This is a genomic window from Lutibacter litoralis, from assembly GCF_014646675.1.
Lineage (GTDB): Bacteria > Bacteroidota > Bacteroidia > Flavobacteriales > Flavobacteriaceae > Lutibacter > Lutibacter litoralis.
In genome coordinates this window covers 295580-353250 of record NZ_BMNS01000003.1, presented here as the reverse complement: position 1 = coordinate 353250, position 57671 = coordinate 295580, and the positions used below count along the sequence as shown (strand labels likewise).

Sequence of the window (57671 nt, the reverse complement as noted above, 5' to 3'; positions counted from 1 at the left end):
AATTTTTAAGAAATGGTTCATAAATTCATTTTTTAAATTGGATAACCAAAGACTAGTTTTAACAAATTATGGTTAACAAACATAACACAATCATAATATTTTCCAAATATACATTTTTACTTATTAAAATAAATCAATTTATAACATACTTTAAGTCAAACATTTAAAGCTAAACACATTCTTTTGCTATTATATTCATTAAAAAAGGTAGGTGTATTCATCTTTAATTTTTTTTAAATATTATTTAGGTGTTTTTAGATAAAAAAACCGCCTCCTTTCATTAATAATTAATGACATATTTGTAACAAATAGGTTCACAATTTTGAATTTATCTAGTCAATTAAGTACAATTTATGAAATCATAATATAATGAATACACGAAGAAATTTTATAAAAAAAACAGCAATAGTTGGTGCGGGAATTTCACTAGCTCCAAATTTTACTTTCGGAATAGGAAAAAGTCCCAACAAACTAAAAGTTGGAATGATAGGAGTTGGATTACGTGGAACTAATCATTTAAACAATGTATTAAATAGAGAAGATGTTTTAGTCACAGCGATTTGTGATATAGATCCTAAAAGAATCTCAAATGCTTTGGATATAATTGAAAAATCTGGTCAAAAAAAACCAGAAATATTTGGAATCAGTGATTATGACTATAGAAATTTATTAGAATTAAAAAATGTAGATGCTGTAATAATAGCTACTCCATGGTTATGGCACACGAGAATGGCTAAGGATGCAATGTTAGCTGGGAAATATACTGGTTTGGAAGTTTCAGCAGCCAATACTATGGAAGAGTGTTGGGATTTGGTAAATACCCACGAACAAACAGGAACACATTTAATGATTTTGGAAAATGTGAATTACCGACGTGATGTTTTGGCTGTGTTAAATATGGTTAAGCAAAATGTATTTGGGGAACTGGTTCATTTTAGATGTGGCTACCAACACGATTTACGTTTTGTAAAATTGAATGATGGAAAAACGGCTTATGGTAAAGGAGTAGAATTTGGTGAAAAAGGAATTTCAGAATCTGTTTGGAGAACACAACATTCATTGCTTAGAAATGCAGATGTATACCCTACTCACGGAGCAGGCCCAATAGCAGCTATGTGTGACATTAATAGAGGAAATCGTTTTTTATCACTTACAGCAAATGCGAGTAAAGGTATCGGGTTAAACGATTATATAGTTAAAAATGGAGGAAAAGACCACCCTAACGCTAAGTTAAAATTTAAGCAAGGTGATGTTATAACCTCTACAATTGAAACTGCTAATGGAGAAACAATTATTGTTACTCATGATTGTAATTTACCAAGACCTTATTCATTAGGATTTAGAGTGCAAGGATCAAACGGACTTTGGGAGAAGGATGGAGACAGAATATATATTGAAGGTCAATCAGCCCCTCACCGTTGGGATAGTTCAAAAGAATGGCTGGAGAAATATGATCATCCACTTTGGAAAAAGTATGGTGAGCATGCGCAAGGAGCAGGTCATGGAGGAATGGACTTTTTTGTAATCAATGCCTTTGTGGAATCAGCTAAACAAAATATTGCTCCATCAATGGATGCATATGATGCAGCCGCCTGGAGTGCTATAACACCATTATCAGAATTATCTATCGAAAATAATGGAGAACCACAAGACTTTCCAGATTTCACAAGAGGTAACTGGATAAAAAGAAGACCATATAACTGGATGAAGGATACCTATTAAATTAATGGAATACAATTAACAAATCATACCTAATTAAACTTAATAAAACCAAATTATGAATGCTAATTTAAATTTTACTTATGGAAAAATTAATGACTAAAGGATTACTAATACTTTTGTTAGTTTTAACGTGTTCTTTGCAAGCGCAAGAGAAAACCGTTAGCGGAACTATATTAGATGTAGCAGGTACACCTTTACCCGGTGCTACCATAACTGTTAAGGGGACAACAACCGGTGTTTCTACAGATTTTGATGGGAAATACTCAATTCAAGTTAGTGAAAATGCTGTTTTAACAATATCGTTTATAGGTTTTGTGACACAAGAAATTTCAGTAAAAGGAAAAACAATCATTAACACAGCTTTAGCTGAAGATGCTAATCAATTAGACGAAGTTGTTGTTACTGCCCTTGGAATTAAAAAGGAGAAAAAACGTATTGGATATGCTATTCAAGAAGTTAAAGGAGAATCTTTACAAAAAGCCATAGCTCCAAATGTTGCAGAATCATTAACAGGAAAAGTTGCAGGACTAACAATTGTTAACAGTAATGGTTTCTTTTCAGATCCAGGAATATATCTTAGAGGAAGTAGACCCCTAATTGTAATAGACGGAGTTCCTAATCCAAGCACAGATATGTGGAATATAAGTTCAGACGATATAGAGAGTATTACTGTATTAAAAGCAGCATCAGCATCAGCACTTTATGGCTCATTAGGATTAAATGGTGCTATTCAAATAACACTTAAGTCTGGAAGTAAGGGAGCAGAAGGCACTATAATTTCTGTAAATTCTTCGACTACCTTCCAGGGAGGTTTTACAAGAATTCCAAAAGCTCAAACAGAGTATGGACCAGGAAATGCAGGTGTTTATGAATTTGATACAGGAGCACCTGGAAGTAACGGGAAAAATGACTATGATTACAACATATGGGGACCAAAATTCGATGGAAGGTTATTGCAACAATTTGATTCTCCAATAGATCCAATCACAGGAGAAAGAACGTCTACACCATGGGTAGCAAGGGGAAAAGATAATTTGGGTAATTTTATGGAAACAGGAATTGTTAGTTCTAACAATGTTTCAATCCAATCTAATGGAGAAAAAGGAAGTCTTAATATTTCCAATACTTACAAATATTCAAAGTCTTCAGTGCCAGGAGCAAAATTAGATATCAATACTTTTAGATTAAGAGGAAATATAAATATTTCAAACAAATTATCAGTAGATGGATCTTTACAACATAATTTTCAGAACACCGATAATGCTCCTAGAGCTGATTATGGTCCGAGTTCACCTATTTATACCCTAGCAATTTGGGGAGGAGCACATTTCGATGTTAGAAATTTTAAAAATTTCTGGGTGCCAGGAAAAGAAGGAATTAAGCAACAGTTTGTAGAGAACTGGAGGTATAACAATCCTTATGCTTATGTGCATGGCTTTAAAAAGCCTTATACTAGAAATAATGTACTAGGTTTTTTAAAAGTAAATTATAAGCTAAATGAAAAAGTTAATGCTTTTGTTAGAACAAGTTTAACAACTGATTCCAGAACAATAGATCAAGAGATTTCTGTTGATGTTTACGATTATGACATTCCAGATAGAGGTGGAAGATACAGACACTTTCAAGATAACATATTTGAATCAAATACAGATTTTTTAATTAGTTATAATGATGATTTTTTTAATGACCAATTTGAAATAGATGCAACACTTGGAGCCAATCAAAGACTTTATAGATACAACACATCTTATGCCGAAACAACGCAGTTAGTAGTTCCTGAAATATTTAAATTGAGTAATTCAGTTGATAAAATTACTCCTTCAAGTTCAAAACAAGAAAAGGGTGTGTATAGTGCTTATGCAACTGTAGATTTAGCGTATCAAAATAAATTATTCTTAGGCTTTACAGGTCGAGTTGATAAATCTTCAACCTTACCATCCAAAAATGATTCATTTTTCTATCCTTCTGTTTACACAAGTATTCTATTAGATAAAATATTTGAATTACCTGAGTCAATTAATTTTTTAAAACTTAGGGCTGCCTATGCAAAAGTGGGTGGAGATTTAGCAATTTATAATGCCGTTAACGCTTATAGTACTGGTAGCACATATAGAGATCTGCCAATAGCATTTTATCCATCAGTTATTGACAATCCTAATATTTCACCATCTTTTACTACTTCTTATGAATATGGTATTGAAGGTAAGTTCTTCAATAATAGAATTGCGTTTGAGGCTTCCTATTTTGAAAATAATTATGGGCCTCAAATATTTACTCAAAGGTTCTCTCAAACTTCGGGATATACAGGTATTAGAGAAAATGGTAGGACAACCCAAAGAAAGGGGTATGACTTAACATTGAATTTCACCCCTGTGAAAACAGATAAGTTTACTTGGAATTCGTTAATAAACTATAGTTCATTTAAAGATTACTTAACTTCATTACCTCCTCTTCCTGATGGAACCGTTCCGGAAAAAGAAGGAAGAACATTTGTAGGTGCAAGACTTTATGACTTATGGTATTATGAGTGGGAGAAATCACCCGATGGACAACTGGTTATCCAATCAAATGGTCTTCCTAAAAGAACGGAGATTTATAGAAATCTTGGGAATTCTCAAAATGATTTTACACTAAGTATGAAAAACACATTTTCGTATAAAAATGTAACCCTTTCATTTTTGCTTGATGGCAGATTTGGGGGAGTAACTTTAGATCGTTATGAACGTGACTTATGGAGATCAGGTTCGCACCCTAATTCTACTCATCCAGAGAGAGAACTTTCTAACATAGCTTATACTCATGGTGGAGATGCTAAAACAATGCAAATCCCTGGAGTATCTTTAGTGAGTGGTTCATTATCTTATGACTCAGATGGGAATGTACTTGAAGACACAAGAGTTTTTGAAGAAAGTATTGCTAAAGTAGATTATCAAGCTTGGGCTCAAGGTTATATGGCAGCTTATCAAAGCAATATAATGGAAAAGACCTTTGTTAAATTAAGAGAAGTGACTATAACTTACAATCTTCCGAAAACATTAGTAGAAAAGACCTTTTTAAATTCAGCATCTGTTTCATTAGTAGGTAGAAACCTTTTTTACTGGACCAAGGATAAAACTTTTGCTGATTTAGATTCTTATTCATTTAGTCAAAGTTCTACAAATCTTCAATTTCCTTCACAAAGAACTTATGGATTTAATGTAAATCTTCAATTTTAAAAATTATAACAATGAAAAATATTTTAAAAACTGTTTTATTATTCTCAATAGCTATTCTAATGAATAGTTGTTTAGACTATGATGAACTAAGAGAAAACCCAAATGACCCAATAAACGTTCCACCTAGTCTGTTATTTACTAGAGTTACTCCTAAACCAATATCAACTTTTACAGATAGTTATTCTTTCGCTCAATACCACATTCGTAATAATTCAGATGGTAGTCCTGTTGATTACCAATTTGGAAGTGGGGGATTTAATTTTGGTGTTTTGAGAGATTTAAACAGAATGATTGAAGAAGCAAACAGAAGCAATAATGAAGTCTATGTTGTTTTGGCTAAATTCTTAAGAGCCTACTATTTTGTGGATATGACTAGAGATTTTGGAGATGTTCCGCTTTCTGAGGCAATGTTAGGACAAGAAATTCCTCAACCAAAATATGACACTCAAAAATCAGTATATCTACAAGCCTTAAATTGGTTAGATGAAGCAAATGAAGAATTGGGTGTTTTTATAAGTAACAATCCCTCATATGTTTTGGAAGGTGACTTTTATTATTTTGGAAACTTGAGCCAGTGGCAAAAAGCAATTAATGCTTATACCTTAAGGGTTTTAGTCTCATTAAGTAAAAAATCAAACGATTCAGAATTGAATGTTCAGGGGAGATTCTCTAACATTATAAACAACCCAGCAAAATACCCTCTTATGTCTGGATTATTTGATAATATGCAGGTCGAACATCAAGACAAAGATGGCTTTCGAGGTCCATATAATCCAGACAATGCAGCTTATGCAAACGATATTGTTCTGGTAAGTACTTATATTGATTTGTTAAAAAATAATGAAGATCCTCGTTTAATGATAGTAGCTGACCCTACTCCAAATTCACTTACTGCCAATCCAGATGAAGAAGCGGTGAGAGCTAATTTTAGCTCATATGTTGGAGCAGATATATCTGTATCAACTGCTGAAAACGCAGTTAAAAGGGTTAATGGTGATCTTTCTTATCCAAATCAAGAGCGATATAATAATTTTGTTGGTCAACCTTCAGTTTTACTTAGCTATTATGAGCAAGAACTTAACATTGCTGAAGCAGCAAACAGAGGTTGGATTTCTTCTAATGCCTCAAATCATTACGAAAACGGCGTAGCTGCTTCTATGGAATTCTATGGTGTGGAAGAAAATAAAATCAGTGATTATCTTAACACCAAAGCACCATACATTTCTGGAGCTTCTGGTTTAAATAGAATTCACGAACAAATGTACATTGCTTTCGCAGAAAATTCAGGTTGGGAATCTTTCTTCTTAACACGAAGAACAGGAGTTCCAACATATAAATTTTCAAGTGAAAACAACGTATCAAAAATACCTGTACGTTGGGCATACCCTGTTGCTGAACAGTCTGATAATAAGGATAATTATACTGCTGCATTGATATCTCAATTTGGTAGCGAAGTGGATGATAGAGATCAAATAATTTGGATCTTACAAGATTAATTTAATAACAATATCAACATTATGAAAAAATTAAATATTCCCAACAATATTAGACATATTTCTAATTTGTTATATCCGTTAGCATTACTCATTTTAATACTTATTAGCTGCTCAAAAAATGAAGAAGGGTGGAATGATAGTAGGTATTTTGAAAAATTTGGGATATACATATACCATACAAATCCTATTACTGGAGAAGAATATACAACCGAGGAATTAGCTGAGTTATCTTACAATCCAAAAGTAAAAGAATCTTATACTGAAGGACAATCTGTTGAACTATCCGTTGTAACTGAAAAGGAACCTGTTGAAGTTAAAGTACTATTAGGAAGTGACCTTTCAGTTTTGGAAGTAATTTCAGAATTTAACACTTATAACGATAGCTTCAGATCTAAAAGTTTTGTTTCAAGTTTAGAAGATTTAAATCTTTTGGAAATTGGAGATAAAACTACATTAAAGTTTGAAATACTTTTTAAAGATAATTCTATAGGAGCTGTTCTTTTTGACATCAAAAAGAAAAAGGTTTTTGTACCTAATATAGAATTCTTTGTTTATCTAAAAAAACAAATTGGAGAAGTTATTGGGTTAAATACAGAAGATAAAGTTGTTTCAAGAGAAAAAAATGCAGAAGTTGGAACAATCATAACTTTAGATGGTTTAAGCAATAAAGTAGAAGTTATAAATACCCCTGATTTAGATTTCAGACATACAGAAGATTTTTCTGTTGGTATTTGGGTAAATACAACAGCTACAAATAGTGATCCATCTATAATTGGTGATAAAGATTGGGGAAGTGGAAGTAATAAAGGATTTATTTTTGCCTTTTTAGGTGACAATTGGAAATTAAATGCTGGTGGCAGTGGTAATCGAATAGATATAAGCGGTAATGTAATTAATGATGGTGAGTGGCATTTTCTGATGGCTACTTTTGATAGAGATGGAAATGCTACAATTTATCAAGATGGTGTATCTCTTGGCAGTGCTGATATGACAGCATTAACGGATATGAATAGTGGACTTCCTATTCAATTAGGACAAGATGGAACCGGGTTTTATGGAGATTGGTTTGAAGGAAAACTTGGAGAAACTTATATCTATGACTATGTACTAACACCTGAACAAGTAGCTGAAATAAACTCATTAAAAACAGGTGCACAATTAAAAACTAATGCTGGAACAGTAAAAAATATAGAAGTAACTAATAGCGGTGCTACTATAAGTAGTGAAGAAGGTCGTTATGCTTTTGCTTTTGATGGTTCTAATATGGTTACATTAGATAATACTTCTGATTTAGACTTTAGACATACTGGTGATTTTTCTATTGCTTTATGGGTAAATACAACAGCTACAAATAGCGATCCATCCATAATTGGTGATAAAGATTGGGGAAGCGGTGGAAATAAAGGTTTTATTTTTCCTTTTAAGGGAAGTACCTGGGGTGTCAATGCTGGTGATGGGAACGGAAATAGAATTGATCTTAATGGAAATGCAATTAATGATGGAGAATGGCATTTATTAGTAGCCACCTTTGATCGCGATGGAGATTTAACATTATATGAAGATGGAGGTTTGGTAGATAGTGGAAATATGGCGGCTCTTGGTGATATCAATAGTGGTTTCCCAATTCGTTTAGCACAAGATGGAACAGGAACTTATGGTTCTTGGTTTGAAGGTAAAATAGCTAACAGTACAATTTTTGACTATGTGTTATCACCTGAAGAAATAACTGCTTTGTATAATGAATAATTAAGTGAATTATTGTTTGAGTTAATGTTGTGTCATGGAGGGTAAATTATTTACCTTTCATGATTTCATTAATTTTTTTTTAATTTAAAGAATATTTAATAAAATGAAGAAAGAAGGGGTATTAATAGGCTTATTATTTTTGTTGATTTTTGCTTGTAGTAATACTAATCAAGAGGAACAGATAATAGAACCAACAAAAAATGTTGTAGAAAAAAAAGTTATAATTATTGGAATAGATGGCTGCAGACCAGATGCACTAACGGCTGCAAACACACCAAATCTAGACGCTTTAATTGCAAACGGAACATATTCATTAGATGCAAGAAATACAGGTATAACAATAAGTGGCCCAGGATGGACATCAATGCTTACTGGAGTTTGGGAAAACAAACACAATGTAGTTGACAATACTTTCAACTCATATAATTATACAGCATACCCTCATTTATTTAAAAGAATAGAAGACTATAATTCTGATTTTAAAACAGTCTCTGTTGCTCAATGGCATCCAATAAATACTAAAGTTGTGAAATCTACAGCTGATGTAATAGTAAATTCAGAAGATAGTACACTTGATACAGAAAAAAAAGCAGTGAATGAATTGACAAGTAATGAATTAACTGCAATGTTCATTCATTTTGATGATGTAGATCACGCAGGTCACTCAACTGGATTTAGTCTAAATAATGATAATTATATTAATGCTATTGAAAAAGTAGATCAATCAATCGGTAATGTTATCTCAGCTTTAAAAAATCGTGAAAATTATGATAAAGAAGATTGGTTAGTTATTGTAGGTACAGATCACGGAGGTATAGCAAACAACCATGGAGGAACTACCGATGAGGAACGTACAATTTTTATTATAGCTAGTGGAGATAATATTCCTAACAAAGAAATTGCAAAAACAACCACTCAAACTACAATACCAAATTCAGAAAACTGTCTAAACAGTAATTCAGAACTTAAATTTGATGCTGATGGTAGTATTGAAATTTCAGATAATGTAGCTCATAGTTTTGGTACTTCACAGGATTTCTCTATAGAATGTCGTGTTAAATCAGATTATGCCGGTGATGTTCATATTGTGGGTAAGAAAAACTGGGATAATGGTGTATTACCAGGTTATATATTTTCATTTAAAACAAATACTCAAAAATTTAAAGTTAATGTAGGAGACGGTACAAATCGTGTAGATTTAGAATCTACTGTAATAACAGATAATGAATGGCATACCGTAAGTGCAACTTTTGATCGTGATGGAATGTTAAAAGTATATGTTGATGGAGTGTTTTTTAATGAAACTTCTATGGCATCAATAGGTAATTTAAATAATAACTTCCCCTTTTCAATTGGGGCGGATGGAAATAATAAGTATAAATTTAAAGGATCAGTAGCAGAAGTTAGAATTTTTAACACCTTATTAAGTGATGAGGATATTAGTGATTGGAAATGTAAAGTGCTAGATAACAACCATCCAAAATATGATAATTTACAAGGACATTGGAAACTAGATGAAGGAACAGGATCAATAATTACAGACTCAAGTTCTAAATCGGCTAATGGTACTTTAACAGGAGGCAATTGGGCCGATATTTCTAATGAAGTGCAAGTAAATGTTCATAATTATGATCATACACCAAGAACAGTTGATGCAGTTATAACTGCGCTAAACCATTTGTGTATTCCTATTCAAGATTCGTGGAATCTCGAAGGTATTTCATTAATAGAAACTAATTGTTCAAAAAACTAAAAAAATCATAAAATGAAAAATTTCATTATAAATACACAAAAAATGAATGTCCTACTTTTAATAATTGGATTGTCAATAAATTTGTTCTCTTGTTCAAAGGATACAGATGTACCTGAAACAAATACAATACCGGAAACACCAACAACGGTTGATTATACAGTATCAGTGCCATGTGAAGGAAACAGCTGGATTGTTGGCAATTGGGAAGCAACTGAGAATTTGGTGACAGAAGGAGGTATAAAAAATTGGAAAAACTCAAATGACAAAATCAGAACTTATTTTTACGCAAAAACAACTGGAACCATTGAAGTTGGTATCCACGCAAAATTTGAGAGTGCTACCACTTTAAAAGTTAGCCTTGGTAATATTACTCAAGAAGTTAAATTTCAATCTTCAAACAATTATATTAATCATAACGTTGGATCTTTTACTATCGATCAGGTAGGATACCATTTTGTGGAATTAGAGGGAATTAACAATAGTGGAGATTCATTTGGTAATATAGCTAATATCCTGTTTGGTGATTCATCTTGGAACTCAAAAATAAGCTATGTGGATGCCGATTGGTTTTATTGGGGAAGAAGAGGTCCTTCAGTACATTTAAATTATGAAGAACCAACCAATAAAGACATTACTTGGTTTTATAATGAAGTAACAGTTCCTGTAGGAAGCGACCCTATAGGATCTTATTTTATGGCAAATGGGTTTTCAGATGGTTACTTCGGAATGCAAGTTAATTCTGCCACAGAAAGACATATATTATTTTCTGTTTGGAGTGCATTTGATACTCAAGACCCTGACCAAATACCTGACGAATATACTGTAAAACCTCTTGGTAACGGAGCTGATGTTACAGTTAAGGAATTTGGAGGAGAAGGGGCTGGAGCTCAAAGTTATTTTGTTTATGACTGGACACCTGGAAATACTTATAAATTTTTATTAAAAGGAGAATCATATGAAAGCAACTCTATTGATTATACTGCATATTTTTATGCCCCTGAAGTAGGTGATTGGAAATTGATTGCTAGTTTTAGAAGACCATTTCCTACAAGTACACATTTAACCAGATTACATTCATTTTTAGAGAATTTTGATACAACAATGGGTGATAAAACAAGACAAGTTGATTATTCCAACCAATGGGTTTATGATACCCAAGGGGTTTGGAGTGAAATTACATCTGCCCTATTTACAACTGACAATACCGGAAAAAGCGGAGTGAGATTAGATTATGATGGTGGAACCCAGACAGAAGGAGATAAATTTTATCTGAGAAATTGTGGTTTTTTTAGTGACAATCAACCATCGAATACATCTCATAACAGAACGGCTAGTGGAACCGCTCCAACTATAGATTTTACTAAATTAGAAGTCCCTACAATTCCTGAAGAACCAGTTTATACAATACTTGATAGATCAAATTGGAGTGTTCTAAGTTTTAGTTCACAAGAAGATACAGGAGGAGAAGGGACTACAGGAAGGGCTGCTGATGTTTTAGATGATGATCTTAATACTTACTGGCACTCCTGCTGGAATGGATGCGATGCAGCACCTCCACATCATATTATTATAGATATGGGGCAATCGAATACCGTTGATGGTTTTAGTTTTTCACAAAGACAAACACTTTCCAGAGCTGTTAAGGACATTGAAATACAAATAAGTAGTGACAATACAAATTGGGAAAGTTTAGGAGATTTTGTATTGCAAAATATTAAAAGCAAGCAATATATTGGTTTTTCTGAAGAAAAATCATTTAGATATTTTAAATTTATAGTTAAATCTGCGCATGATGGTTCAAAGAATGCAACAATGGCTGAAATATCAACTTATATTAAAAAGTAATATTCAATGTATAAATAGGATTAAAAACTACCATTATTCGTCATTTGAATTTAGGAATGAATAGATAAAGAGCAGTCCTAAAAATTGAAGAAATAAAATGAGCAAGGAAAAATTAAAAAGTTTTTTATATGAAACAAATAGTATCTATTATTTTAAGTTTATTAATGTCAAACGCAGTAGTTTCACAAACTATTAATAATAATACACCTATTCAATTTAGTTTTAATGAAAGTTTAAATTGTGAAAATTATGGATTTAAAGGAGTCAATTATCATTTTACTAAAGGGATTGAAGGAGAAGCTCTATTCTTAAAATCAATTAATCAAGAATTTAATAATTTAAAATTACAAGGTTTATCTATTGATGGAACTACAAGTTTCACTATTCAGTTCTGGGTCAATACTACCTCTTCAAAACCCACTGTGTTAATTTCTCAAAAGGAGTTTAAAAACAAAGGAATCTCCTCTCAAAAAAATAAAGGTTGGGTTTTATATAATTCAGGAGGCACCCTAGGCTGGTCCATTGGATCTGGAAAACGCAGGTTAAATTATGAACGAGATAATGGAGATAAAATGCCCTTGTCCAATGGAATTTGGCATCAAATTACAATGACCTATGAAAAAGAATTATCTGAGGTTAGGCTATATTATGACGGACTTAATGTAGCTATTTACAAAATGAGTTTCGATTTTTTTAATAATAACCCCATAATAATTGGATCACAAGAAAATAGCTTTGACTATGATAATGAAATATTACCCGAAATTAAAAATGGAGTAAATCAACTACAAACATTAGTCGATGAGTTTAACAAACTCAAATTGGAGAATGTAACTGAGGATGAGTTTTTTAGTTTAATTGTTGACCCTGAAGAATTATACATAAGAAAGCTTAAAATTGGAAAATTGAAAAGTGACAGTCTTAGAAAACAAAAATTGAAGATTCTAAAAGAAGTAATTAAAGTCCATAAAAACTTATATTATAATCCATATACTGTAACTCAAAATCACGAGCTTACAGCTTTAAAACCTATAAATAAAATATACTATCTAAAAAATGGCAAAGTACACATTAATAAATATTTTGCTAATTTATTTGGAGAAAAAGAGCGATTATATCCATCAAACTTTTCAATAGACAATCTTGTATTTTGGAGACAATCCCTCCTTCCTGAAACAATATTGAATAGCTATAATAAGCATAAATTGAATAAAGTTCAAACTCAGAAAGAAGAAGAAAAAAAAGACACGATTACTGTAGGTGTATGGAATATCTGGCATGGAGGAACTCATTTCACAATAAATAAGGATGGATGGGACTCTCGTATTAGAATCGCCAACATATTAAAAAAAGAGAATGTAGATATCATTTTAATGCAGGAAACCTATTCCTCTGGAGATTTTATTGCTGCTGAGTTAGGTTATTATTTTGCAACTACATCAGATTGGGATTATTGTTCACAAGGATCAAATATCTCAATACTAAGTCGTTACCCAATAAAAGAATTAGAAGTATCTAAAGATACAGAATTTATGAATATTTCGGTAAAAATAGAAATAGATCAAAACCAACAGATTTATGCAATGTCTAATTGGTATGGAATGTCATCTTTTCCATTAGTTTATGATTTTCATAAAGAAAAATTTGATAAAGCAGATGATATCCCAATTCTGTTTGGAGGGGATTTTAATGCTGTCCCACACACCGATAGTGGTAATAGTGAAGCATCTGTTAAAATGTTAAAAAATGGATTTAAAGATTCCTATAGAGAGCTCCATCCTAACTATAAAAAATTTCCTGGATATACCCATTAATGGGGTGAAAGAATTGACCAACTCTACTATAAAGGAATAGGACTTAAAAACACAACTACTGAAGTGATCTCAACTTGGCCAGATGGGTTTCCCTCAGATCATTTTATGATAGTATCTAAATTTAAATTAAACCGTTAAAAATATTTCAAGCTAATTGCTACAAAAGAAAAAACTATAATTTTTCAATCTCACAAATCTAATACATAAACATTTCCAAATATTTAAAAAATGAAAACAAAAATAACAATCATTCTATTAATAATATTATTCTGCAAAACTGGTTGGTCTCAAACCAAAGTAGAGAGTAATAAAATTGTAAAAGTTCTTTCATTTAACATTCTTCATGGAGCTACTACAAAAGGTGATTTTGATTTAGATGTTATAGCAAATGTTATTAAAAAAACAAAACCAGATTTTGTAGCTATGCAGGAAGTTGATTATAAAACAAATAGAGCCCATAAATATGATTTAGTAACTGAGTTGGGTTGGAGAACAAAATTAATACCATTATTTGCTAAAGCTATGAGTTATGATGGTGGTGAATATGGAGAAGGAATACTATCTAAATATTCCTTTTTACAAACAAGAAATGTAGCCTTACCATTTACACCAGGAAATGAACCAAGAGCTGCATTAGAAATAATAACCATAATTCCATCAAAAGACACCATAGCATTTGTAGCAACGCATCTAGATCATTTAAATGATGAAAGTGACAGAATAGCTCAGGTAAAAAAAATTAATGAAGTGTTTACTTCAAGTAAATATCCAACTATTTTAGCAGGTGACCTTAATGCAATACCAGGAAGTTCACCAATTAACATACTTGAAGAAGTGTGGTCACCCTCTTATAATAAAGAAAATTTAAAACATACTTTCCCCTCAGATAACCCAACTGAAAAACTCGACTATGTAATGTTTTTTCCACATAACAGATGGAAAGTAATTGAAACAGAAGTTATTATTGATACAATTGCTTCAGACCATTGTGCATACCTTGTAACTTTAGAACTATTGCATGAGTAAAAAAACATAACGAAGGCTCTAAAACAATTAAGAAGTAGTTTTGCAGCAGAATTGAGGAAACAAGGTTATTCAATATCAAAAGTACGAGTGTCTAAATTAATGAAGTTAAATTATTTAAGAAGTAAGGTGAAACGAAAATATAGAGCTATAACCGATTCTAATCACAAGTTTTTGATTTCTAAGAATCATTTAAATAGAGAGTTTACACCTGCAACATGAAATGAAGTTTGAGTATCAGATATTACATATGTGAGAACTCCCCAGAGGTGGCTGTATTTAACTACAATTATTGATTTATATGATCGTCAGGTAATCGGGTGGGCTTTAAGTAGCAATTTATCAACAAAAAGAACTATTATACCTGCTTGGAGAATGGCATTATCGAAAAGAAACATAACAAAACCATTAATTTTTCATTCAGATAGAGGTGTCCAATATGCCCGTAATTTATTCAGAAAACATTTAAAAAACAATGAATTAATTACTCAGAGTATGAGTAGAAAAGGAAATTGTTGGGATAATGCTGTAACAGAATCTTTCTTCAAAACTCTTAAAACTGAATTAATTTACCATGAAAAGTATGAAAGTATTTTACAAACCAAAACTTCCATATTTGAATATATAGAAATTTGGTACAATAGAAAACGATTACATTCTTCATTGGGCTATAAATCTCCTCTTGAAGTCGAATTAGAATTTAATAAATTAAAAGATGTAGCATAGGTCTTAGAAAAAATGGCCTACTTTTTGTTGTAAGTCCACTTTTACGGATATCATAAATAACTACATTCTAGACTAAATAAAGAAGGACTAATTCGATGTCAGTTTGAAGAACCTCCTCCCTCCTACAAACCCCTTTTTTCATAAGGTATTTTGAAACAGTTGCAGATCCTCTTTTTCTTTTAAGTTAAAGTTTAAAAAATATTATTTTTTTATTAACATAAACTTTTTATCAAAATTTTAATGCATAAAAAATTAAACTACAACAAAAACAATATTAAATAACTGTTTTTCAGTTGATTACAAATTAGGTACGTAATTCGGTGCGTATTTTGTATGAAATAATTTTTATTCCCTGATTATCAGAACTATACAAAACATATTACAGTTCCTCTTTCTCCGCAAAAAGCCTTGCATTTTATGCGAGGCTTTTCTTTTTACATCACTTTTCAGTGATAAAAACACCTCAACAACTTATAAACACTGAGTTTACTCACTATTCAAAGGGAATTAAGCTTTTTTGACATTTAACAAAAATATGTCAAAATCCACTTAAATACGCATACCACAGTTACCCTATGAGTTACCATCGTAATTTTTAAAAACTAGGATAACTAAATTTCTAAGGCATCCCAAAGAATAGCTATACACAAAAACCAAGTGTATGAAAGAACAAAAATTTATGAAACGAGAAAATAATCGATGTCGATATGATAAACGATTTATTTTAAAGGTAGTTAAGGAGATTACATAGTCTACCCCAAAAATGAAGCAGCTTAGTAATTGAAAATATTTTTTTAACCTTAAAATGAAATGATAAAAACTCAACCAACAATTTTATGATAGATTATTTGAAAGGAGCTCATTAACATTTGTTTACGAGCCCGTTTTTATAAATAACTGTTGATAATTATATTACTTTTATTAAAGAAGGATGCGCATATTAATTTAAACAAATGTCAATATAAAAGGAACTAAAAAAGGTACAATTATAGTTAATACAACACCACTAAAAACAGCAATTATCGCCCATTCTTTCCCTGTACTTTCTGAAATAATAGGCAAACAGGTATCCATTGAGGTAGCCCCTCCAGATGCAATGCCTCCTAGTTTACCAAAATGTTTTACAAAAAATGGAGTTGCTAAAAGCGTTAAAATTTCTCTTGAGATATTAGATAATAAGGCAATAACACCTAAGGTTTCTCCACTAATTTCTGTTATAAATATAGAAGACAAACTATAGTAACCAAATCCTGCAGCTACAGCCATAGCTTCTATTATACTAATTTCAGAAATAAAAAAAGATATTATTGCTGCGCCAAATAATGAACCTAAAACAACACAAAGTGGAACTAGTATAATTTTTGTTTTTGTTTTACGAATTACACTAAGTGCACTACCATCTGCTCCAATACCAATACCCACAAAAAACATTAAGGCATATAATGAGTATTTGGAAAAATCATTTTCTATTAAAAAATCTGGTAAGAATTTGTATAGCCCTAAAACTACACCCACTATAAACATAAAAAGTATGATGATGCTATTTTTCATTTTTTTTGGATAAAGAATAATTTATAAGTGATGTATGCAAGAATTAAACTTCCTAATACGGCTCCAAAAGTTATTAAAATAGCTTGTAAGCCAATGTTAGCCATATTTGAAACAATTGTTTTATTTAAACCTACTCCAATTCCTAAAAGAAATAATAACATATAAATAATAAGGGTTGTAGCCTTGTTTGAAAATAGAATGAATTTGGTTTCATTTTTGAGAACATATCCAAGAATGAAACCTATCGTCATTAATAGTAATACTGGAATCATAATATTTAAATATTTATGCAGAAGCATTATAGAGTACTGAAAATTATTTTACAGTTGGTTGAATTGTAAATGAATAGTTGTAATTTTTATTCGCTGAAATCATATATTCCGGGTGTGGTAATCTTCCCCAGGACGTATCTCCTCCAACACCCATCTGTAAATAATCAATATTCCACTGAATGGTTTCGCCAATTTTAATGTCTGCACCGTGTTTTTTAGTTAAAGGAACTAACCCTGATGCCGATTTTGAGGCATCACCACTATTAAAATCAAGCTCTTGCATAATAAAAGGCCAAACGCTGGTATTTAATAATTGTTCTGAAGATACTTTTAAAGTCATATTTTCAGAAGCTAATTTCATCCATCTAACATCCGTTTTATTACCGGTTTCTTGTGGTCGCAGATAACGATGGAATTGCGCTTCAATTTTTCCTGAATACACTCCGGTTTTAACGCCCGTTTTTCTGTCCCAATAACTTTCATCGGGACCATTTCCATACCAAGAAACATCGGTAAAATTAGTTGGAATTGTGAAATACATTCCTACTTTTGGAAGATTTGACAACTCTTTTTTATTTGGACTGAAAGAATAATCTAAGTTTAACTTTCCATTATTTTCAATCAAATACTTTACAAAAACAGTCGCTTCGTTATTTGGAAGATGGTACTGAACATTAAAAGAAACCCCATTTTCATCCTTTTTTGGTGCTTTCATTAGTTTTGAGGTGTAATTGTAAGATGCATTTTGCCAAACTTTTGCCCACTTATCCATTCCATTTCCTAAATCGTTATCGGTTGGAGGTCTCCAAAAATTTGGACGAATAGGCTGATTGGTAATTTCTTTTCCATCAAAAATCCAAGAAATAATTTCACCGGAATTAGCATTTATTTTTAAATTAGTTTTATCATTTTTTAACTCAATCACGTTTTCTGAAGCAATAATTTCTATTGTATTTCCTTTTGAATTTAAAACTGATTTTCTAATTCCTTTATTTAGAATAAATTGATCCCAGGCAACTTCGTGACCTTTAGGTAATAAATTAGCAGCTTCTTTTTGAATTAAACTAACCTCCAGTATCAATTCATTTTCTGGTGTAAATACTGTTGGAATTTCTTCAATTTTTATCTTCTGTGAAGTTTGTGGTTTTGTATTAATTTCAATATTCGATTTTTCAAAAAACACCTCTCCGTTTTTTAACAACTTAACTTTAAGCTCTTTATCTGAAAAATCAACAAAAAAGTTTTTGTTTTCAATTTCAACAATTCCATTTCCTAAATAATTGAATTGAGAAGGTTCATATACTTTCTTCACTTCTGTTAAATGAGGATGTGGATTTCTATATGGATCAACTAAACCATTGTTTAAAAAGTTACCATCAGTTGGTAAGTCTGGATGAAAATCGTGTCCGTAAGCCAAATAAGGCTTTCCATTTTCATCTTTATATTCCAAACTTTGATCAACCCAATCCCAAATAAAGCCTCCCTGGAGATTTGGATATTTTTCAATAATATCCCAATAATCTTGCAAATTTCCAACGGAATTTCCCATCGCATGAGCGTATTCAATCATTATTGAAGGTTTGTCTGAATTTGATTTCCCATGAGTAATTAAATCTTCAGGGCGTGGATACATGGGGCAATATAAATCTGTATAATCATCTTTCCCTGCTGGTTCATATTGGACTATTCTGGTTGAATCATTTTCTTTTAACCATTTGTACGTTGACCTGAAAACATCACCTTCTCCAGCTTCATTTCCTAAAGACCAGGAATAAATTGAAGGATGATTTCTATCTCGATAAAACATCCGTTTTGTGCGCATTAAATGTGCTGGTAACCAGCTCATTTCATTTCCAATTTGAGTATTTTTATCTATTGCCAACGGATGACTCTCAATATTAGCTTCATCAACCACATACAAACCATATTTGTCGCATAAATCTAACCAATAAGGATCGTTTGGATAATGAGAACTACGTACAGCGTTTATATTATTTTGCTTCATTAATTTGATGTCTTTTTCCATAGATTCACGGGAAACTACGTGCCCTGTAAAAGGGTCTGTTTCGTGTCTGTCAACTCCCTTAATGTAAATCGCTTTTCCATTTATTAACACCTGACTATTTTTAATTTCAACACTTTTAAACCCAACATAACGAGTAATATATATGTTATTTTTAGAGTTTTTTTTATCTTTCAAATAAATTTTTAAGGTGTATAAATTTGGAATTTCGGCCGACCATTGTTTTACATTTCCAATTACATTTTCAGTTGTAAAATCTGCTGAAGTATTGGCCTCAATCTCTAAGGTTTTAGTTTCTTTTAAAATTGAATTTTCACCATCCAATAATTCTATAACAATATTTTTTGAAGTTTTTTCTGGAGAATTGTTAGTAATAGAAACAATGCCTTTAAAAATTCCATTTATATAAGATTTATCTAAATTTGAAAATGTGCAATAGTCTGAAACAATTACTTTTGGTTGTGAATACAAATACACTTCTCGTTCAATACCACTCATTCGTAGCATATCCTGACTTTCCAGATAACTGGCGTCACTCCATCTAAATAATTGTAATGCGATAAGGTTTTTACCTTCTTTTAAATATTTTGAAATATTAAATTCAGCAGGAGTTTTACTACCTTGTGAATAGCCAACGTAGTTTCCATTTATGTACACATACATAGCAGATTTTGAACCAGCAAAATGGAGGATTGTATCTTCAGATAAAAATTCATTGCTGAGTGTTATCTCTTTTCTGTAAGTTCCAACCGGATTGTAATCAGTAGGAGCATTGGGCCATTTTGTTGTAAACGGATAACGTTCATCTAAATAAATCGGATAATCATAACCTTCTATTTCCCAGTTTGCTGGAACTCCAATTGTTGCCCAATCACTATCATTAAAATGTATGTTTTGAAATGTAGTAATTCGCTGTTTTGGGTCTTTTACAAAATGAAATTTCCAGTCGCCATTTAAACTTATAAAACGGTTTGATTTTTCTTTTTCAATAATTTCAGCCGATTCTGTTCCAAAAAAAGTAGCTCTTGGCGGTAATTTATTTTCTTCAAATATTTGATGATTGTAATGGTTTTTTTGTTCTGGAATATTACTTAATTGTGTTTGCTTGCAAGAAATAGCCACAAAAAAAGTAATTAATACTAGTAATTTTATTTTCATTAGTGTTTAATTTAGGAGGCTCTGATCCATTTTCTTTTATACTGTATAAAGTTTAAAATGTTTTTTTAGCTCACTTTGTTAAATTTTTTAAATTGTTATAGTTCATTTTTATGAATCTGATAAAAGCATAATAATATGCGCAGCACTCCAACTAAAATTTTGTGCATTTAAGCCTTCACCAGTAATTGGGTGGTAATTTTCTCGAATCGATTTTCCTTTGCCTAAAATACCTTCAGCACCTTCTAATATTTTAACTGTTGCATTGTCGGCTTCACTATTAAAACCATAATTACGCAATCCTTTTACACCAAAATAAGCTTGATCTAGCCAATTTGGACCTCTCCAATAACCATTCATTGGGTCGAATTTTGGGTGATCGGCACTCATAGTTTGAAAAGGAACCTTTATAAAGAATTTTTTAGCATTCATCATTCTATTTTTTACAGCCTCTGCTTGTTCTTGAGTAGCTGCATTTGCCCAAAGTGCGGTCCAACCTTCACTTCCTTCGCCTTTAATAAAATTATTTCCTTCCAAATTGGTATCGTAAAACCAACCGTCTTCAGGATCATAAAATTGGTTTTGAATTCTAATTTTTAAAATTTCAGCATCCTCTTTAAACATTTTCATATCATGGTTTTCTTGAATGGCTTCAGCTAATTGCGCTAAGTATAATTTTTCAGCATATAAATAGGCATTTAAATCAACACTTTCTTGGTCTAAGGAATAGGCTCCTACTTCATTTTTTAAAATTTTTGAATCATCAAATCGAATGGCATTGTCCATACCACTTTCCCATTTTGCAGCTATCAAAGTACCGTCAGTTGAGCCATATTCACACAAACCATCTTTATCGTGATCACGTTTATTATACCACCAATTATGATATCTTTTCAATTTCGGATACATTTCTTTTACAAACTCGATATCACTATCTTTTTTAAAAATTTTGACAACAGCCCAAACAGATAGTGGAGGTTTGGTATCTCTGTAATTATGATTTTCAATAGTAGTATCTCTGTAAACGCAATCAACAACAAAGCCATCTTCACTTTGAAAATCAAACATAGCTTTCATTTGATTTTTAGCTAAATCAGTATTGTAATAAGATAATCCTACTGCATGTTTCCAAGAATCCCAAGACCAAAATCCATGAAACCATTCATAATGATAACTCGGAAATAAACCTTCGTGTTTTAATTTACCGGCTGCAACACGCCAGTTGTTTTGCAAGGTTAAGTGTGTTTTTGCTAAAACATTCTCGTAAATTGAGTCTTTAAATTTAGGTTTTAAATTATTTGTCAAAGCTGAAATTTGGCTCTCTTTTTCATTTTTTCGTGTATTTAAAACAGAATCAAATGAAATAGTACCAAGTGCTTCTTTTTCATCTTCCCAAGAATATTCAGGAAAAATAAAAGTTTGTGAAATGTTAATTTCCTTGGACTGATTTGGCTTTAATGAAATATTTTCAGCCGCTGTACTGTAAGTAGTATCAGTATTTTTTATGGAAGTTCCTGTTGGAAATATAAAATGTCCAATCGCATTTGATTTTGAAGATTTTATAAGAACTTCATTTTTTGTTGAAATAAACTTAAGACTCTCAGCTAAAATTGGTTGATTTTTCCAATGCATGGAAATATCAATAGTTTCTTTACCAATATTTGTGATGGTTGATTTGATGATTGCTGTATGCCCTGAGCTAAAAACAAGTTGTTGGGTTAATTCTAAATAATCACTTTTAAAAACTTGCTCTAAATGACTTGCGTAACTTGTAGTTTTAACAGATTTCCAAACAACATTTTTTAAAACCAATTGAGATAGATTTGCACTACTCCAAATTCCATTTTGTTCAGTCATTAAAAAAGGTCCAGAAAAACCGCCATAATTTGATGTTGTATCAGGAAAACTATATGCAAACCAGGCTCCCTGATCGGAAAACATTAGGCCAGTTTTGTCAAAAGCATTATTTGGTGAAACGGTGTAATCTAAAATATTTTCACTGTGGTTAAGAAAAGTAAATCCCTTATCCTTTTTAATTAATTCTTTAGAATTGTTACAACTAAAATTTATTATTAAAATTAAGACAACTATATGTCTAATTACTTTTTTTAAATGCATTTTCAACTAGGGTATGTGTTAATTACAAGTTTTAATTTCTATATGAAATTTAATCGCAACAAATTTCGAACAAATTTCTTTACTAATACAAAAAAGACCTTTACTTAACCTTTCATTTGGTTATTTTTAGAAAAGTTCTTCAATTAATAATATCTACATTTGTAACTAAATATAGTTAGTGGAAATCTTTATAATAAAAACGTAATTCTTTATAATTACTAAATTAATGATCAATGAGAAAATTTAATAAACTAATTTTTTTTATTCTTGTATTTGTAAGTTCTACTATTTATTCTCAAATAAATATTTGGGATGAGAATCCGAGTGATTCTCAAAAAGAATTGGATAGTTTACTAGCAATTTTGCCTTACTCAACAGGTGAAGATAAAATACCCTTACTAAATCGAGTTGCAGAAATTTATTGGTCAATAAATCCTAATAAAACTATTGAATATGCAAACGAAGCTTTAAAACTATCACAAAAATTAAAGGATAAAAGTCAAGAAGGATTGGCACTTATAAATCTTTGTCAAGGTTATTTGTTCAACGATTCTTACAATAAGGCCTTGGAGTTTGGGTTAAAATCGTTAGAAATTAGAAAAAATATTGAGAATGATTATGATTTAGCCTTTACATTACGTACACTCGGATGGTTATATTTTGATATTGGGTATTTTGATAAAGCGCTGGAATACCATACAGAAACATTAAAATTACACGAAAAAATAGGTGACAAACAGCGAATTGCATATAGTTATAATAGTATAGGGGTGATTCATGAGCAAAAAGGAAACTACAAATTGGCGTTGTCTTTTTTGAAAAAATCTTTAGAATTAAAAAAAGAATTTAAAAATAAAAATAGGACGGCTGTAACCTTAACAAATATAGGGGTCTGCTATCGCAAAATTAATGAACTCGATTCTGCCAAGACATTTCTAGAATCTTCTTTAAAAATTACAAATCAAATCAAAAACAATCATAATAAGGCTAATATTTTAAATGAGCTTTCAATGGTAAATTTAATGCTTAAAAATTATGATAAATGCTATTTACTTTTAAAAGAATCTAGATTGATAACGGAAGGGTTAACAGACAATAAGGAGTTGATAGTTGAGAATGATAGAATTATGTCTGATTACTTTTTAGCAATCGGAAATTATAAAGAAGCACTTTCTAAATATAAAATGTATAATTTAGGAAAATCAGAAATTTTTTCGAATAATAAAAGTGAAAAATTAGCTGAAATGAGAATTTTATATGAGGCGGAACGAAGAAAATCAGAGATTAAATTATTAGAACAGCAAAGAAACCTAGAAGCACAAAAAAAGAAATCGTTATTAGTTGGTGCTATATTATTAGTAGTTATAGGTATTCTTGTTATTACTTCACTTAGAAACAATATAAAAAAGAAAAAAGCTATTTACCAACAAAACGATAGACTATCAAAAGAAAAATTAAAAACACAAGCACTTCTTCAAGAAAACCTTGAGCACAAGTTAGAATTCCGTATGAAAGAGCTCACAAATTTAGCATTGTTTATATCTCAAAGAACATCTATATATGGAGATCTAACAAAATCCTTTAAAAGCTTAACTTTTACAAGTATAAATCAAACAAAAAAAGATATTACTAAACTTATACAAGAGTATGCTTTTAAGCTTAATATTAATGAAGATATTCAAAAATTCCATACAAGTGTAGAAACTTTACAAAGTGATTTTTTATTTCGCATTAAAGAAAAATATCCTCACCTAACTGATAAGGATGTTCAGCTGGCAGTTCAGGTTAAGCTTAAACTAAGCTCTAAAGAAATATCGAATATTAATAACATTTCTTTAAATTCAGTAGAAATTAGCAGACATCGCTTAAGAAAAAAACTGAATTTAGATAAAAAAGAAAATTTAGTTAGTTTCCTAGAAAATATTTAAGTTATTTATATACACTTTACCATACAATTAATAAAGGGCTAAGTAATTCTTTGCGCCTTAAAATTAAAAATGAAATTTCTTTTCTCTTTATAAAATCATTTCTTTTTTTGATATCAAACATTCCTTAAAAAATAAAAAAGCAGACACTATGTAAAGGTCAAGTAAAGTCCATTTATATGGGTTTATTAAATAATAATACAATATTTGACAGTATAAACTTAATGTCAAAATTTAAGGCATTTGTTAACTAACAAATCTATTTTAAAATGAAAAAACAACAATCAAAAAATCAAAACAAATCTTTTAGTGGTCTGTTTTTATTGCTTTTTGTGTTTGTAACGTTTGGGTTTACTTCCAATTCTTTTTCTCAAAGCATTAAAGTAAACGGTACGATTACAGATACTAAAGGAATTCCATTTCCTGGAGCAACAGTTACTATTAAAAGTAATCAATCCATTGGTGTACAATCTGACTTTGATGGAAACTATTCTATTGAAGTCCCAAACGAACAAACAGTATTGGTTTATAGCTATTTAGGCTTTTTAACCAAAGAGATTACAGTAGGAAATCAAAAAACTATAAATGTTACTTTACAAGAAAGTGCAGAAAGTTTAGACGAAGTTGTTGTTATTGGCTATGGAACTCAGAAAAAGAGTGATGTAACTGGTGCAATTGGACAAGTAAAAGCGAGTGAATTAACACAAGTTGTAACATCTGACCCAATGAGTGCTTTACAAGGTAGAGTTTCTGGAGTTACTGTAACTTCATCTTCAGGTAGTCCAGGTTCTGCATCAGATATTATGATTAGAGGAATTGGGAGTTTTGGAAACAATCAACCTTTGTATATTATTGATGGTGTACAAGCAGATCCTTCTTTTATGGATTCAAACAACATTGCCTCTATAGAAGTTTTAAAAGATGCTGCTTCTGGTGCAATTTATGGTACAAGGGCTGCTAATGGAGTTGTAATTGTTACTACCAAAACAGGAAAACTAGGAAAACCAAGAATTGATATTGAATCATCTTATAGCAGCAATACATCTAGAAATGAAATGGATTTGTTGGATGCACAAGGTTACGTAAAAGTTCATGGTCAAATGTTTGAAAATGCAGGAGGTACTTTACCTCTTTATGTGCAAAATCCACCTGCTGTAAATACAGATTGGATTGATGAAACGCATAGAAGTGGGCAGTTATCATTGCTAAATGTAAGAGTGAGTGGTGCAACAGATAACATTAATTATAGTGTTTCAGGAAATTTTGCCGACGAAATTGGATTGTTAATTGGGTCGGATTATACAAAAAAAGGGATTAGTGCTAATTTGGGTATTAAAAAAGGTAAATTAAAAATTAATACCAATTTAAATTATACTGAGACAAATAAAGAGACTTATAAGTTTTCATTGCGAGAAACATATAATATTTCTCCATTAATTCCAGTATATGATAACACGAAAGAATATGGTTTTGGCTTTAGAGATGGCGATTTGCCTGATCACCGTAATCCGGTTGGAGACGCTGCTTTTCTTCAAGGAAATACCAATTTGAAATATTTTTTAGGAAATATAACATTTGGATATGAAATTATTGAAGGATTAAATGTAAAAGCTAATTTTTCCATGTCAAATTTGGCTAATTATAACTATAGTTTTCACACACCCTTCCAAGTTAGAGATGTTACAGAAGAGTCTGATGAATACGCTTTTGTGTCGGAATACAATAATGAGTTCAGAAGATTAAATCAAGAATATACTGCAAATTATAAATTTGAATTAAATAAAAACTCATTTGATGTTTTGGTGGGATATCAACGAGTATCTGAGCCTTTTAAAGAAACTTACGCACAAGGTGAAGGGTATAAATTAGATGAAGATGGAAATAAAGTTCCTGCTATTATTTTAGATGATAGTTTTAATACTCTAAATGCTTTTGCTGATGGAACGTATGCTGCCAGTGGTACAAATGCCGAATATAGTTTGGTTTCTTACTTTGGAAGAATAAACTATTCTTATGATGAAAAATATTTATTTCAAGCGAGTGTTCGTAGAGATGGTAGCTCAAAATTTGGTAAAAATAACAGATATGGAGTATTTCCTTCATTTGCATTGGGATGGAAAATTACCGATGAAAAATTTATGGAAAACCAAACTATCTTTGATTTCTTAAAATTAAGAACAAGTTGGGGGCAGGCAGGAAATGATAGTGCTTTAGGATATTATGATTATGTTGCTCTAATTAGTCAGGGAAAAAGTCAGAATGATGGAGGTTATGTATTTGGAAATCCTCAAACGTCTTCATTAGGAAGTATTGCAAGAGATTTACAAAATGATGATTTACAATGGGAAACAAACATTTCTTCTAACTACGGATTGGATTTCGCGTTATTAGACAGAAAGTTGTCGGGTGCAATGAATTATTATAAAAGTAGTACAGAAGATTTATTAATAACCAAAGTGGTTTCGCCTTCAGCGGGGATTAACAGTCCGGTTGTAAATGTAGGTGCATTTGAAAATAAAGGATTTGAATTTGAACTTGGTTATAAAAATAATGATAACGAGTTTCATTATAATGCTTTTGCAACTTTTACAACCATAAATAGTGAAGTTACTAAATTAAGTAGTGAAGATCAGGTATTGTATGGCGTTGGCTTAAAATATGGTTCGGACCATTTTGTGAATCAAACGAAAGTAGGACATGAGCCAGGAGCATTCTTTTTACCAACTGCAGATGGAATTTTTCAAAATCAGACTGAAATTGATGCGCATAGTTTAAATGGTGAATTAATTCAACCAGAAGCTGCACCGGGAGATATCCGATTTGTGGATCAAAATAATGATGGTATTATTAATAATGATGACGCTACCTACCAAGGAACAGCAATACCAAAATATGAGTATAGTTTAAGTTTAAATTCAGATTATAAAGGATTTGATTTCAATTTATTTTTTCAAGGTGTTGGTGGAAATAAAATTTACAATGGAAATGATTTTGAAATGTTAGGAATGGATAGTGGTAGAAATTTTAAAACCGAAACATTAAATGCTTGGACTCCTACTAATACCAATACTGATATACCAAGAGCTGTTCTTGGTGATCCGAATCAAAATACCAGAGCTTCAACTAGATTCTTAGAAGATGGTGGTTATTTCCGAATTAAAACAATACAACTAGGATATAGTATAAATAAAGAAACGCTTGAAAGTCTTCAGGTGTCAAAATGTAGAGTTTATTTAACTGGACAAAACTTATTTACGTTTACAAATTACAGTGGTTTAGATCCAGAGGTTGGAGGAAGTATTTTATCAAGAGGTATTGATAGAAGTCTTTATCCAAAATACAAATCAGTCATTCTTGGCGTACAACTTCAATTTTAACTTTAAAAATTTAGAAAATGAAATATATAAATAAAATATGTATGATAGCATTTACTATGCTAGCATTAGTATCTTGTAACGATGATGAATTTTTAGAGCAATCATCACCAGATCAATTAACCTCAGAAAGCTTTTGGAGAAATGCAGAAGATGCAAGATCTGGACTAACTGCTGCTTATGCAGAATTAGAATCAAGAAGTAATTTTTGGGACGGCTGGCAAGAAGGAAGGCCAGTAGTTGAATACTTTAGATCTGATTATGCAATGCCCGGACCAGATGCAACAAACTATGGACATTGGATGTCTATTTTTAATTTTACGTATACAAACGGTCATACTTTTGTAGATGTTTTATGGACTACTAATTATAAAGGTTTAAATTTTGCAAATCAAGTAATTTCAAAAGTTGGTGCTATGACCAGTGAACAAATATCAGATGCAGAAAAAAAACAAATTATTGGTGAAGCTACTTTTTTAAGAGCATATTACCATTTTAAATTGTTAACACTTTTTGAACAAATTATTTTGAGAACAGATATTATTTCGCAAGAAACGTTGGATAAAGAGTTAGCAGGTAGACCAGAATCTTGGACTGCAATAATTAATGATTTTAAAACTGCTGCTGAAATGCTTCCTCCAACAAATAACGCTGAAAATTTAGGTAGAGCTAGTAAAGGTGCTGCATTGGCTTATTTGGGTAAAGCTTATTTATACAAAGCAGGAGATAGTTCATCTTCTGAAAGTAGTGATTTTGAAAATGCCGCCGACACGTTTAAACAGATTGTTGACGATGGCGTTGGGAATTACTCCTTAGAACCTAATTTTTTAAGTCTTTTTAATGGTGAGAATGAAAATAACTCCGAATCTATTTTTGAATTACAATTTAAAAGTGGAGATGCAACTTCATGGAATGCTACCGCACTCCATTTCTTTGTAGGTGATTGGTCTGTTGGCGGATGGGGAGGAATTGAAGCTTCAATGGCTGCTGTAAATGAAATGAAAAAAGAAGGGATGATTGCCACCAATGGTTTGTATGACAATAGATTGTACGGTTCACTTTATTTTAAAGACTCTTTTTATAACGATACCAATACCAACCAAATGCAAGGGTATACTTGGGATGTATTAATGAATGATACTTATGGAGATACACATGACAATCATGTATATTTTAGAAAATGGCTGCCAAATTATGTTTGGAATAATGGATACGTAGGAGTAAACGTTGTGTTAATGCGTTATGCTGATGTGTTATTAATGTATGCCGAAGCGTTAAATGAAAATGGTAATACACTAAAGGCAATAGATTTAATAAACCAAGTAAGAAATACTCATGGTTTAATGCCTAATTTAACCGTAAGTTCTCAGTCGGATGTGAAAGCACAAATAATTCATGAAAGAACAATGGAATTAACACTGGAATCTACTCGATTTTTTGACTTAAGAAGATGGGGTATGTTAGATCAGGCAATGCAGGCTGCTGGTAGAATTGGATTTAGTGCTCCTGAACACTCATATCTTCCAGTTCCGTTATCGGAAATACAAGCAAATTCTAAAATTGATTAAAACAAATATTAAATAGTTTGGTTGAGTTTAATGTAAAAAGACTGTCTGGAAAGACAGTCTTTTTTTATGAATCAATAAATATTTAATAGACTAACCAGGATAAAAAGATTGTATTAGATTTTTAGAATAAAAAATTAAGCGGTGTAATTATATGAGAATTAATTTATAAATCTATATAGTTATTTTAGGACGAGTCAGAAAGTAATTTATATTATACTCATTTAATATTTATGGTAGTTAAATGACTACCTCCTACTCTTTGACATTTCTAAACTACTATAAATAATAGGATATTTGAAACAGGTTTAAATCCTGTCGAGGTTATTTTTACTCACTAAGAATTTTGAATCCATAAGTTTTATTAATTTCAATCTTCCTTTTTTAGAATATATTCTAAAATTAAAGAATTATAATTCATCAAAAATTTATAAAATTTTAGACATTCTTAAGCTCTATTAATATTTACAACTCCTATGACAATAGTTAAAATAATCTTAAAAAGGCTAATTCGGTGTCACTAAAATATCATACCTCCTGAAAGCCTTATTTAATCTCAACAAGTAAAATTTTGGATGGTTCCTCTTTTTCCGCAAAAAGCCCTATAATCTTGTGATTTACAAGGTTTTATTGTTTCAAGACAACCCACACAGTAATAAAACCCTTATTAAGCACTGAATATCAGAATATTACGTAATTTAAAGTTTACAGTTATAATAAATAAACTTTATTAAATATCATTTATCTATAACAAGAGAGAGTATTTTTAAATATCGACAAGACGTAATTTGATTTAATAAAACCCTAACTTTATAGAAAACAACCAATTAAAATATTTATTATGAAGTATCGTGTAAACCGCATAGATGTCAAATCTGACAATATGCAAGAAAAATTAGAGAATTTTATAAATAAAATGGATGGAGATTTAATTTCTATAATTCCAAATGTAAAGCCAGCATTTTTGGTAATTGGGGGTGCAGCAAAAATTGATTATATTTTAGTTGTTGAAAAATTGAAAGTTAAATAAATAAAATACATCCCAAAATTATAAATCGTTAATTCAGAAAAAGTACTACTGGAAAATTATTAATTATGATTTAGCCAGGGTTTCAATCAGTTTACTACAACCACCATTTTTAATAAATTGGGTATGTTCCTCAACAGATTTAAACTGTTGTTGGCATAGATTTTGGCATAACATTTCAGAATTTGTTTCTGTATTGAATACTTTTAAGGCGGCTTTGGCATTCTTATTTTTGAAAGCAGATTTATCAGGGTTTTCCTTTACCCATTTTAAAGAATTCAGCCAAATAGCCGTGCTTAAAGCACCACAGGCATTTCCACTTAAACCCAATCCTCCTGCAAATCCTGCAACAATTATCTGCTCTTCATCAGTTGCTCCCATTTTTTTAGCGACTTCTGTTGCACAGCTTATAGCCTTTTGGGTTTTACTAAAGGTTGCCTCTTGTGATAAACCTTCCTTAGCAGATTGTATTGCTTCTGGCAACCAATTTTCTGCTAAATTAAAACAGGTACTGTTATTCATTCCTTGAAGCATGGTTTTTATCATATATTTGGTCAAGCCAAAAAAACTATCCAGATTACTATGAGTAATGTCACGACAATTAATAGTGTTAGTACGTTTAGAAAAAGATTCCAATAATTTTTGCGTCGCTATTATTGCTAAACGAATGGCTTCATCACTGTTTTGACTTCTACGATAAGCTTCCGCTCCTACCGCTAATGATGCTCCCCAAAGCATACCACATTGATGTCCTTTTAGCATCAAACCACCGGCCATAGGGTCGGTTGCACGTTCTTCACTGGCTTTATTGTATCCAAATTCTCTATTTAGGAGGTAGGCAAATGTTTGAGAGCAAGTTCCTTTTTCTTTAAATACCTTTTTGGCATCGTTTTTAATAAAACTAGAATGTTTCATGTTACTTATTATTTAAATTAAGTTCATTGTCAATCAAATTAATAATCGTTTCTATTTACCGAAGAGCCTTGGTATATGCCAAGTCCTTTCTAATGGTTAAATAAATATTCTCTACAAAATAATTTTGAATTTCTACTTCAAATAATTTTTTGGCTTGAACTGGCTTTTTCGTGTTGTAATTAATCACACCTCGAAGTAATGGAGATAATTCATTTATGATAATTTCCCAATGGATATCTTCTAGATTATTAACGTTTATATAGGTTATTTCCAGCTTCTGTAGTTTGCTCGAAATTTCAGTGTTTTTAAGCAATTTAATATCTCCACTATTTACTAAAGTTTCATAGATGTGTCCACTGCTATGAAAATCGGAATACAACGACAAGCCCATAGCCATTAATGCCAATGAATCTGCCTTGTTAAAATCTTGCTCTTCAATTATTTTATTGGCACGTTGGTAAGTTTTTTTTAAATAATTATTGATTTCTTTTACTTGCGTTAATTCGGCTTTATCTTCAATAACCTGATTTTTAATACTTTGATAAGATGTTACTTCTGCCTTATTTAAAATTTGCTGGTTATTTAAGTTGTTAATCTTAAGAGCTATCAAAATCCCAATGACAACCAAAATAATTTCTCCTAATGCGTACAGAAGATATTTGCTAAACTTACCTGCCTGTCCGGAAGGCAGGGTTTTTGTGAATAATTGATATCTTATTTTTCTAAAGAAATGTATCATTCAAGTAATTTTAAACAATTTATTAAGTTATTAATTACTAAAGCTTTAAGTAATGATAATTATCATATTTCTATTTTTTTATACTTTTCAATCCAAATAATGGACGTAAAAAGGACATCCTTCTTGAAACTAAATTCATATAATAAAAGTCTCTTATTATGTAAGGACATTCTATTTTTGAATAAAAGAAACTGAAAGAAAAGGATTAAAAGTATCATTTTAGGACTTCTTTATTCGCTCTGGAAACAATAAATCTTACCAAAAAAACCCATAAATTTCATGTTTATGGGTTTTTTAATTTTAATGAGTCCTCTTATGTTTTTACATTAAAAATAGCTTTGTTCTAATTTCAATAACTCTTTCCTATTCATTTACTACAATAGATACAATTTTAAGAAATGGATTTTATACAGCTAGATGCTCTTCAGAAAATTTAATTTTTAAATTTTCAATCATATCAATAGTCATTGAATCTATAGTATATTTAGGTTCCCAATTCCAGTCTTTTCTTGCATCAGAATCATCTATACTCATTGGCCAAGAATCAGCAATTTTTTGTCTAAAATCTGGATTGTAAGTTACTTGAAAATCAGGATATACTTTTTGAATTGCTTTTGTTAATTGCGCTGGGTTAAAACTAAAACCTGCTAAATTATATGAAGTACGAATTGTAATTGCTTTTTTTGGAGCATCCATTAAGTCTATTGTTGCTCTTATTACATCTTCCATATAAATCATAGGTAATGTAGTAGAATTACTTAAAAAGCATTCATAATTTTCATTTTTTATAGCTTTATGAAAAATCTCAACTGCATAATCTGTAGTTCCTCCACCTGGCAAAGATTGATAACCAATAACGCCTGGATATCGAATAGAACGCACATCTAAACCATACTTTTCAAAATAATATTTACTCCAATTTTCTCCAGCCACCTTGCTAATTCCGTATACGGTTGAAGGTGTTAAGTTTGAAGATTGAGCAGTATCAATTCTATCAATATTATCGCCAAATACTGCAATAGAACTAGGGAAAAATACTTTTTCTACATTGTGAAGTCTAGAAACTTCTAATATATTAAAAAATGTTTTCATATTAATATCCCAAGTACTTAAAGGATACTTCTCTCCGTTGGCAGATAATATAGCTGCTAAATGATAAATTTGAGTTACTTTATACTTTAATACTATTTCTTTTATAGCATCAAAATCAGTAGCATCAAGCTTTTCAAAAGTTCCCACAAAATTAGGATTATCTCTTAAATCGGTTGCTATTACATTGACTACTCCATGTTTTTCTTGTAATTTCTCAGTTAAAACAGTTCCTAACTGACCACTTGCTCCGGTAATTAATATTGTATTTTGACTCATATTAGGCATATTTTTAAAAGTATAAAATTACACATTTATCCACATTTACAATTAAATAAACTTAAATATCAATTAAAATAAGTATTTTTATCTTTTTTAAAGTATTTAGGATTGATTTTTATCTTAAATAAATACAAAAATATTATAAAAACCGCAATTTTATCTTTTTATGGAACGATTAGATGCAATAGATCTTAAAATTTTACGAATCTTACAAAAGGATTCAAAAAAAACAACAAAAGAAGTTTCCGAATTATTAAACCTTTCAGCATCACCTGTTTACGAGCGAATTAGAAGGTTGGAGAAGAATGGATATATAAGAAAATATGTCGCACTTTTAGATAAAAGACTCGTAAACAAACCTATAACTGCTGTTTGTATGGTTTCCCTAAGGTATCATAATGAAGGATTTATTGAAAAATTTGAAAGGCAAATTAAGGCGCTAAAAGAAGTGCAAGAATGTTACCATATGGCTGGTAAAGTAGATTTTTTCTTAAAAATTAATTTGGGAGATTTAGATGAATATCATGAATTTGTTAGATTAAAATTATCTAAAATTGAAAACATTGGTGTTTTAGAAAGTTATTTTGTTTTAAAAGAAATGTATAGTACAACAGCCTATTATTTTTAAATGTGAAATTTATATAGTGGCTGTCCAAAAAATAAAAATTTACGTCAACCTGAACTTGATTCAGGTTCTCATAATAATGGATATTCAACAAGGTGAGATGCTGAATCAAGTTCAGCATGACGGATGCCAATAAATTAAAATATTTAAAGTAGAATTTTTATAAATTAAACAAAAAAATGAATCACCTACAAAAAAAATGCTGAAATCAAACGTTCATAAATTCCTTACTCTAAAATAAGAAAGAATGAGTAATTGATTTCAGCATAATTATTGTCAACAGTTAATCAAATTAACAATTAGACAATAGTACTATACTTATTTTTTAAGCACTCTTTTTAGTACTATATCTTTATCTAATTTTTTAGTACAAAAATACCAATCTTTACATTCCATATCTTCCTTACCTTGCATTCTATCTTCAGCTGTACCACAAGAGCCTGCAGGGCCAACAATTACATCATCTCCTGGTCTCCAGTCTGCTGGTGTTGCAACTCCAAAAGCATCGGCTGTTTGCAATGCAATAACAACTCTATACAATTCATCAAAATTTCTACCCAAACTTAATGGATAGTAAATTATTGCTCTAATAATTCCTTCTGGGTCAATTACAAACACAGCTCTTACTGCTTTTGTAGAATCTTCGTTTGGTTGAAGCATACCATATTTTTTGGCAACTTCCATAGTAATATCTTCTATTAGAGGGAACTTAACCTCTACGTTTTTCATTCCTTTGTATTCAATTTTATCTTTAATTGAACGTAACCAAGCGATATGACTGTATAAACCGTCTATAGACAATCCAACCAATTTACAGTTAGCATTTAAAAATTTATCTTCCATACTTGCAAAGGTCATAAACTCTGAAGTACACACTGGTGTAAAATCTGCTGGATGACTAAATAATATTACCCAATCTCCCTTATAATCGTTTGGAAAATCAATATCTCCTTGCGTAGTCACCGCTTTAAATTCTGGTGCTTTATCTCCAATTCTTGGCATTCCTGTATATTCTTTTTCTGCTTCCATTTACGTATATTTTAAATTTATTATTTATTATTTTTTAAACTTAATTACTAATCTAAAGACATAAATTTATAACATAAAAGCTGAAATAATTGTAACTTAAATTACCTATTGAAGTTAAAATTAGGTTAAAAAAAGAAGGCTGTTTAAATAGAATTTAAACAGCCTTCTTCAATATTAAGCAATATTTCTATACTACCAAGTAAATATTGGTCTATGAGACATCATTTTATTTACTTTTTCGGCAATATTTTCTAATCTTGTTTCGTCGGTATGGTTTTGGATTACTTCATCAATTAAATCAACAATAGCTTTCATATCATCTTCTTTTAATCCACGTGTTGTAACTGCAGCAGTACCAATTCTAATTCCTGATGTTACAAAAGGAGATTTATCATCAAACGGAACCATATTTTTATTAACTGTAATATCAGCTTTTGTTAATGCGTTTTCAGCATCTTTACCACTAATATCTTTATTTCTTAAATCAATTAACATACAGTGATTATCTGTACCACCTGAAATAATATCATATCCTTTTTCAACAAAAGCATCCGCCATTGCAGAAGCATTTTTCTTAACTTGAATTTGATAATGTAAAAACTCATCTGTTAAAGCTTCTCCAAAAGCAATTGCTTTTGCCGCAATTATGTGCTCTAAAGGTCCTCCTTGATTTCCAGGGAAAACAGCAGAATTTATAAGTGTTGACATTTTTTTAAGACTTCCGTTTTTCAACTTTAACCCAAAAGGATTGTCAAAATCTTTTCCTATCATAATCATTCCTCCTCTTGGTCCACGTAACGTTTTGTGCGTAGTAGTAGTAACAATATGACAATAAGGAATTGGATCGTTTAATATTCCTTTAGCAATTAAACCTGCTGGATGTGAAATATCAGCCATTAGAATAGCACCAACTTCATCGGCAATTACTCTAAACTTTTTAAAATCAATATCTCTAGAATATGCAGAAGCACCAGCAATAATCAATTTTGGCTTGTGTTCTTTAGCTTGTTTCTCTAAATGATTGTAATCTATAGTACCTGATTCTTTATCAACTCCGTAAAAAACTGGATTGTATAATTTACCAGAAAAATTTACAGGAGACCCGTGTGTTAAATGACCTCCGTGAGATAAATCGAAACCTAAAATTGTATCTCCAGGTTTTAAACAAGCAGCATAAACCGCCGTATTCGCTTGTGAACCAGAATGTGGCTGTACATTTACATATTCAGCTCCAAAAAGCTCTTTAGCTCTATCAATTGCTATTTGTTCAATAATATCAACAACCTCACATCCACCATAATAACGTTTATTGGGATATCCTTCCGCATATTTATTTGTCAATATAGAACCTGCAGCCTCCATAACTTGCTCACTTACAAAGTTTTCTGAAGCAATTAATTCTAATCCGTTAGTTTGTCTTACTCTTTCGTCTTCTATTAAATCGAAAATAATTTGGTCACGTTGCATTCGTTTTACTTTTTTAAAAGTTAAATTAATCGCAAAAATAGCAATTTCATTTTTCTTTTAAGCAGAAACATATATATTTGATAAGAAAATTTAATTGAAAAAAAATATAAATTAATTAAAATGGAAATAACTGCTAACAATCAAAACAGAAAATCTTGGCTACCTGTAGTTGAAGGATGTGATTTTCCCATTCAAAATATTCCTTTTGGTGTTTTTATAACAAGAGATGATATTATTACAATTGGGACAAGAATAGGTGAATATGCTATTGATTTGGGCGCATTTCATCAATTAGGATATTTTAATGGGATTCCATTAACCGATGATATTTTTATGCAAGACTCTTTAAACGATTTTATTGCAGATGGTAGAAAAACCTGGCGTTTGGTAAGAAATAGAATTGCAGAAGTGTTCGATAAAGAAAATCCAAATTTACGCGACAACGAAAAGCATAAAGAAATTATAATTTTTGATGTAAATGAAGTTGAAATGTTAATGCCAATTGATGTTGGTGATTATACCGACTTTTATTCAAGTAAAGAACACGCTACCAATGTGGGTACAATGTTTAGAGGAAAAGACAATGCATTAATGCCAAATTGGTTACACATACCTGTTGGGTATCACGGACGTTCTTCATCGGTTGTAGTTTCAGGCACAAACATTAGAAGACCTTACGGACAAACTTTACCAAATGGAGCAACAACACCTGTATTCGGGCCTTCACAAAGGTTAGATATGGAACTTGAAACTGCCTTTATTACAACTTCGGCAAACGACCTAGGAAAACCTATTAATGTTAATGAAGCAGAAGAAAATATTTTTGGAATGGTATTGCTAAACGATTGGAGTGCGCGTGACATTCAAAAATGGGAATATGTACCTTTAGGTCCTTTTTTAAGTAAAAACTTTGCTTCTACCATTTCTCCTTGGATTGTTACTTTAGACGCTTTAGAGCCGTTTAGATGTGAAAGTCCAAAACAAAAAATAGAGCCGTTGCCTTATTTAAAACCATCAAAAACTACCAATAGTTTTGATATTAAATTAGAGGTAACACTAGAAACAGAAAATGGAGATTTAAACACCTTAAGTACTTCTAATTTCAAGTATTTATATTGGACTATGGCGCAACAATTAGCGCATCATACTGTTAATGGTTGTAATGTTAGAGCTGGTGATTTAATGGGGAGTGGAACAATTTCTGGCCCAACTGAAAATAGTTATGGTTCATTATTAGAACTTACCTGGGGAGGAAAAAAACCAATTTCATTAAAAGATGGAACTACACGTACTTTTTTAAACGATGGTGACAACTTAATTTTACGCGGATATTGCGAAAATAAAAAAGGTAGAATTGGTTTTGGAAAATGTACAGGTAAAATTTTACCTCCTATTTCATTAAATCATCTAAAGAAAGATTAGAAATAATATCATAATGTGATTCATGCTTTACCACTACTCCATTTTTTAAATAAATTGCCTGGGGTGATTGATGATAAACATTAAATTCTTGCGAAATTTGGTTAGATAAATTTCTATATTGTATTAAATCTAAATAATAAAAAGCAACAGTTTCTAAAGTAGAATCTGTTGCTTTTTCAAATCTAGAAAGTACCCCACTACTTATTCCGCAGCGTGTACTGTGTTTAAAAATTACAACTAATTTTTCATTTGATAACTCAACAATCTCATTTAATTGAGCAGTTTCTGTTAATGGAATCCACTTAAAATTATGCTTATCATTTGATTCTTTATTTGATTGAAAAATACCACCGAAAATTCCCATTTAATTTTTGTTTTTAGTACCTTTAATAAGGTATTTAAATTACTTTTAAAAATAGACAAATTGTCGCTAACCTCCTCATAAATAAGACAAAATGACCTCTTTTAATCATTAATTTCAATTGGAATATTTTTTGAAGCCACAAATATAGATACAAAAAAACTAAAACGTTATGAACTTTAATAAATTTACAATAAAATCGCAAGAAGCTATCCAAAAAGGACAGCAAATAGCAGCAAGTTACGGACATCAACAAATTGAAAATTCACATATTTTAAAGGCTCTTTTTGAAGTTGATGAAAATGTAACTCCTTTTATTTTTAAAAAATTAGGAATAAATATAGAATTGTTAAAAAGCTTGGTTGATAAAACCATTGAAAGCTATTCTAAAGTTACTGGTGGTGGTGACACTACCCTTTCTAGAAATGCTTCAAAAATGTTAACCACAGCAACTAATGAAGCCAATGATTTAAAAGATGAATTTGTTTCAATAGAACATTTATTATTGGCAATTTTAAATACTAAAGACACTACATCGCAAATTTTAAAAGATCAAGGAATTACAGATAAAGCTATGCACGCTGCAATCGCTGAATTACGTAAAGGAAGTAAAGTAACTTCGCAAAGTGCTGAAGAAACTTACAATTCCTTAAATAAATATGCAAGGAACTTAAATCAGTTGGCAAAAGATGGAAAACTAGATCCGGTTATTGGTAGAGATGAAGAAATAAGAAGAATTCTACAAATTTTATCGCGTAGAACAAAAAACAATCCAATGTTGGTTGGTGAACCTGGAACTGGAAAAACTGCCATTGCAGAAGGTTTAGCGCACAGAATAATTAAAGGAGATATTCCAGAAAATTTAAAAGGAAAGCAAGTTTATTCCTTAGATATGGGTGCACTTATTGCAGGTGCAAAATACAAAGGAGAATTTGAAGAGCGCTTAAAGTCGGTTATTAAAGAAGTTACTTCTGCCGAAGGTGAAATTGTACTTTTTATTGATGAAATTCACACCTTAGTTGGAGCTGGAGGCGGACAAGGAGCTATGGATGCAGCAAATATTTTAAAACCTGCGTTGGCGCGTGGCGAATTGAGAGCCATTGGAGCAACTACTTTAGATGAATATCAAAAATATTTTGAAAAAGATAAAGCTTTAGAACGAAGATTTCAAAAGGTTGTTGTAGATGAGCCTGATACTGAAAGCGCCATTTCAATTTTACGTGGAATTAAAGAAAAGTACGAGAATCATCATAAAGTACAAATAAAAGATGAGGCTATTATTGCTGCGGTAGAACTTTCGCAACGCTATATTTCCAATCGATTTTTACCAGACAAAGCCATTGATTTAATGGATGAGGCTGCTTCAAAATTACGTATGGAAATCAATTCAAAACCAGAAGAATTAGATGTCTTGGATCGGAAAATTATGCAGTTAGAAATTGAGATTGAAGCCATTAAGCGAGAAAAAGATGAAAAGAAATTGGCTTCACTTAAAAAAGAATTAGCTAATTTAAAAGAAGAAAGAAACGAAATTAACGCAAAATGGGTAAGCGAAAAAGAATTGGTAGATAGTGTTCAAACTAGTAAAGAAGCCATTGAAAATTACAAACTAGAAGCTGAGCGAGCCGAACGTGAAGGTGATTATGGTAAAGTTGCAGAAATTCGGTATGGTAAAATAAAAGATGAACAAGAAAGATTAGAAAAACTTCAAAAAGAAATGGCTAAAAATCAAGACTCTGCCTTAATTAAGGAAGAAGTTACAAGAGATGATATTGCTGAAGTTGTTGCAAAATGGACTGGAATTCCTGTTACAAAAATGCTAAAAAGTGATCGTGAAAAGTTATTGCTTTTAGAAGACGAATTACACAAAAGAGTTGTTGGGCAAGAAGAAGCAATTGTTGCTGTTTCAGATGCTGTTAGACGCTCTAGAGCTGGTTTGCAAGACACTAAAAAACCATTGGGTACATTTTTATTTTTAGGAACAACAGGTGTTGGTAAAACAGAACTTGCAAAAGCATTAGCAGTCTACTTATTTGATGATGAAAACTCCTTAACGCGAATAGATATGAGCGAATATCAAGAACGCCACGCTGTTAGCAGATTGGTTGGAGCGCCTCCAGGATATGTTGGTTACGACGAAGGTGGACAATTAACAGAAGCTGTGAGACGCAAACCATATTCCGTTATTTTATTAGATGAGATTGAAAAAGCACATCCAGATACTTTTAATATTTTATTACAAGTTTTAGATGAAGGTCGATTAACTGATAATAAAGGTAGAATTGCCGATTTTAAAAATACCATTATTATTATGACCTCAAATATGGGTTCTCATATTATTCAAGAAAAGTTTGAGAAAATGGACATGAAAAATAGAGATTTGGTAACGGAAGCAACAAAAGTTGAAGTTATTGGATTGTTAAGACAAACCATTCGTCCAGAGTTTCTAAACAGAATTGATGAAATTATAATGTTTACACCATTAAATTTAGATGAAATTCACCAAATAGTGAAGTTGCAATTAAATGGCTTGATAAAAATGTTGAAAGCTCAAGACATTCATATTGAATATACTGAAGACATGGTTGAAACGCTGGCAAATAAAGGGTTTGATCCTCAATTTGGAGCCAGACCTGTAAAAAGAGTGATTCAAAAAGATATCTTAAATCAATTGTCTAAAGAGATTTTATCTGGCAGGGTAACTTCTGATAGTCATATTTTATTAGATGCTTTTGATGATAAAATTGTGTTTAGAAATAAATAAGTTAAATAAAAGAGACATACGAAATTGTTCACCGAGCAGAGCCGAAGTGTTTCTTTCAATATATCATCAAGATAAAAATATTAATAGTTATAAAAACCTACAAGCCTAAAAACTTGTAGGTTTCTTTTTATGTATCTTCGAACTTAAATTAAATTTATTATGAATAAATTACAGTTACTTATAATTACGCTTTTTTGTACGCTTAATTTGCAAGCGCAAGAAATGGAAACAACTACCTATTATTTAATCAGACATGCCGAAAAAGTACGTTCTAATATAAAAATTAAAAACCCTAACCTTAAAGAAAAAGGAGTAAGTAGAGCTATAAAATGGAGTAAAACTTTTGAACATATTAACTTTGATTATATTTTTTCAACAAATTATAAACGTACAATTCAAACAGCTTTACCAACAGCAAAAAGAAAAAATTTAGAAATCCAATTTTATGACCCTAGCGATCTATTTAATGACGAATTTAGAGCTCAAACTAAAGGAAAAACAGTTTTAATTGTTGGTCATAGTAATACAACACCTCAATTTGTAAACAAAATTTTAGAAGTAGAAAAATATCCAGAAATGGACGATCGTAATAATGCGAACCTTTATATTATAACTATTTCAAATAATAATATTTCCGATATACTTTTAAAAATAGCTGATTAAACGTATAATAATTAAACTTCTAATCAAATTATACTATAATTTATACTTATTGATTAATATCATTGTCAATAATTTATTAATAAAATAACTTTAATAATTATTAACAATAAAAAATGATGTCATGAAAAAATTAATCATGTTAATATCAATAATTACATTTTTATTAACAAGTTGCAACACTCAAATTAAACAAGAGAAAGAACTAGTTACTCAGCAAGATACCATTAAACCTATAGAAAAAATGAAGATTATTAAAGAATATGACGATGATGGAAACTTAATAAGTATAGACTCTAGTTACTACTATTTTTATTCAACTATTAAAAATGATACGCTTTTAGAAAAACAGTTCTTTAATAAATTTAAAAATGATTTTAATCCTCAATTTAAATCTATTGATTCATTATTTAAAAATGATTTTTTAATTAAATCTCCATTTAATATGCATGATTTTTATACAGATGATTTTTACTTAAATCAATTCAAATTTCATAACAAGCAAATTGAAAAGATTATTAAAGAAATGGATTCTATTAAAAATAAATTTTATTCTAACCAAAAAATATAATTTATTTTTTCTAAACCAGCGCTGTTATTTAAATTAAGTTACTAATACTTTAATAAGTAAATAAAGAACTCCCTATTATTGGAGTTCTTTATTTTTTTTTGATAAAATTTATTTTTACTTTATACAAACTTTTGTCTTCAATAAAGGTCTAAATTATAGTACATTGAAAATTAATGAATTTCATAATTTAAGTTTTTTATAATGAGAAATTTGCATTTTTTAAATTTTTAAAATGATTAACATTTAAGAAGTCCAAGTTTGACTTAAACAAAACCCTAAATAGCTTCGTTAAAACCCCAAAAAGCATTTAACAACCTCAAAGTCAAATTTGGATTTCTATAAAGTTTTAAAATATTTGTAGTAAGAGTACTTTTTCTTTTTAACCTGCATTAATTTAATTCTTATGTTCTAAAAGAATAGGAATTAAATGTGATATTTCTCATAAACTAAATTGACTTCTATCATTCCAAATAAACAATCATTTTAGTTGCTTTACATAGTTAAATCTAAAAATTTAATTAATCTGCAGAGTATAATACCCCAGCAGAATAAAACACCCCAGATGAATATAATTTTTATTAATAACTTAAAAACGTACTATTATGAAATTAGAAAAATTAAGTTTAAAAATAAGTCTTTTTGCACTTATTTTTATATTTGCTCAATGTAACGATGATTCGTTTATTGATGAAGTATTAGTTGCAGATGACACTGCAGTCGAAATGAGTTCTAAAGGTAAACCTGACAATACAGGAGACACTGGTTTTGGAAACAATTTATCCTTTCCTGTTATTTGGGCAGATGGAGATACTAAAGTTCTTAGAGGAGATATGACACAACCACCAGTAATGGATGGTTCTTGGTATTACGTTTGGGGTCAAGACCCGATAGATCCTCAAGCACCACTATTTAGCGAAGGACCTTATACAAATGAAAACCCTCCTGTTCCTGTTCCTGGAGATGAAGGAGGTCCTGTATTCAAATCTTATGCACAAAAAGATGAATTCAATCAATGGCAAGCGACAAATTGGTCTGCAGATGATCCTGTTGTTGTAGATCTAATAGATTGGGGAGACAATTTAGAATCTGTTGACTGGTACACCAAATCTCAAGTACGAACAGAAATTGTACTGATTAAAGATTTACTATCTACCACAAACCCAACACCAAATTTACCAGGAACAGTTACACAGTATGCAATGAGGCATGCTTACGGTTGGGGAATAACTGAGGTTCATGGACTTCAAACAGATCTAGATGACAATCTTATTTTGAATGGTGATATATTTGATGCAACAGGTGATCCAAAAGTATTAGGCACTGAAGCAACTGTTTACTCTTCTCAAGCGATATTAACAATCCAAAAACTGAATGTGGATAAACCTGCCGAAGGTGAATTTTTGAATTTGGATTGGGATCCCATTGAGCATTATTGGGTTGAAAAGGGACAAAACCCTGATGATTTGATAAATGATCCTCTAGAAGGTTTTCCTATGAAAGTTGGCGGTGGTGATGGTCCTGGTTATTATAATGCAGAAGTGAATGTAAAAGGAAAAATAATTTATGGATATACCTGGAATGTCAGAACGCTTAATGAACTCGAAGGCTATTATAGAATCACTTTTAGCTTTGACTATGATCGCAATAATAGTTCCAGGCAAACGGTCTTTGAGGAAGGAACTACTGAAATATTGTTAGCCGAAGAAGAACCAGTAGATCCATTATTAAGTGCAAAAGCACCTGGAGGAGACACAGGAGAAGATTCCGGAGGAGGAACAGGCATAATTGACTATGATAATAATTTAACTTACATGGATGTATTTATTAAAGCTAGAGGTACTGGCCAAGGTGGCGGAAATAGCGGTGGCGGCGCTGGTTCTGGTGGTGGTGTTGATGGTAATCATGGAGGAGGAACTGGAACTACAGGAAGTGGTAATGGTGGCTCTGGTGGTGGAAGTGGTTCTGGCGGAGGATCTGGATCAGGACATAATTAAAATAACTTAAAACTATAAAATTAAGCCCATATAACTATTAAATAGTTATATGGGCTTAATTATCTTAAATAATTAAAACTTTACTTTAAAAATAGTGTCTAATAAGAGATAAGTATACTAGTAACAATTAAACGGAAAAAATAAATAAATTATTTAATCTGATAATTATCAAGTTAGTAATTGATAACAATCATTGCAATAAATTTAATCTCTATATAATTTTGAACGTAAATTAAAGTAATAAAAAATAATAAATTTTAATATTAATAAATCATGAAAAAAGTAGTAATTTTTTTAATTTTTATAGTTCTTGGAACTATGGGATTAGCAGCTCAAGATAAAGATCAAATTAAAAATCAAGACAGAGATCGTGTAATGCTAGTTGACGGAGATCTTCTTCAAATTAGAGATCGTGATCAGATTAGATTACAAGATAAAATAACATTAAATGATGGTACAGTTGTAAATCCAGATGGAACGTACATAACAAAAGATCAAGTTAGATTGCGTTTAAGAGATGGTTCTTGTTTAGATAGCGATGGAGTTTTGTATAGAAATGAGTATCAGTACAGATATAAAGTTCAACAAGAAAACAAAGGACTATCTGAAGCCCAAATTCAAACACGAAATCAAAATAGATATCAAATAATGATGATTGACGGTCAAGTTTACCAAATTAAAAATCAGGAACAAAACCAAATTCAGCAACAAGTTCAACTTGGAAATGGCGTTACTATAAATCCAGACGGAACTTATCAAAATCGTGATAGAAAACAGCTAAGACTGCAAGATGGTGAGTGTATTAATATGGATGGTCAACTATTTAAAAACACCTACATGCAAAGAAAAATGGTGGCACAGAAAAATGCTAAAGCAATTAAAACCATGACAAAGAAAAAAGTGCAAAAAAAAGCAACTGGCACACGTAATAAGAAAAATTAAAAAAAGTTAGTGGCCGTTTTAAATAAAATATTCAAATTGTCATTTTGAGTAAATTTAATGAAAAAATTGATTGTATTTATTCAAAATGACAATTTGTAATTACCTTAAAAGTTCTTTTTTAAGCTTTATAAATTAATCATTAAATCTTTAATCATGAAAGCTTTAAAATTCTTATTTATAATTTTGTTTGTTTTATGTACTTCGAGTATTTTTGGACAAATTAAAAAGAAATCATATGTTTCAACAGCTATAAATTACATTAGTGATGCTGTTTTTATGGGCAGAAAAGATTCCATTGCAGCTCCCTACTTATATCCTTCCATAGCTTACCACCATAAATCAGGCTTTTACGGTAAAGGATCTTTCTCTTACCTTACACAACCTGACGAAAGTAGAATTGATTTATATTTATTTACTGCTGGTTTTGATTTTAAAAAAAATAAACTATCAGGAGATTTTTCCGCAACCAAATACTTTTTTAATAATGCTAGTTACAACGTGATTTCTGAAGTAACCGCAGATATTTCTGCAAGCTTAAGCTACGATTTTAAAATCCTTAATTTAACTGTAAATGCAAGTAACTACTTAAGTAATAACGAAAATTCAGATTTATTTTTATCTTCAGAAATTAGCCATGATTTTCTAACTTCAAATAATAAATTTCAAATTTCTCCAACTGCAGGAATATATTTAGGGTCCCAAAATTTTTATGATGCATATTATATAAATAGCCGCATAAGAGACCGAAAAAATAATGACCCTGAAAATACAACTCAAACAGTTATTGAAACTGTAATTGAAGAAAGTGAAAGCTTTAATTTAATGGCAATTGAAGTTAGTTTGCCAATGTGGTATTCTAAAAATTCAATAACCGCTTCTTTTTTACCTGTATTAGTATTTCCACAACATGAAGCTTCAATTTTAAATGATGATACTGTAGTTAAAGAGGAATTAGAAAATGTTTTCTATTGGATGGTTGGATTATCATATAGATTTAAATAATATTCTTTTTTAATTTATAAAAAAGTTCTATTAAACTCATAAGTCTTTTTTAGTTAAACTACGTTCAAAGCAATATATAATGTATAGAATTTATAGTACATTTGCATTTATATGCAGAAGAAAATTAACATAAAAAATAAAAAAGCTCGTTTTGAATATGAGATCTTAGATAAATATATTGCAGGTATTCAGTTAACCGGTACTGAAATTAAATCTATACGCGAAAGTAAAGCTCGTATTACAGAAAGTTTTTGCGAATTTAACGAACAAGGAGAATTATTTGCAATTAATATGTTTATTGAAGAGTATTTGTATGGGCACGCTTTTAATCATAAACCTAAAAGTGAGCGTAAATTATTATTAAATAAACAAGAACTAAAAAAACTGCAAAAAGAAGTTCAAAATGTAGGTTTAACCATTATTCCATTACGTTTATTTTTAACTGATAAAGGCTGGGCAAAACTAGAAATAGCACTGTGTAAAGGAAAGAAAAATTACGACAAACGTGAAGTAATGAAAGACCGCGACAATAAACGTGATTTAGCTAGGATTAAAAAGAATTTTAATTAAAAAATGAATATTGCAGTCTATTTTAAATTAATACGTTGGAAAAATTTACTGCTAATAATTTATGTATACTTATTAATTAAATTTTTGCTCTTTCCTGCATTTTCAATTGAAAGTGCACTCTCACTATTTTCATTCTTCACGCTATTATTTTCAATTGTATTAATTTCAGCAGCTGGCTATATAATTAATGATATTGAAGATGTTGTTTCAGATAAAATTAACAAACCTGAAAAACAAATTGTTTCTAAAGAAATTACTAATGAAAAAGCCTTCCAATGGTATAAAATAACAAATACATTGGGAATTGCTTTAGGAATTATCTTATGTTTAAATATTGGTAATCCAACCTATTCATTTATTTTTATTGGAGCTTCACTACTACTCTATTATTATTCCAAAAAATTAAAATCTACACCTTTAATAGGAAACCTTATAATTGCTTTCTTAATTGGGTTCAGTATTTTTATTTTAGCTATTTTAGAACTTAATTTTTTAATAAAAAATGAGCACGAACAATTGGTATTTATGATAATTACAGCACTCAGTATTTTTGCTTTTTGCATGAATCTGACAAGAGAAATAATTAAAGATATTGAAGATATAAATGGAGATTATTCATTAAACCTAAAAACATTACCAATTGTAATAGGAGTTAAAAGAACAAAAAACATTGCAAACCTTACAATTATATTAACACTTGGTTTATTGCTTTTTATACTCCTAAACTTTAGTGAGAATTATAAAATTACAATGCTTTATTTACTAATTACGGTTTTTCTTCCTTTGGTTTATACATTTATAAAACTATATGCTGCAGATAAAAAAAATGACTTTAAAAAAATAAGTACTTTATTAAAAATCATTATGTTTTTAGGAATAAATTCTTTAATAATCTTTTCAAAATTTCATTAAAATGCTTCAAAAAAAATTCAACAAAAAAAACATTATTCTAGCATCTGCTTCTCCAAGGAGACACGAATTATTTAAAGAATTAGGTGTAAATTTCTCTATAAAAGTAAAAGAGGTTGAAGAAACTTATAATGTAGAATTAAAAGAAGACGAAATAACCAATTATTTATGCAAATTAAAGGCTGATGCTTTCACAAATGAAATTTTAGAAAATGATATAATTATAACCGCAGATACAATTGTGTGGCACAATAACAAAGCTTTAGAGAAGCCAAAAAACGCTGAAGATGCAATTATAATGCTTAAAGAATTATCTGGTAAAAAACATAAAGTGTTTTCATCTTTTTGCGTAAAAACATACAAAAGTGAACACATAATATCTGATGTTACTATAGTTTCATTTAAAGAATTATCTCAAAAAGAAATTGAATATTATGTTGAAAATTATCAACCTTTTGACAAAGCTGGAGCCTATGGAATTCAAGAATGGATAGGTTTAATAGGCGTTACACTTATAGAAGGTAGTTATTTTAATGTAATGGGATTACCTGTTCATAAATTATATGAAGAATTATTGAAATTGTAAGTTGATACCATAAATAATCATTATTTTTGACCGATATTTTAATAAATATTTTATAATGAAAAAATACACGTATACCGAAAAAAAAGATACACGATCAGGTTTTGGAGCTGGATTGGCTGAGTTAGGAGATAAAAACGAAAATGTTGTTGCCCTTTGTGCCGATTTAATTGGTTCACTAAAAATGGACAAGTTTATTGAAAATCATCCTGAAAGATTTTTTCAAGTTGGAATTGCAGAAGCAAATATGATTGGTATTGCGGCTGGTTTAACAATTGGTGGTAAAATTCCTTTTACAGGTACTTTTGCAAACTTTTCAACAGGTAGAGTGTACGATCAAATTCGTCAATCTGTTGCATATTCAGGTAAGAATGTAAAAATATGTGCATCGCATGCTGGTTTAACGTTGGGTGAAGATGGTGCAACGCATCAAATTTTAGAAGACATTGGTTTAATGAAAATGTTACCTGGAATGACCGTAATTAACACCTGTGATTACAACCAAACGAAAGCAGCTACCATTGCAATTGCAGATTTTGATGGCCCTGTATATTTACGTTTTGGTCGTCCAGTAGTCCCTGTTTTTATGCCAGAAAATGAAGAATTTGTTGTTGGTAAAGCAATTCAACTTACAGAAGGAACGGATGTTACAATTGTAGCAACTGGACATTTAGTTTGGGAAGCACTACAAGCATCGGAGCTATTAGAAGCTAAAGGAATTAGTGCAGAAGTAATTAATATACACACGATAAAACCTTTAGATGATGCTGCAATTTTAAAATCTGTTGCAAAAACAGGTTGTATTGTAACTGCAGAAGAACACAATGTTATTGGTGGTTTAGGAGAAAGTGTTGCACGTTTATTAGTTCAAAATAATTTAGTACCACAAGAATTTGTTGCTGTTAACGATAGTTTTGGAGAATCTGGAACTCCTGCACAATTAATGGAGAAATATAAATTAAATGATATAGCTATTGTTGCTGCCGTTGAAAAAGTAATTAAAAGAAAATAATAATACTTTTTTTTCGTTTTAACAGATATATTAATCCTAAAATTTATTTATATGAAAAAAATAACAGTAGTATTTTCAATTGTATTTATAGCTTCTATAATGTTTATGAATGCCCAAAGCGATTTTGGTATTAAAGCTGGTTTAAGTTACAACTCTAATGGAGATCTTAAAGAATTTCCTTCAGAAGCAACTGACATATATAAAAATGAAGGGACAGGAAAATCTGGATTTAATATAGGGTTTTATGGAAAATTGGATTTAGGTGCAATTTATGTTCGACCTGAATTGGTATATACTAAAACAACTAGCGAATATGAATTAAACACCGGAACTACAGAAGATTATAAAATATCTAAAATTGATGTTCCTGTATTGGTTGGTTTTAAACTTATTGGCCCTTTAAACATTTTTGCAGGTCCTGCTTTTCAATACTATTTAGATAACGATTTAAAAGGGATAGATATCGGCGATGTAGAAAACGAATTTTCTATGGGCGTAAATATTGGTGCTTCTGTAGAATTTGGAAGATTTGGTATTGATGCAAGATACGAAAGAGGCTTAAGTGAAAATGAAGCAAAGTGGTCTAATGCTAGTAAAGATTTTACATTAGACTCTAGACCAGAACAATTAATTTTTAGTTTGTCTTACAGTTTATCTAAACCCAATAAATAAACAACATATATAGGTTTAAAAAATATAAAACTTCGAGTATAATTTGCTCGAAGTTTTTTTATGCATTTCTAAAAAATTATTTCATTGCTTAAATATGTTAGGTCATTTCTTACTATTTGGCTTTACAGCTGCAATTTAAAAAATTAGAGAATTAATCAATAATAATCTAATTATTTTGTTAAAATAACTTCATTCCCACTTAAAATTCAAATAAATTTGTACTTTAACAACAATAGGAGTTTTAGCTTCTTAAATTAAAATAAAAAATTTACAACACACAAGACTTTAAAATATATACTCATGAAAAATACACTAAAAATTTTAGGATTGATTACCATAATTATGGTAAGTTCTTTATTGATTTTTGCAACCAAATCTGTACCCCATGCTAAAGAAAATAAAAAAACAGATACGGATACAAACACAAGTGAAACCTATCAAATTAGAGCATTAAAAATTCCTACTAATTTAGAATTTGCTAAAGAACGAGTTCCAATTGAAAAAGCGGATATTAAGGAACGTATTGATCGTGAATTACTTGTAAATACCTATTGGCAATCTAACGGATTACTTTTATTTAAACGAGCACATAAATATTTTCCAATTATAGAACCAATTCTAGAAAAAAATGGAATTCCTGATGATTTTAAATATTTGGCAGTAATTGAAAGTGGATTGCAAAATGTAACTTCTCCAGCTGGCGCAAAAGGTTTTTGGCAAATAATGAAATCAACAGCTAAAGAAAACGGATTGGAGGTAAATAATAATGTAGATGAACGCTATCATTTAGAAAAAGCTACGCAAGTTGCCTGCGATTATTTAAATGCTGCGAAAGAACGTTTTGGAAATTGGACTATGGCTGCGGCTGCATATAATGCCGGAAATGCAGGAATTTCAAGAAGAATTAATGCTCAAAAAGTGGACAATTATTACGATTTATTGTTGGTTTCCGAAACAAGTAGATACTTGCCTAGAATAGTTGCAGTAAAAGAAATTCTTTCGAACCCTAATAAATATGGTTTTATTTTTGATAAAGAAGATTTATATGCTTTAGAAGCAACAAAAACTATAAAAGTTGACACGGCCATAACCGATATTGCTGTTTTCTCGAAAGGTTTGGGAATTAATTACAAAATTTTAAAGACTCACAATCCTTGGTTGCGTGAAAATAAATTAAACAACAAATCGCGTAAATTATATGAAATAAAAATTCCTACGGAATTATAATATGAAAATGACTTTATCCGCAATTATTACTTTAATTATTATTGGTCTTTTAGCTGGAATTTTGAGTGGCTTAGTGGGTGTTGGTGGAGGTATAATAATGGTGCCACTTTTTGTGCTATTTTTAGGATTAACCCAACACAATGCACAAGGTTTAAGTTTAGCTGTAATGCTCCCTCCAGTAACTTTTTTAGCAGTTTATAATTACCACACAACTGGAAGTGGAGGAAATATAGACTGGAGAGTTGCTCTAATTGTTTCATTATTATTTGTTATTGGTGGATTTATTGGCTCTAAAATAGCACTTCAAATAGATCAGCGAATGCTTAAAAGAATTTTTGGAATTCTAATGTTAATTGTGGCTATCAAATTAATTTTTACAAAATAAGCTCTAATCAAAATTAATATGAAATTTTTAATTCATTTGAATTAACTTATTTTATTATAAACTTGAAATTAACCTTGAAATTAACCTTGAATTTTTAGGGGTTTCATAAAATATTCTTATATTCAAATTTTTAATAATATAAAACCAATAAATGGATTTCACTAACCCTTTAGTGTATGGAGTTCCTTGCTTCTTAGCACTAATTTTACTCGAACTTACTTATAGCAAAAGTCACAATAAAAAAGATTTGTATGAATGGAAAGATTTAGGAGCAAGTTTATTTATGGGCGTTGGTTCTGCCGTAATTGCACCTTTAATAAAAACTATTTCTGCAATTGTAATTTTCAATATTGTATTTGATTTATTTAATCCAGAAATTAATGGTGTTAGAACCAATATAATGGGCTGGGAATCTTTTGGGTATGCTTGGTATGTTTGGATTGCTTGTCAATTATTAGACGATTTTACATACTACTGGTTTCATAGGCAAAATCATATGGTGCGTTTTTTATGGGCCGCACATATTGTGCACCATTCTTCAGATAATTTTAATTTAGGAACTGCCGTGCGAAACGGATGGTTCACCATTCTATACAAACCTTTGTTTTATATGTGGTTACCAGCCTTGGGATTTAGACCAGAAATGGTGGTAGTCTGTTTGGGTATTGAAGCCCTTTGGCAGTTTCAATTACATTCGGTATATATAAAAAAATTGGGCTTTCTAGAAAAGGTTTTTAATACGCATACAATGCATCAAGTTCACCACGCAAAAAACGTGGAATATATGGATAAAAACCACGGTGGGTTTTTAAATATTTTTGATAAAATTTTTGGTACTTGGAAAGAATTAGATGACAACATTGAAGTTAAATATGGAGTAACACATGCTCCAAAATCCTATAATCCTTGGGTAATTCTAACACACGAATATAAAGACATTTGGAATGATACAAAAAAATCTAACAATTGGTATCATAAATTTATGTATATTTTTGGCCCACCAGGATGGAGTCATGATAATAGCACCCAAACTGTAAAACAGATGCAATTAGAACTTAAGCGGCAATAAATTTAAAATATTTAATTACCTTTGAAACACTAAGTAAAATCCCAAAACATGAAAAAAATATCTATTTTTTTGTTATTTATATTTTGTACGTATACATATGCGCAAGATAAAAAGGATATAAATCCGCTTAGAATCGGTTTAAAAATTGGAACTCCTAATATAATTGGTGGTAATTTAGAATATGTAACTCCACTGCTAAACAATCGAATTGCTATTTTTGCAGATTATTCGGGTTTTACACTTAAAGAAGATGCCTCCAAAGTAAATTTAAAATATTTTGAAGCTGGAACAAATATCTATTTTAAAGAAACTGGTAAAGGTTTGTACGCATCACTCTCTTATGGAACTTTAAATCTGGATGGAAACTATTCTGATGCAGAGACTAAAAATGGAACTTTATATGAAGGAGAAGCAGAAGGAAGTATTGAAGTAAGCACATTAAATGCAAAAATTGGAGCAAAACTAGGTAATAAATTTTATTTTAGAATTGAAGCTGGTTATGGATTTGGAGATATTCCACAACAAATTGAAATAACTGGTACAGAAAAAAATACAGGAACCACAAAAACTGATTATGTAGAAATACCAGATGATATTCCTGGTATTGATGAAAATGGGTATCTAGTATTTAATATAGGTTTTGGAATTGCTCTTTAATTTTAACATATCAAATAATACTTAATAAAAGAATATGGGATTATCAAATAATGACATTTTTAAAAAATTACGTGTAGCTCATAAATTACGAGATACAGATATAATAAAAATTTGTGAATTGGTTGATTTTAAAGTTAGTAAAAGTGAACTAGGCGCTATTTTTAGAAGTGAAGATCATCCAAAATATATGGAGTGTGGCGATCAGTTTTTACGTAATTTTTTAAATGGATTAATTATACATTTGAGAGGTCCAATGCCTCCAAAACAAGCTAAGAAACCTGCTATTGATAAAAAATAGCATTTTTTTTTTAACAATCTCTTGTTTCGAAATTTAAGTAACTTTTTTAAATAGAATTACTACATAGCTTTTCCAAAAAATATAGTATTCATTAACAACTTATTTGTTCCGTACCAAAAAGCCCTAAAATTAGTATTATCAGTAAAAACTGCAACTTTTCCACTTCCTAAACTTTTAATTTGAAATGGAACGGAGCCTTCTAAAGCCGTAAGGTTAGGTTTGGATATATAACCACTTAAAAGCGGATTTTTAGTATATTTTATAGGATTGTTATAACTACTACTATCTGGTTTTACAAATATTTTTGTACGTCTAAACATTGGCAATGTACTGTTTGTATATCCAAAATTAACTGGATGCGACCTATCTATATCTGTTTTAAAAATTGCACCTCCAATAACTTGTGCTCCGGAAAAATTCTTGCGCTGTTCAAAAGTAATATTGTGAGCCTTAACCTCAACTTTCTCAAACTTCAAATCAATAAATTTATTAGAGGATAACCATTTAACAGCATTTTTATATCCAATTAAAATACCTCCATTTTGAGTCCACGTTCTTAATTTCATTAAAACACTTTTCTCTAGCTTTAAATTTGAATTAGGAATAATAATACTAGTATATTTAGCAATATCAACTCCTTTTAAATAATTCAAATCAATTTTTGTAATATTCATATCATAACGCTGATCGAATAAATGCCAGATTTCTCCGGCATCACTTGGTGAAATTCCACTGCCAACTAACATTGCAACTTTTGGAGTTTGTAAAATTCTAAATTGATTACTTCCTAAATCTATACCTCTAGTTAAACCTGTATCAACACCAACAATTGTTAAATTACTCTCTGTTGCTACATCATTTAAAAAAGTGTACAATTGATTTTGATCAAGTTCTTGATTTTGAACAGGAATTAAAATTGTTCCGTAATCATAATTTTTTCCATTTAAAGAAAACTGTTTCATTCCCACTTTTGCTCTTAATCCTTTTTTAAGAATCTTATTTAATGCTTTAGGCGAGTAATATTCGTGCCATTCCATTAAATAGGCATAATTACTATTTGAAGTTACTGCTCCTGTTTCTAATTTTAAATCAGTAACTAATTCTCCAATATTATCTTCAGATTTAAGCTCTGCATAATTCAAATTAAAAGCTAAAGGAAATGTCCACGCCGAAATATCGTAAAAAAGACTGTCTGTAAACGATGTTCTTTTTTCAAACATTGCTTTAATTAACTTGCTTTTTTTCTGATTAGTAGGAACAATATAACTATTTCCTTTAAGGAATTCTTGATTACCAACTTTGAAATCTGAATTAATTTTATGAAACTTAATTTTATGCCTGTTTAAAATTTCGGCTAAATGATATGTTTTAGCTTTGTCTTTATCACTTCCAAAAACAATGGCTTTTATAGTATTTTTACCTTTTTTTGAATTTTTACTAGCATAAAATTCACGCTGGTAATTCAACAATTTTACACGCATTACTTTGGCTGCTTCAAGCGTTGATAATGCAGTAATAAACTGATTTCTAATAGTAAAAGGAAATGTTAAAATTCCGTTTATAGTTTCTTTAGCGTGGCCTCTAGAACTTCCTTGTTCAAACAAAATTCCAACACCTCCGTTAACATCTGGATAGGTAGAACCTTTTCCATAATAAAAATCGTCAAACTGTTCTTCAGTAAAATACAAAGAACCTATTTTATCTAATGCTTTCGCATGGAAATTTCCAATTTCCTTAGTTAATTCTTGATTTAAACTTGGAGTTAATGGGTGCACTCTACTCTGAATTCCTGGTTGAAAAAAGAAAGTAGAGTTACTCCCCATTTCATGATGATCTGTTAAAATATTTGGCATCCAGTTTGAATATGTTTCTATTCTTGCTTTGGAAACAGCCAACTGCGCTGGTAACCAATCTCTATTTAAATCGAAATAATAATGATTGAATCTTCCCCCAGGCCAAACCTCGTGAAATTCTCTATCATTTGGATCTGTATTTAAGTTATCGCTTTTATGTATGTTTGCCCAATAAGCAAAACGCTGTAGACCATCTGGGTTTAAAGAAGGATCTAACAAAATAACTGTCGTATTTAATAAAGCTTCAATTTCAGCACCTTCAGCAGCGGCTAAATAATACGCCAAAATTAAAGCGGCATTAGATCCACTTGGTTCATTCCCATGTATTGAAAACCCTTGGTAAACAACCAAAGGCATTTTAGCTGTATTTAACTGAGCACTTACGCTACTTTCCGTCAATTTTAAATGATCAGTTCTTATATTATTTAAATTATTATGATTTTCGGGTGAGGTAATTTTCAACAATACTATGGGTCTACCCTCATACGTTTTTCCTCTATTTTCAATAGAAACTCTATCAGAAACTTCGGCCAACTTCTTCATGTATTCAACTAATTTATCGTGTGTTACGTGCCACTCTCCTACTTTATGACCAATAACACTTTCAGGAGTAGGAATAGTTGCATTGTAACTCGTATTTTGTGGTAAGTAATAATTTAACTCTAAATTATCTTGAGCAATCAGTTCAATTGAAATAATTGTAAATACTAGAAATAATAATTGTTTCATTTGGTGAATAGTAAAGTTTGAAGACAAATATATCAATTAATATTTAAGTAAAATGTAACTATTATTTATAGTTAAAAATGCATTATAAGAATACTGTTTAAAACAAAAAAAAGCTGCATCAAAATTGATGCAGCTTTAAATATATTAAATGTTGAAAATTTTATTTTCCTTCCATTTTTTTCTTTAAGGCAGCTAAATCTCCACCTAAATCTCCAAGAGTAGTTTTATCTGCAGACTCAGCTTTTTTCTGAGCTACTTTGATATTTTTCTCTTCTTGTGCTTTAAATATTGATGTATGCGAAGCTACAACTCTTCTAAATTCTTTGTTAAATTCTATAACTTTAAATTTATCTGTATCTCCTTTAGCTAATTTAGTTCCATCTTCTTTAGTTATAAAACGGCTAGGCACAAATGCTTCAACTCCGTCTTGTAAAGTAACGATTAAACCTTTATCACTTTTATCTTTTACTGTTCCTTCGTGAATAGAATCGATAGCAAAAGTAGCTTCGTGAGCATCCCAAGGATTTTCAGTAGTTTGCTTATGACCTAAGTTTAATTTACGTCCTTCAACATCTAACTCTAATACTTCAACTTCTAATTTATCACCAACAGAAACAAAATCTGATGGGTGTTTAATTTTCTTAGTCCAAGAAAGGTCAGAAATATAAACTAATCCATCAATTCCTTCTTCTAATTCAACAAAAACACCAAAGTTAGTATAGTTACGTACAGTACCCTCATGTTTAGAACCAACTGGATATTTTTCTGCAATGTTATTCCAAGGATCTGGGTGTAATTGCTTAATACCTAAACTCATTTTACGTTCTTCTCTATCTAAAGTTAACACTTGTGCTTCAACTTCGTCTCCAACAGATACAAAATCTTGTGCAGAACGTAAATGTGTAGACCAAGACATTTCAGAAACGTGAATTAATCCTTCAACACCTTGTGCTACTTCAATAAATGCACCATAATCAGCAAGTACAACTACTTTACCTTTTACTGTATCACCTACTTTAATAGTATCGTCTAATGCCTCCCAAGGGTGTGCATTTAATTGTTTTAATCCTAATTGAATTCTTGTTTTCTCATCATCAAAATCAAGAATTACAACATTTAATGTTTGATCTAACTCCACAACCTCACTTGGGTGGTTAATTCTAGACCATGATAAATCTGTAATGTGAACTAAACCGTCAACACCACCTAAATCAACAAATACACCGTAAGAAGTAATGTTTTTAACAACACCTTCTAATACTTGTCCTTTTTCTAATTTACCAATAATTTCTTTTTTCTGAATTTCAATATCAGCTTCAATAAGCGCTTTATGAGATACCACAACGTTTTTAAATTCTTGGTTGATTTTTACAACTTTGAATTCCATTGTTTTCTCTACGTATTGATCGTAATCTCTAATTGGTTTCACATCAATTTGAGAACCTGGTAAGAATGCTTCAATTCCGAAAACATCTACAATCATACCTCCACGAGT

General features: G+C 30.5%; 44 protein-coding genes (1 of these 44 cut by a window edge). 31 read left to right on the top strand and 13 right to left on the bottom strand.

From position 1 onward, the window contains the following. A protein-coding gene (locus tag IEW75_RS06445; protein WP_134247906.1) for a two-component regulator propeller domain-containing protein crosses the window boundary here: on the bottom strand, positions 1 to 21 show its 5' end (the start). The gene continues 4110 nt to the left of window position 1, outside the view; 21 of the gene's 4131 nt are visible here — the first part of the coding sequence; its start codon is at positions 19 to 21; its stop codon lies beyond the left edge, outside the window. Between the two features lie 348 nt (positions 22 to 369). Between IEW75_RS06445 and IEW75_RS06440 the strand changes: the two genes are divergently transcribed. From IEW75_RS06440 to IEW75_RS06400, 9 genes are all read left to right on the top strand, one after another. Then, positions 370 to 1722 (top strand): Gfo/Idh/MocA family protein, encoded by a 1353-nt coding sequence (locus tag IEW75_RS06440; RefSeq protein ID WP_134247905.1) that lies wholly within the window; start codon positions 370 to 372, stop codon positions 1720 to 1722. Positions 1723 to 1802: 80 nt separating this feature from the next. After that, positions 1803 to 4937 (top strand): SusC/RagA family TonB-linked outer membrane protein, encoded by a 3135-nt coding sequence (locus IEW75_RS06435; RefSeq protein WP_134247904.1) that lies wholly within the window; start codon positions 1803 to 1805, stop codon positions 4935 to 4937. 11 nt (positions 4938 to 4948) lie between these two features. Further along, complete coding sequence (locus IEW75_RS06430; protein WP_134247903.1) at positions 4949 to 6433, top strand: SusD/RagB family nutrient-binding outer membrane lipoprotein; 1485 nt, start codon at positions 4949 to 4951, stop codon at positions 6431 to 6433. A gap of 21 nt (positions 6434 to 6454) precedes the next feature. Next, on the top strand, positions 6455 to 8179 hold the full coding sequence (locus IEW75_RS06425; protein ID WP_134247902.1) for a LamG domain-containing protein: 1725 nt from the start codon (positions 6455 to 6457) through the stop codon (positions 8177 to 8179). 103 nt (positions 8180 to 8282) lie between these two features. Then, positions 8283 to 9932, top strand: a complete 1650-nt coding sequence (locus IEW75_RS06420) for an alkaline phosphatase family protein (RefSeq protein ID WP_134247901.1) — start codon at positions 8283 to 8285, stop codon at positions 9930 to 9932. Positions 9933 to 9944: 12 nt separating this feature from the next. Beyond that, positions 9945 to 11777: a DUF3472 domain-containing protein gene (locus tag IEW75_RS06415; RefSeq protein WP_134247900.1), complete on the top strand. Its 1833-nt coding sequence runs from the start codon at positions 9945 to 9947 to the stop codon at positions 11775 to 11777. 128 nt (positions 11778 to 11905) lie between these two features. Further along, entirely contained in the window at positions 11906 to 13591 is a 1686-nt protein-coding gene (locus IEW75_RS06410) for an endonuclease/exonuclease/phosphatase family protein (protein ID WP_134247899.1), read from the top strand. Between the two features lie 228 nt (positions 13592 to 13819). After that, positions 13820 to 14617: an endonuclease/exonuclease/phosphatase family protein gene (locus IEW75_RS06405; RefSeq protein WP_134247898.1), complete on the top strand. Its 798-nt coding sequence runs from the start codon at positions 13820 to 13822 to the stop codon at positions 14615 to 14617. Between the two features lie 240 nt (positions 14618 to 14857). Further along, positions 14858 to 15340 (top strand): IS3 family transposase, encoded by a 483-nt coding sequence (locus tag IEW75_RS06400; RefSeq protein ID WP_134247897.1) that lies wholly within the window; start codon positions 14858 to 14860, stop codon positions 15338 to 15340. 945 nt (positions 15341 to 16285) lie between these two features. On the opposite strand, the gene IEW75_RS06395 is transcribed toward IEW75_RS06400, so the two are convergent. The 4 genes from IEW75_RS06395 to IEW75_RS06380 form a co-directional block, all read right to left on the bottom strand. Further along, positions 16286 to 16891, bottom strand: coding sequence for a LysO family transporter (locus tag IEW75_RS06395; RefSeq protein ID WP_134247896.1), 606 nt, complete (start codon positions 16889 to 16891; stop codon positions 16286 to 16288). Next, a complete protein-coding gene (locus IEW75_RS06390) occupies positions 16888 to 17163 on the bottom strand; it encodes a LysO family transporter (RefSeq protein ID WP_158283781.1) in 276 nt (91 codons plus the stop codon). Before IEW75_RS06390 ends, IEW75_RS06395 begins: the two co-directional genes overlap by 4 nt. Positions 17164 to 17206: 43 nt before the next feature. After that, a complete protein-coding gene (gene lacZ, locus IEW75_RS06385; RefSeq protein ID WP_134247894.1) occupies positions 17207 to 20344 on the bottom strand; it encodes a beta-galactosidase, LacZ type in 3138 nt (1045 codons plus the stop codon). Positions 20345 to 20452: 108 nt separating this feature from the next. Next, entirely contained in the window at positions 20453 to 22459 is a 2007-nt protein-coding gene (locus IEW75_RS06380; protein ID WP_134247893.1) for an MGH1-like glycoside hydrolase domain-containing protein, read from the bottom strand. 233 nt (positions 22460 to 22692) lie between these two features. On the opposite strand from IEW75_RS06380, the gene IEW75_RS06375 reads away from it, so the two are divergent. The 4 genes from IEW75_RS06375 to IEW75_RS06360 all read left to right on the top strand — a co-directional run bounded on the left by IEW75_RS06375 (position 22693) and on the right by IEW75_RS06360 (position 30353). Continuing rightward, complete coding sequence (locus IEW75_RS06375; RefSeq protein WP_134247892.1) at positions 22693 to 24387, top strand: tetratricopeptide repeat protein; 1695 nt, start codon at positions 22693 to 22695, stop codon at positions 24385 to 24387. 266 nt (positions 24388 to 24653) lie between these two features. Continuing rightward, entirely contained in the window at positions 24654 to 27761 is a 3108-nt protein-coding gene (locus IEW75_RS06370; RefSeq protein WP_134247891.1) for a SusC/RagA family TonB-linked outer membrane protein, read from the top strand. Between the two features lie 17 nt (positions 27762 to 27778). Then, the gene (locus IEW75_RS06365; RefSeq protein WP_229714408.1) at positions 27779 to 29326 is read left to right on the top strand and encodes a RagB/SusD family nutrient uptake outer membrane protein; all 1548 of its coding nucleotides are present in this window, start codon (positions 27779 to 27781) and stop codon (positions 29324 to 29326) included. Between the two features lie 838 nt (positions 29327 to 30164). Beyond that, complete coding sequence (locus tag IEW75_RS06360; protein ID WP_134247890.1) at positions 30165 to 30353, top strand: hypothetical protein; 189 nt, start codon at positions 30165 to 30167, stop codon at positions 30351 to 30353. 63 nt (positions 30354 to 30416) lie between these two features. On the opposite strand, the gene IEW75_RS06355 is transcribed toward IEW75_RS06360, so the two are convergent. From IEW75_RS06355 to IEW75_RS06345, 3 genes are all read right to left on the bottom strand, one after another. Continuing rightward, positions 30417 to 31265, bottom strand: coding sequence for a C-GCAxxG-C-C family (seleno)protein (locus IEW75_RS06355; protein ID WP_134247889.1), 849 nt, complete (start codon positions 31263 to 31265; stop codon positions 30417 to 30419). Between the two features lie 55 nt (positions 31266 to 31320). Then, positions 31321 to 32004: a DUF6090 family protein gene (locus IEW75_RS06350; RefSeq protein WP_134247888.1), complete on the bottom strand. Its 684-nt coding sequence runs from the start codon at positions 32002 to 32004 to the stop codon at positions 31321 to 31323. A 405-nt stretch (positions 32005 to 32409) separates the two neighbouring features. Beyond that, the gene (locus tag IEW75_RS06345; protein WP_134247887.1) at positions 32410 to 33372 is read right to left on the bottom strand and encodes an NAD-dependent epimerase/dehydratase family protein; all 963 of its coding nucleotides are present in this window, start codon (positions 33370 to 33372) and stop codon (positions 32410 to 32412) included. Positions 33373 to 33541: 169 nt separating this feature from the next. Between IEW75_RS06345 and IEW75_RS06340 the strand changes: the two genes are divergently transcribed. Then, complete coding sequence (locus IEW75_RS06340) at positions 33542 to 34003, top strand: Lrp/AsnC family transcriptional regulator (RefSeq protein WP_134247886.1); 462 nt, start codon at positions 33542 to 33544, stop codon at positions 34001 to 34003. A 315-nt stretch (positions 34004 to 34318) separates the two neighbouring features. Here the strand turns inward: IEW75_RS06340 and IEW75_RS06335 are convergent, their stop codons facing one another. Both IEW75_RS06335 and glyA read right to left on the bottom strand, forming a co-directional pair. After that, on the bottom strand, positions 34319 to 35029 hold the full coding sequence (locus IEW75_RS06335) for a peroxiredoxin (protein ID WP_134247885.1): 711 nt from the start codon (positions 35027 to 35029) through the stop codon (positions 34319 to 34321). A 192-nt stretch (positions 35030 to 35221) separates the two neighbouring features. Further along, on the bottom strand, positions 35222 to 36496 hold the full coding sequence (gene glyA / locus IEW75_RS06330; protein ID WP_134247884.1) for a serine hydroxymethyltransferase: 1275 nt from the start codon (positions 36494 to 36496) through the stop codon (positions 35222 to 35224). A gap of 120 nt (positions 36497 to 36616) precedes the next feature. On the opposite strand from glyA, the gene fahA reads away from it, so the two are divergent. Then, positions 36617 to 37918, top strand: coding sequence for a fumarylacetoacetase (gene fahA, locus IEW75_RS06325; protein ID WP_134247883.1), 1302 nt, complete (start codon positions 36617 to 36619; stop codon positions 37916 to 37918). On the opposite strand, the gene ytxJ is transcribed toward fahA, so the two are convergent. Beyond that, entirely contained in the window at positions 37887 to 38282 is a 396-nt protein-coding gene (ytxJ, locus tag IEW75_RS06320; RefSeq protein WP_134247882.1) for a bacillithiol system redox-active protein YtxJ, read from the bottom strand. The genes fahA and ytxJ overlap by 32 nt on opposite strands. A 169-nt stretch (positions 38283 to 38451) precedes the next feature. Here ytxJ and clpB point away from each other — a divergent pair, with 169 nt between their 5' ends. From clpB to IEW75_RS06240, 16 genes are all read left to right on the top strand, one after another. Then, positions 38452 to 41043, top strand: a complete 2592-nt coding sequence (clpB, locus tag IEW75_RS06315; protein WP_134247881.1) for an ATP-dependent chaperone ClpB — start codon at positions 38452 to 38454, stop codon at positions 41041 to 41043. Between the two features lie 159 nt (positions 41044 to 41202). Further along, positions 41203 to 41706 (top strand): SixA phosphatase family protein, encoded by a 504-nt coding sequence (locus tag IEW75_RS06310; RefSeq protein ID WP_134247880.1) that lies wholly within the window; start codon positions 41203 to 41205, stop codon positions 41704 to 41706. Between the two features lie 121 nt (positions 41707 to 41827). Continuing rightward, positions 41828 to 42274, top strand: coding sequence for a hypothetical protein (locus tag IEW75_RS06305; RefSeq protein WP_134247879.1), 447 nt, complete (start codon positions 41828 to 41830; stop codon positions 42272 to 42274). A 602-nt stretch (positions 42275 to 42876) separates the two neighbouring features. Beyond that, on the top strand, positions 42877 to 44268 hold the full coding sequence (locus IEW75_RS06300; protein WP_134247878.1) for a hypothetical protein: 1392 nt from the start codon (positions 42877 to 42879) through the stop codon (positions 44266 to 44268). A 273-nt stretch (positions 44269 to 44541) separates the two neighbouring features. Further along, the gene (locus IEW75_RS06295) at positions 44542 to 45210 is read left to right on the top strand and encodes a DUF6799 domain-containing protein (protein WP_134247877.1); all 669 of its coding nucleotides are present in this window, start codon (positions 44542 to 44544) and stop codon (positions 45208 to 45210) included. 153 nt (positions 45211 to 45363) lie between these two features. After that, complete coding sequence (locus tag IEW75_RS06290; protein ID WP_134247876.1) at positions 45364 to 46212, top strand: hypothetical protein; 849 nt, start codon at positions 45364 to 45366, stop codon at positions 46210 to 46212. Positions 46213 to 46323: 111 nt separating this feature from the next. Then, positions 46324 to 46782, top strand: a complete 459-nt coding sequence (gene smpB / locus IEW75_RS06285) for an SsrA-binding protein SmpB (RefSeq protein ID WP_134247875.1) — start codon at positions 46324 to 46326, stop codon at positions 46780 to 46782. Positions 46783 to 46785: 3 nt separating this feature from the next. Next, a complete protein-coding gene (locus IEW75_RS06280; protein ID WP_134247874.1) occupies positions 46786 to 47694 on the top strand; it encodes a geranylgeranylglycerol-phosphate geranylgeranyltransferase in 909 nt (302 codons plus the stop codon). 1 nt (position 47695) lies between these two features. Beyond that, the gene (locus tag IEW75_RS06275; RefSeq protein ID WP_134247873.1) at positions 47696 to 48277 is read left to right on the top strand and encodes a Maf family nucleotide pyrophosphatase; all 582 of its coding nucleotides are present in this window, start codon (positions 47696 to 47698) and stop codon (positions 48275 to 48277) included. Positions 48278 to 48332: 55 nt separating this feature from the next. Next, complete coding sequence (locus tag IEW75_RS06270) at positions 48333 to 49286, top strand: transketolase family protein (protein WP_134247872.1); 954 nt, start codon at positions 48333 to 48335, stop codon at positions 49284 to 49286. A gap of 51 nt (positions 49287 to 49337) precedes the next feature. Beyond that, complete coding sequence (locus IEW75_RS06265; RefSeq protein WP_134247871.1) at positions 49338 to 49958, top strand: outer membrane beta-barrel protein; 621 nt, start codon at positions 49338 to 49340, stop codon at positions 49956 to 49958. A 300-nt stretch (positions 49959 to 50258) separates the two neighbouring features. Next, positions 50259 to 51185 (top strand): lytic transglycosylase domain-containing protein, encoded by a 927-nt coding sequence (locus IEW75_RS06260; RefSeq protein ID WP_134247870.1) that lies wholly within the window; start codon positions 50259 to 50261, stop codon positions 51183 to 51185. A 1-nt stretch (position 51186) separates the two neighbouring features. After that, a complete protein-coding gene (locus IEW75_RS06255; RefSeq protein ID WP_308423310.1) occupies positions 51187 to 51570 on the top strand; it encodes a sulfite exporter TauE/SafE family protein in 384 nt (127 codons plus the stop codon). A gap of 151 nt (positions 51571 to 51721) precedes the next feature. Continuing rightward, a complete protein-coding gene (locus IEW75_RS06250) occupies positions 51722 to 52639 on the top strand; it encodes a sterol desaturase family protein (RefSeq protein ID WP_134247869.1) in 918 nt (305 codons plus the stop codon). Positions 52640 to 52687: 48 nt separating this feature from the next. After that, the gene (locus tag IEW75_RS06245; RefSeq protein WP_134247868.1) at positions 52688 to 53296 is read left to right on the top strand and encodes a hypothetical protein; all 609 of its coding nucleotides are present in this window, start codon (positions 52688 to 52690) and stop codon (positions 53294 to 53296) included. A 34-nt stretch (positions 53297 to 53330) separates the two neighbouring features. After that, on the top strand, positions 53331 to 53594 hold the full coding sequence (locus IEW75_RS06240; protein ID WP_134247867.1) for a DUF1456 family protein: 264 nt from the start codon (positions 53331 to 53333) through the stop codon (positions 53592 to 53594). A 59-nt stretch (positions 53595 to 53653) separates the two neighbouring features. On the opposite strand, the gene IEW75_RS06235 is transcribed toward IEW75_RS06240, so the two are convergent. Both IEW75_RS06235 and rpsA read right to left on the bottom strand, forming a co-directional pair. Continuing rightward, a complete protein-coding gene (locus IEW75_RS06235) occupies positions 53654 to 56176 on the bottom strand; it encodes a M14 family zinc carboxypeptidase (protein ID WP_188703985.1) in 2523 nt (840 codons plus the stop codon). Positions 56177 to 56336: 160 nt separating this feature from the next. Then, positions 56337 to 57671: 30S ribosomal protein S1 (rpsA, locus tag IEW75_RS06230; protein WP_188703990.1), on the bottom strand; the 1335-nt coding region annotated here is incomplete at its 5' end.

Bases quoted from the DNA above. Each gene is read 5' to 3' on its own strand.
- IEW75_RS06440 (WP_134247905.1), top strand. From the start codon at position 370: ATGAATACACGAAGAAATTTTATAAAAAAAACAGCAATAGTTGGTGCG.
- IEW75_RS06435 (WP_134247904.1), top strand. From the start codon at position 1,803: ATGGAAAAATTAATGACTAAAGGATTACTAATACTTTTGTTAGTTTTA.
- IEW75_RS06430 (WP_134247903.1), top strand. From the start codon at position 4,949: ATGAAAAATATTTTAAAAACTGTTTTATTATTCTCAATAGCTATTCTA.
- IEW75_RS06425 (WP_134247902.1), top strand. From the start codon at position 6,455: ATGAAAAAATTAAATATTCCCAACAATATTAGACATATTTCTAATTTG.
- IEW75_RS06420 (WP_134247901.1), top strand. From the start codon at position 8,283: ATGAAGAAAGAAGGGGTATTAATAGGCTTATTATTTTTGTTGATTTTT.
- IEW75_RS06415 (WP_134247900.1), top strand. From the start codon at position 9,945: ATGAAAAATTTCATTATAAATACACAAAAAATGAATGTCCTACTTTTA.
- IEW75_RS06410 (WP_134247899.1), top strand. From the start codon at position 11,906: ATGAAACAAATAGTATCTATTATTTTAAGTTTATTAATGTCAAACGCA.
- IEW75_RS06405 (WP_134247898.1), top strand. From the start codon at position 13,820: ATGAAAACAAAAATAACAATCATTCTATTAATAATATTATTCTGCAAA.
- IEW75_RS06395 (WP_134247896.1), bottom strand. From the start codon at position 16,891: ATGAAAAATAGCATCATCATACTTTTTATGTTTATAGTGGGTGTAGTT.
- IEW75_RS06390 (WP_158283781.1), bottom strand. From the start codon at position 17,163: ATGATTCCAGTATTACTATTAATGACGATAGGTTTCATTCTTGGATAT.
- lacZ (WP_134247894.1), bottom strand. From the start codon at position 20,344: ATGAAAATAAAATTACTAGTATTAATTACTTTTTTTGTGGCTATTTCT.
- IEW75_RS06380 (WP_134247893.1), bottom strand. From the start codon at position 22,459: ATGCATTTAAAAAAAGTAATTAGACATATAGTTGTCTTAATTTTAATA.
- IEW75_RS06375 (WP_134247892.1), top strand. From the start codon at position 22,693: ATGAGAAAATTTAATAAACTAATTTTTTTTATTCTTGTATTTGTAAGT.
- IEW75_RS06370 (WP_134247891.1), top strand. From the start codon at position 24,654: ATGAAAAAACAACAATCAAAAAATCAAAACAAATCTTTTAGTGGTCTG.
- IEW75_RS06365 (WP_229714408.1), top strand. From the start codon at position 27,779: ATGAAATATATAAATAAAATATGTATGATAGCATTTACTATGCTAGCA.
- IEW75_RS06360 (WP_134247890.1), top strand. From the start codon at position 30,165: ATGAAGTATCGTGTAAACCGCATAGATGTCAAATCTGACAATATGCAA.
- IEW75_RS06355 (WP_134247889.1), bottom strand. From the start codon at position 31,265: ATGAAACATTCTAGTTTTATTAAAAACGATGCCAAAAAGGTATTTAAA.
- IEW75_RS06350 (WP_134247888.1), bottom strand. From the start codon at position 32,004: ATGATACATTTCTTTAGAAAAATAAGATATCAATTATTCACAAAAACC.
- IEW75_RS06345 (WP_134247887.1), bottom strand. From the start codon at position 33,372: ATGAGTCAAAATACAATATTAATTACCGGAGCAAGTGGTCAGTTAGGA.
- IEW75_RS06340 (WP_134247886.1), top strand. From the start codon at position 33,542: ATGGAACGATTAGATGCAATAGATCTTAAAATTTTACGAATCTTACAA.
- IEW75_RS06335 (WP_134247885.1), bottom strand. From the start codon at position 35,029: ATGGAAGCAGAAAAAGAATATACAGGAATGCCAAGAATTGGAGATAAA.
- glyA (WP_134247884.1), bottom strand. From the start codon at position 36,496: ATGCAACGTGACCAAATTATTTTCGATTTAATAGAAGACGAAAGAGTA.
- fahA (WP_134247883.1), top strand. From the start codon at position 36,617: ATGGAAATAACTGCTAACAATCAAAACAGAAAATCTTGGCTACCTGTA.
- ytxJ (WP_134247882.1), bottom strand. From the start codon at position 38,282: ATGGGAATTTTCGGTGGTATTTTTCAATCAAATAAAGAATCAAATGAT.
- clpB (WP_134247881.1), top strand. From the start codon at position 38,452: ATGAACTTTAATAAATTTACAATAAAATCGCAAGAAGCTATCCAAAAA.
- IEW75_RS06310 (WP_134247880.1), top strand. From the start codon at position 41,203: ATGAATAAATTACAGTTACTTATAATTACGCTTTTTTGTACGCTTAAT.
- IEW75_RS06305 (WP_134247879.1), top strand. From the start codon at position 41,828: ATGAAAAAATTAATCATGTTAATATCAATAATTACATTTTTATTAACA.
- IEW75_RS06300 (WP_134247878.1), top strand. From the start codon at position 42,877: ATGAAATTAGAAAAATTAAGTTTAAAAATAAGTCTTTTTGCACTTATT.
- IEW75_RS06295 (WP_134247877.1), top strand. From the start codon at position 44,542: ATGAAAAAAGTAGTAATTTTTTTAATTTTTATAGTTCTTGGAACTATG.
- IEW75_RS06290 (WP_134247876.1), top strand. From the start codon at position 45,364: ATGAAAGCTTTAAAATTCTTATTTATAATTTTGTTTGTTTTATGTACT.
- smpB (WP_134247875.1), top strand. From the start codon at position 46,324: ATGCAGAAGAAAATTAACATAAAAAATAAAAAAGCTCGTTTTGAATAT.
- IEW75_RS06280 (WP_134247874.1), top strand. From the start codon at position 46,786: ATGAATATTGCAGTCTATTTTAAATTAATACGTTGGAAAAATTTACTG.
- IEW75_RS06275 (WP_134247873.1), top strand. From the start codon at position 47,696: ATGCTTCAAAAAAAATTCAACAAAAAAAACATTATTCTAGCATCTGCT.
- IEW75_RS06270 (WP_134247872.1), top strand. From the start codon at position 48,333: ATGAAAAAATACACGTATACCGAAAAAAAAGATACACGATCAGGTTTT.
- IEW75_RS06265 (WP_134247871.1), top strand. From the start codon at position 49,338: ATGAAAAAAATAACAGTAGTATTTTCAATTGTATTTATAGCTTCTATA.
- IEW75_RS06260 (WP_134247870.1), top strand. From the start codon at position 50,259: ATGAAAAATACACTAAAAATTTTAGGATTGATTACCATAATTATGGTA.
- IEW75_RS06255 (WP_308423310.1), top strand. From the start codon at position 51,187: ATGAAAATGACTTTATCCGCAATTATTACTTTAATTATTATTGGTCTT.
- IEW75_RS06250 (WP_134247869.1), top strand. From the start codon at position 51,722: ATGGATTTCACTAACCCTTTAGTGTATGGAGTTCCTTGCTTCTTAGCA.
- IEW75_RS06245 (WP_134247868.1), top strand. From the start codon at position 52,688: ATGAAAAAAATATCTATTTTTTTGTTATTTATATTTTGTACGTATACA.
- IEW75_RS06240 (WP_134247867.1), top strand. From the start codon at position 53,331: ATGGGATTATCAAATAATGACATTTTTAAAAAATTACGTGTAGCTCAT.
- IEW75_RS06235 (WP_188703985.1), bottom strand. From the start codon at position 56,176: ATGAAACAATTATTATTTCTAGTATTTACAATTATTTCAATTGAACTG.